Below are 57,671 nucleotides of genomic sequence, written 5' to 3'. Positions count from 1 at the left end.
CTGGCCGATGTGCCGAACCAGGTCGTCAAGCTGACGGCCCCGCCGGTCCTCACGTCAGAACGAATCTTCGCCACGCCGATTCTGCTGGACGAGATGACCAATCGGATTGCCAGCGCCTCGGTCGCGCTGCCGTTTCTGGTCGATGACGATCCGCAACGAGCCATCTTGCAGAATGGCGCGCCGCGGCATCTGGAGCCGCAAACGATCGATCAATCGCCTTGTTATGGCATTGCCATCGAGCGGCAAGACGGGCAGCTTAAGCTGTGGATCGACCAGGTGACCTACGTGATCCGTCGCATCGAGTTCCCGCTGGACGCCATGCGGCAATATATGAGCACCAAGGGGAAGCTCGGCGACATGTCGCTGGTGGGCGAGCTGCGCGGCGCACAATTGAATGGCAAGATCGACCCGGTGGCATTCAAGTTCGAGCCGCCGGTCGGGGCAAAAGTCCTCAGCGAGTTCGAGATCACGGCGCGGCCCGAGCCGCCGACGGCGCTGTTGGGAACGCAACCGGGTGATTTTCAATTCGTCGGGCTCGACGGCGCGAAGATCGACCTGAAAGCGTTGGCCGGCAAGACGACGGTCCTGGCCGTTTGGGCCGCCAGCATCCCAACCAGCGTCGACAACTTGCCGTACCTGCAAGCGGTCTACGATCAGTTCAAGGGGGACCAGCGTGTGCGGTTCCTGGCCGTCAGCATCGACGCCGCCCCGGCCAGCGGCCCGGTGCAAGTCAGCACGTCCGGCGGCGGAGCGCAGTTGCCGGTCGTCACCAACCAGGAGCTCGAATCAACCTTGGCCAAGGCGAAGGTCACGATCCCGATCGCGCGCGACACCCACCAGCAAACACAGAAAGCCTTGGGGATCATTCCGCTGCCCAGCATCGTGATCCTGGGACCGACGGGCATCATTGAAGATCACCTGATTGGCGTGGAGCCCGAGTTGTCGAAGCTGCTGCCGGCGCGGCTCGAAACGGTGCTGGCCGGCAAGCATGTCTATGCCGAAGCCAAGCAGCGCCACGAAGACCAACTGCGTAAATACGAGCAACAATTCCAAACGTCCAACGAGCAGGCTCCGCTCCTCAAGGCCGAACTCGCCGCCGCCAGCCAGCCTCAGCAGCTTCAACTCAAGCCGCTCTGGAAGTCGGTCGACGTCGCCGCGCCGGGCAACGTGCTGGCCGTGGCCGACGGGGACACGACGAAGCTGTTCGTCCTGGACGGGCTGACCACGGTGGTGGAGTTCGACGCCGCGGGCAAAGTCGTCGCGCGGCATGAGCTTGATTTGCCCAAAGAGCCGCAAGAAGGAGTGGTCAGCTACCTGCGCACGGCCTTCGACGCCAGCGGCGCGCGCTGGTTCGCCGGCACGGTTAGCAATCAACAGCAAGTCCACGTCTTTGACGCCAACTGGAAGCGCCAGTTCAGCTATCCCGACGGCGAAAGCAGCACCGGCATTGCCGACGTGCAGTTCGGCGACCTCGACGGCGACGGCCAGCCGGAGCTGAACGTGGGCTACTTTGGCGTGGTCGGCATTCACAACGTCACGCTCGACAAACGGCAGCGCCACTGGAGCAATCGCAGCGTGGCCAATGTGTTTGGCCTGGCCGTGGTGGGGCCCGACATCTCGCATCGCCGGCAGCTTTGGTGCGCGAACGAGCAGGGAACGATTGCCGTGATCGATCACCAGGGGGTTGAAGGCCTGTCGCTGGCCGTGGCCAATCGATTCATCCGCCTGGTGCGCGCGGCCGACCTGAACGGCGACGGCGAAGCCGAGGTGATCGGCGTCGCCACCTCGCAACAGGGGGAAGACACGCTGGTGGGGATCGACGGCGGCGGGCGCGAGTTGTGGAACTATCCGCTGCCGCCGGGGCTGCAAACGATGCCTGCCTTGGAGATGATCGGCTGGGGACCGACCGCCGCGGGGAGCAAGCAACAGTCGTGGATCGTGGCCGGCCCTGATGGCTCGGTCCACCTGATCGGCGTTAACGGCCGGCCGATCGACCGTTGGAATCACGGCAGCGCGATCTCGGGCTTGGCCCTGGTCCGCGCGGCTACGCCGATGATCGTCATCGCCTCGGGTAAATCGGTCCAGGCATGGAGCCTCGAACCGGCTGGGAAGTAGAAGTAGACGACACGTGACTTGTGTCGCTCCCAGGCTCGCGCGAGAAACACCCCTCCCTGTCAGGGAGGGGCAGGGGGGAGGGTCAAGGCGTTCACGAATCTGTGTGCTTCAACTCAAATGCGTCGTTGCCAATTCATGAGCGTCCCGGCCTGCTGCGCGTTTACCCTCCCTCGGTCCCTCCCTTAAAGGGAGGGATGTTCATCGTTCGGCGCGCCGATTCGATTGACGATGGTGAATTGTGCCGCAGGTGGCGAGTCGTGTGCCCACCGGCGCGCGACAGTGTATCCACTTCGCACAGCGCAAAGCGTTTGGCGGGTTCCGCTTGGAAACTGCGACAAACTGTCCCCTGCGGGCCGAATCTTGGCTATAATTGACGGCCTACACGCCAGCCCTGGGCGACCCACCGCTGGTCGCGCGATTTGACCCCCGCCAACGCCCTCCCCGATATGAAGCAAAGCTCGCGAACACTTCTGTCTGAATGTCTGGCCCGACTGGTGGTCGCGGTTCTGGTGTTGTGCGCGCCGTTGGCGGCCCAGGCGGCCGGTAAGACCGGCGAGCAGATTTACCTCGCCCAGTGCGCCAAGTGTCACGGCGACAAGGGGCAAGGGGTCAAGGACCAGTACGGCAAGCCACTGGCCGGCGACCGCTCGCTGGCCGAGTTGGCGGCGCAGATCGCCAAGACCATGCCCGAGGACGACCCCGGTACGTGCGTCGGCGAGGACGCCAAGCTGGTGGCCGAGTACATCTACCACGCCTTCTATTCGCCGGTGGCCCAGGTGCGCAACGCACCGGTTCGCATCGAGCTGGCCCGGCTGACCGTTCGCCAGTATCGCAACACGGTGGCCGATCTGATCGGCAGCTTCCGCTGGACCGGGCGCTGGGACGACAAGCACGGCCTGCAAGGCGAGTACTCCCGCACGCGCGAGTTCTGGAAGAAGGAAGTCCGCGCGTTCGAGCGGCTTGATCCGGTGGTGCAGTTCAACTTTGGCGAGCTGAGCCCAGCGGCTGAGCCACCCAAGTCAGACGCCCCGCCAGCGCCGGCCAAGCAGCCCGAGCCGAAGAAGTCGGACAAGGCTTCTGCCACGCGTTCGCCATTCCGCACGGTTGCCGATGAAAAGAAGATCGCAGACGACAAGAAGCCCGACGCCAAGCCCGTCAACGAGGTGAAGCGGAAAGAAGAAGCTCGCCAGAAGGCCGAGGCCGACAAGCAAGCCGAGGCCAAGCGCAAAGCCGACGAAGCCAAGAAAAAGGCGGAAGCCGAGCGGAAGGCCGCCGAGGACAAAGAAAAGGCCGAGAAGGCCAAGCACGCCGAGTTTGGCATTCATTGGCAGGGGGGCGTCTACGCTCCCGAGACCGGCGATTATGAGTTCATCGTCGACACCGAGAACGCAGCCGAACTGTACGTGAACAACGACCGCGCGGCATTGGTCGACGCCCGGGTCAAGTCGGGTAAGGACACGCTTCACAAGCAAACGATTCGACTGCTGGGAGGCCGCGTCTATCCGTTGCGGCTGGTGTTCAGCAAATCGAAACAGGCGCAGGACAAGACCGCTTCGATCACCTTGAAGTGGAAAATGCCGAACCGCGCCGAGGAAGTGATTCCAGCCCGGTATCTGACGCCTCATCGGCAGCCGCAATTGTTCGTGCTCGAGACGGCCTTCCCGCCCGATGACCGGAGCATGGGCTACGAGCGCGGCACGTCGGTGTCGGAAGCCTGGAGCCAGGCGGCGACCGACGCGGCGTTGGAAGTGGCGGCCTTTGTCGACGCCAACCTGGACGAGCTGTCCCAGTCGAAACCCGGCGCGGGGGACCGCGCCCAGAAGCTGCGCGCGTTTTGCCAGCGGTGGGTCGAGCGGGCCTTCCGCCGCCCGTTGAGCGATGAACAGAAATCGTTCTTCATCGACAAGCAGTTCGTCGAGGGCCGGCCGCCGGAACTTTCGGTCAAGCGGGCGGTGCTGTTGAGCTTGATGGCGCCGGAGTTCTTGTATCTGGATTTGAACCCGACCGAATTGGACCAGTGGGACGTGGCCAGCCGGCTGTCGTACGCCCTGTGGGACTCGCTGCCCGACAATCAGTTGGCCGAGGCCGCGAATAAGAAATGGCTGACCACGGCCGAGTCGGTGCGCAAGCAGGCCGAGCGGATGCTGGGCGACATTCGCGCCCGATCGAAGCTGCGCGAGTTCTTCCTGCAATGGCTGAACGTCGATCGCTTTATCGACATCGCCAAAGATTCCAAGCGGTTCCCCGAGTTCGACGCCGAAGTGGTCTCGGACCTGCGAACATCCCTGGAGTTGTTCCTGGACGATGTGGCCTGGTCGCGCGAGTCCGACTTCCGGCAATTGCTGTTGGCCGATTCGTTGTACATCAACGGCGCGTTGGCCAAGATGTACGATGTAAAACTGCCGGCCGGCGCGGACTTTGAAAAGGTGAACCAGTCGGGGGCCCAGCGCGCCGGCGTGCTGACGCACCCGTATTTGATGGCGGGCTTTGCGTATACTTCGACCAGCTCGCCGATTCACCGCGGCGTGTTCGTGGCCCGCAGCGTGCTGGGGCGTTCGTTGCGTCCACCCCCAGAGGCCGTCGCGCCGCTGGCCCCCGAGCTGCACGCCGATCTGACCACGCGGCAACGGGTGATCTTGCAGACCAAGGCCGAATCGTGCCAATCGTGCCACCGGATGATCAATCCGCTGGGCTTCGCGTTCGAGAACTACGACGCGATTGGCCGGTTTCGCAAGGTGGAACAGGGCAAGCCGGTCGACGCCACCGGCGCGTACCAGACGCGCGGGGGGGACATGGTCAAGTTCAACAACGTGCGCGACCTGGCCAAGTACCTGGCGGCTAGCGACGAGACGCACGAAGCGTTCGTCGAGCAGTTGTTCCACTTCATGATCAAGCAGCCGATCAACGCCTTTGGGCCGACCGAGCTGTCGAAGCTGGAAAAGTCGTTCCACGACCAGAAGTTCAACATTCGCAAGCTGTTGATCGAAATCGCGGCCGAGGCGTCGTTGCCGCCGCCGGCCGAGAAGATTGCGAAGAGCGAGAAGTAGCTGACTTGATCGCGGTTGGAAGTCTTTTGGATGTTTGCCACATGGCCCCCGGTCATTAACCGGGGGCTAAAGGTCGATAATAAGTTGGGAAGTTTCCCGGTTCCTCGGAGAGTCAACGTGCCACGTACGACCGACCGTCGCCATTTCATGCGTCAACTGGGGCTCAGTGCCGCGGCCATGCCGTTCTTGCTGAATCTGCCGAGCCTGGGCTTCGCCAACCAGTCGCGCCGCAAGCAGCGCTTGATCGTGCTGTTCAGCCCGAACGGGACGATTCCCAAAAACTTCTGGCCCGACGTGAAGGATGACGAGTCGCTGGAGCTGAAGGAGATTCTTACGCCGTTGGCCCCATACAAGGATCGCGTGCTGACGCTCAACGGCGTGTGCGACAAGGTCCACGGCGACGGCGACAACCATATGCGCGGCATCGGCTGCTTGCTGACCGGCATCGAGTTGTTCCCCGGCAACATCCAAGGTGGCTCGCACACGCCCGCCGGCTGGTCGAGCGGACACTCGATCGACCAGGAGATCAAGACTTTCCTGCAAGCCAACGATCAGACGCGGACCCGGTTCGGTTCGCTGGAGTTTGGCGTGATGGTTCCCGAGCGGGCCGACACCTGGACCCGCATGTCCTACGCCGGGCCGAACAAGCCGATCGCGCCGATCGACAACCCGTACCAGATGTTCGGCAAGCTCTACGGCCGGATCGACGACCGGGAAAGCCTGAAGAGCGTGCTCGATGACGTGCAAGAAGACCTGAAGCGCGTCGGCGCCAAGGTCAGCAAGGAAGACCGCCGGCTGTTGGAAGAGCACGCCGGGTTTGTCCGGTCGATGGAGCGCGAGCTGCAATCGGCCGCCGAGGAAAAAGCCGGCCACGCCGTGCCCCAGCTCGAGCCGGGCGTGCGCGAAGACAACGACCAGATGCCCAAGCTGTCCAAGATGCAGATCGATTTGCTGGTGAATAGCTTTGCCAGCGACATGGCCCGCGTAGCCACGTTCCAGTACACCAACTCGGTCGGCGGCGCCAAGATGCGCTGGCTGGGCGTGGAGGAAGGGCACCACGAACTGTCGCACGAGCCCGACACCAACGAGAAGGCCGTCGAGAAGCTGACCAAGATCAACCACTGGTTCTGCGAACAATTGGCGTACTTGACCGAGCGGCTGGCCAAGACGCCCGAGCCGGGCGGGCAGGGGAGCTTGCTCGACAACACGTTGATCGTCTGGACCAACGAGTTGGGCAAGGGGAACTCGCACACGCTGGATGACATTCCCTGGGTGCTGGTCGGCGGCGGGCTCGACTTCCGCATGGGCCGCGCGCTCAAGTATCCGAAGCTGCCTCACAACCGGCTACTGTTGTCGCTGGCCCACGGGTTCGGCCACCGAATCACCAAGTTCGGCAAACCGGAGTACTGCGGCGACGGCCCGCTGCCGAACCTGACTTGATGCCTCGCTTCGAGCTCCGAAAGACTTGCCACGGAGGCACGGAGCCGCGGAGGAATGCACGGAGTGGAATTGAGGAAGCAGGGGCGTCGCAAGTCAACAACGTCCCCATCATCACGCGGCGCGCAGTAACCCTTCTCCCTCCAGGAGAAGGTGGCCGACAGGCCGGATGAGGGTCCACTCACCACTTCCAATCGCGCCAGCCTGACGCGCGACCCTCATCCGTCGGCTAGCGCCGCCACCTTCTCCCCGGGGGAGAAGGGTTGTATTCGGCTCGCACGCGATTGATACGTTAGCACTCAAACGCTTGCCGCGGTCTTTTCTAATCGCTAACCGCTAATCGCTAATCGCTAATCGCAGGCTACGCCAGTAGTTCCTTAATCACATGCGCCGGTTCGACGCCGGTCAGCTTCTGGTCGAGCCCCTGGTACCGATAGCTGAACCTTTGGTGGTCGAAGCCCAACAGCTTCAACGTCGTGGCGTGGAAGTCGCGAATATGCACCGGGTTTTTCGTGATGTTGTACGAGAAGTCGTCCGTCTCGCCGTACACCGTGCCCGGCCGAATGCCGCCGCCGGCCATCCACATCGTAAAACAGCGCGGATGGTGGTCGCGGCCGTAGTTCTCCTTGGTCAGTCCGCCCTGCGAGTAAATCGTGCGGCCGAACTCGCCACCCCAGATCACCAGCGTATCGTCCAGCATGCCGCGCTGCTTCAAGTCGTTAATCAGCCCATAGCAGGCCTGGTCGACGTCCTTGCATTGTGACGGCAAGCGCCCGGCCACGTTGCCGTGCGTGTCCCAGTTGTTGTGATAGATCTGCACGAACCGCACGCCACGTTCGACCAGCCGCCGAGCCAATAGCGCGCTGTTGGCGAACGAGCCAGCTTTCTTGGCCTCGTCGCCGTACAGCTCGAACGTCCGATCCGGCTCGTTGGCCAGGTTGGTCAGGTCGGGCACGCTGGTCTGCATGCGGAAGGCCAGCTCGTATTGCTGAATCCGCGTGTGGGTTTCGGGATCGCCCAGCTCGCGATAGGTCATCTCGTTCAGCGCCTTCAGCCCGTCGAGCGTGTTGCGCCGCACGTCGGTCGGCACGCCGGGCGGGTTGTTGATGTACAAAATCGGATCCCCCGCCGAGCGGAACGCCACGCCGGCGTGCTCGCCCGACAAGTAGCCGCTCGACCAGAGCCGGGCCGAAATCGCCTGCACCTGTTCCACGTTGCTCGGCTTGGCGACCAGCACGACGAACGTCGGCAGGTCTTCGTTCAACGAGCCTAGGCCGTACGAGGTCCACGCCCCCAGGCACGGCCGGCCGGTGATCTGGTTGCCGGTCTGAATGTAACTGATCGCCGGTTCGTGGTTGATTGCTTCGGTGTGCATGCTGCGGACAAAGCACATCTGGTCGACCATCTTGGCGGTCCAGGGCAACAGCTCGCTGACCCACATACCCGACTGGCCGTGCTGGGCAAACTTGTACTTCGACGGGGCGATGGGGAACCGCTTCTGGCCCGACGTCATGGTGGTCAAACGCTGCCCGTTGCGGATCGACTCGGGCAGGTCCTTGTCGTACATCTCGAGCATCTTCGGCTTGTAATCGTACAAGTCGATCTGCGAAGGCCCACCGACCATGTGCAGATAGATCACATGCTTGGCCTTGGGCGGAAAATGAGTTCGCGCCGTGGCGGCCCCAGCGTTGGTCGTGGCGCCAAAGGCCCGCTCACCGGCCAGCGTCGCCAAAGCCGCTCCGCCCAGCAGGTGCGACCCCTGGGCCAGAAAATGCCGCCGAGTGACATTCCGCATCGTTTCATGAAACAGATTCATGGCTTTGCCTTCCATTCTTCCAATTCAGTTTGCCACGGAGGCACGGAGACTCGAAGGGTTGCACGGAGGAATCAGAAACCCCAATTACCAATGTCCAATGACCAAGAATAAAAAAGAAACTTGTCGACTCCACTTCTTTGGTCATTGGGATTTGGTCATTGGTCATTCATCTCTATCATTCCCTCTGTCCTCTCCGTGCCCAACTCCGTGCCTCTGTGTCTCCGTGGCTAATCCCGACACTCACTTCGTCAGCACTTCGTCCAGGTTCAGCATCTCGTTCACCAGCATCGTCCAGGCGGCCAGTTGCACCGCGTCGACCTTGGCCTCGGCCGGCGAATCGCCGAACGCGACCAGCGCCTGGGCGTCGTCGGCGTGGGCCTGGTAGTACGCCCGCAACTGGGCCAGCGACTTCTTCACGATCTCAAGTTCTGCGGGCCGCAACGACCGGGCCATCAGCCGCCGGGCGATGAAGTCGACCCGCGCGTCGTCCGCCGCGGCATCGTCGGTCGAGGCATTCGCGCCGGCCGCGCTGCCCGCTTCCAACACCGCCCGCTGGGCCAGATGCCGCGCCGACTCGACGAACTGGGGATCGTTCAACGTCACCAGCGCCTGCAACGGCGTATTGGTCCGCTCGCGCCGCACGCAGCAAATCTCACGGCTCGGCGCGTTGAAAATATCCATCGACGCCGGTGGGGCCGAGCGCTTCCAAAACGTGTACATGCTCCGCCGATACAGCCCCTCGCCCTTGTCGGCTTTGTAGTCGCGCGTGTTGCTGCCGATCATCGCCACCGCCTCCCAGACCCCGTCCGGCTGGTAAGGCTTCACACTCGGCCCGCCAAGCTTCCGCACCAGCAGTCCACTGCTGGCCAGGGCGTAGTCGCGCAGCATCTCGCCATCCATCCGGAACCGTGGCCCGCGCGAGAGCAGGCGATTCGCGGGGTCTTTTTCGAGTTTCAGCTTGTCGGCCACGGCGCTTTGGCGATAGGTCGCCGAGGTGACCAGCAGCTTGAAGAATCGCTTCACGTCCCAGCTCGACTCGCGGAACTCGACGGCCAGCCAATCGAGCAACTCAGGATGCGACGGCAACTCGCCCGTCGCGCCAAAGTCGCCGGCCGTGCGGACCAGGCCAGCGCCGAACACTTCCTGCCAGAAGCGATTCACCGTCACGCGCGTGGTTAACGGGTGATCGGCGTCGAGCAGCCATTGGGCCAGGCCCAGCCGATTGCGCGGCAGCTCGCTGTCCATCGCCGGCAGGATGTCGGGCGTGTCGGCGTTGACTTCGTCGCGGCGCTTGTCATAGTCGCCGCGGTACAAAATGTACGCCATCGGCGCTTCGCCCTTTTCGTTCATCACGTGGGCCACCGTGCCGCGCCCTTTGATTTGCGCCTCTTCGCCGCGCAGCTTGGCCAGCTCGGCCCCCAACTGTCGCGAGGTGGCGTCGAACTGGTTGAACCACCAGTCGAACAGCTCGCCCAGCTCGGCTTGCGTGCGCTTGTCGGCCGCCTTGGCCACGACGGCCAGGCTGCGCGTGCCGCGGGCCAGTTGCTCGACCTCGGTCGCCTTGAGCGCCCGACTGTAAACGCGAATGTCGTTCAAGACCGCGCCGTCGATCGGCCACGTCGAATGCCGTCGCCCCAGCGCCATGGGCACGTTGGCCTTGATGCTCCCCTTCAGCACCGTGTTCTTGGTCGTGACTTTCGACGCGGCCGGCAGCCCGTTCAGGTACATGTTGATGCCCGCCGCCTTGCCCGACCCGTCGTAGGTCACGAACAGATGGGCCCAATCGTTCGGCTTGAGCTGCGTGTTGCTTTGCAGCTTGATGCCGTCTTCTTCCCACTTGGCGACAAAGTGAACGCCAAAGCGGACCCCTTCGTCGATGTACAAGTCCCAGCCTTGAAAATGATCTTTCTCGCTCATCCGCGAGAGGAGCGCCCCGGTTTGCCGCGCGCCGGGAATGCGTACCCAAGCGCCGAAGGAAAAGGCGTCCTTGGTGTCGAAGCCGCCGACGTCGTCAACGTCGATTGGTTGATCCTTCGACGTTCGCAGCCCCTTGTCGGCCACGTGGCCAGGTTGCCACTGCAACGGCTTGGCCAGCGCGAGCGCTCGCATCTGCCCCTCGACCGCGGCGTGCAGCGTGTTGCCGACTCCTTCACTACACAGGGCGTGGAACTGCAATCCGTCGTGCGGCAGGTGCCCGGCGATCGAGCTGGTGCGTGCCGTCGGCAGCCAGTTCTTGTCGAACACTTTGCGGGCCACCGTCCGGTTGGCGTCGACTTTCCCTTGCAGGGCCGCCAGCTCCCCTTGCAGCGCCGACCAGCGGGCCTCGTCTTCCTCGGTCGGCACCACGACCACCGGCGGCGTGTCCTTGATATTGCCGTCGCGGGTGGCCTGGGTGGTGTTGTTAAAAAAGGCGGCCAGCTCGTAGAACTCGCGCTGGCTCAGCGGATCGAACTTGTGATCGTGACAAACCGCGCAGCCCGCCGTCAGCCCCATCCAGACTTGCGACGTGGTCTCGGTCCGGTCCCGGGTGTAGAGGACCGCGTACTCTTCGTCGATGATGCCACCTTCGTTGGTCGTGATGTTGCAACGGTTAAAGCCGGTGGCAATCCGCTGGTCGAGCGTCGGCGTCGGCAGCAGGTCGCCGGCCAACTGCTCGACGGTGAATCGATCGAACGGCAGGTTTCGATTGAACGCCTCGATCACCCATTGCCGGTAGGACCACATCTCGCGCATGTTGTCGAAGTGAATGCCGTGCGTGTCGGCATAGCGGGCCGCGTCGAGCCAGTAGCGGCCCCGATGCTCGCCCCAGGCCGGCGATTCCAGCAATCGATCGACGTACTTCTCGTACGCGTCCGTCGAGGTGTCGGCCACGAACGCGTCGACGTCAGCCGGCTCGGGCGGCAGCCCGGTCAGGTCCAAGCTCAGCCGCCGCGCCAACGTCCGCCGGTCGGCCTCGGGCGCAGGCTTCAAGCCCGCCGCTTCCAAGCGCGCGAGGACCAAGCGATCGATTGGCGTGCGGACCCAGTCGGTTTGTTTGACGGCGGGCAAGGCCGGACGGCGCGGCGGAATGAACGACCAGTGGACCTGGTACTCGGCCCCGCTGGCGACCCAGCGGCGGAGCAGGTCTTTCTGGGCCGGCGACAGTTTCTTGGTCGTGTCGGCCGGCGGCATGACCTGTTCGGGATCGCCCGACAGAACCCGCGCGATCAGCTCGCTGGCCTTCTCATTGCCCGGCACGATCGCGCCGGCGTCGATGGCCGCCTGGCGCTGGTCGAGGCGCAAATCGGCCTTGCGATTGGCCGAGTCGGGACCGTGACAGGCCAGGCAATACTCAGCCAGGAGCGGGCGAATGTCCCGATTGAATTCGATGGGTCGTTCGGCCGCCGCCGCGAGCGCGCCCACGCTCGACAGCGTTATGATCAAAGAAAGGAGCGCAGCCGCGCGCCGCCACAGGCAAGCCAACAACTCTGGCATAGGTCAATCCGCGATTCATGACGCGCCGCGCGAGCGCGAAGCGTTGGTTCGCGGCTGGCACAGCTTGTCGGTTCAGCTTCATGCCAGTCTGCCGGTCGGAATCGAACGGCAGTAGCCGAGCGTCACAGCTCGGCAGGCGCCCAGGGTCACGAGCTGGCGGTCGGAGCCACGAGCAGTCGTTCGCATTCCGGCCGACAGTCGGCGGGGAACGGGCACGGCGAACGCTGCAGGTTGGTCGTGGGTCGACCGCAGCCAGACATCTATGGTAACCAGCCCAAAGGAATCTGCCAACGATTTACCTGCGATCCCGTCGCCCGTGTTTTAGGTTAGAGACAAGGAAAAACCAGTAAATCACAGACAAATTGAAGGCTGGTGCCATCCGCTGCATTAAAACCCGTACTTCTCCTTTCGTAGCCTGAAGGCCTCCTTACCGCCCTCCATAACAGCGGTTATTTCTTTGTTAATCTCTTCAACATCGATTGCGCCTTCGCATTTCACTGTTCCTTTCGTTTGATCGCCTGCCGATCGATATCCACAGCAGATGACGAGGTCAGCATCACCATTAACGACAATGTTTGCATTGTGGCTGCTAAAGATTAGCTGCCGTTTCTGCTTCGCCCTCCACAGATCGCTAACAATTTCAAGGACGACTGGGTTGTCCAAATCTTCTTCAGGCTGGTCGATGATCAGCGGAGGGCCTTCCTGGTTCAATAGTACGCGCAGCAACGCCGTTGCCTGTTGCCCCGCGGACGCATCTTCAAACGCGATGTAGTCAGCCTCCCCAAGCCTGTACTCGAACCTCGGAATGTCACTGAGCTCAACAAGCGATAAGGTCAGCCATTCATCTACACTGAGCTTTACTGCAATTCGCTGAAGCTCCGTCGCAGTAAATCCCAGGCAATTGAGAAGTGGCGATCCCGGCAACGCTATCATCTCGCCATCCTTTGCTTCGATCGCAGCCAGCGCCTCCATTTCGTCCAGGATTTGAGACCACTCAGCGACAGAATCCTTCGCATCGGCAATATGAGCGCATAATTCATCGATCTTCTTCGTCCGAATCTTAGTTCCAGCAATTATCGCTCCGATTCGCTCCTTAGCCGCATCAATACCCGCTCCTCGCAAAAGGGTAGCCTTGATATACCCGTTCGAAAGCGACGTAAGCTCCCCACATTTTGTCTCGATCAGATCGGCTCGTTCGTGATAGATCTGGCCCCACTCTGCCTTAGCGCGAGCGTATTCATCCTCCGGCTTGCCTTGCGAGGCGAGGCGTTGACGGCTCGCGGCTAGCGATAAATTTAGTTGTCTTGATTCCGATTCAGCTTTTTCAATCTGCTTTAGCGTGGCTTGGTTTGAGGCCGCCTTTTCCTTCACTGCCTCAAAAAGCTTCAGGTGAGCCTTGTGCTTTGCATCCCATTCACGCTGACACTCCAGAAACGAGTGCAACGCGCCTTGACTTGCCGCATCTTCGAGGTTGACGGCGATTTCGCGCAATCGCTCTTTAGTCACTCGAAACAATGCCTCAATATGTTGACTTGCGTCACTCATCAAGCTTGTGCTCGTCAACTTGGCGTCCTCGGCGACTCGAGACGGCAACCTCGCCAAAGCTCCGCCGGCATCTCGCACGACTTCGCGCGCTTGCTCAAGCTCTCGATCCCAAGTAGCGAACGACTGTTCCTCGTTTTGGAACTTCACGTTTTCAGCGAGAATTGCCTGGTCTTCCGAGGACAGCCCCTTCAAAGACTCTCGCAAAACTCCCAATTGAGTTTGCAGTGATTCTAAAGCCAGCTCATCCCTCCTGATCTCACGTTGAATCGTCCGCTTTCGCTGGAGTTGGCCGTAGCTCGTACGAATGCGACTCTTTAAGTCATCAACACGGCTGGCAAGCTCTGCATATTGCTGTTTGATCGGGGCTAGCACAAATCGCATAAGCTCTTCGTTGCGAACACCAACTGCGCTCAATTGCTTTTGGCTGTAGGCCTGAACCGAAAGAAGATTCCGGACATCGTCCTCAGTACAAGGCTGAAAGGTACCCCCACCAATCTTTAGCAGCAGTTCTTTCGTACGTGCATTTCTTCGCACAACATGACTAGCGCTGTTGACAGTGAAACCGACAGTGACGACTGCCTCGAATGGGATTAGCGTATTCTCAATCAGACTCGCGCGCTTCGCTTGGAAGTTAGGCAAATCCTCGTCGCTTGCAGTTGAGGGCGGCTGATCACAGAGCGCCCAACGCAAATACTCTAAAATGGTCGACTTTCCGGTCCCTCTTCCGCCAATTAGGCAATTGAATTGGGAGTTGAACTCGACTCGTATGTGCCCGAGGAATTTGCTGTTTGATATATCGAGGTATTGAATTACCTGCGCTGGAATCTGAGGTTCAACATTGAAGATGCGAGTTTGGTGGGCGAGGCACGCCTGTCGAAGTGCTTCCGCGGTTGGCGTGGCCCACTTTATCCATGACACATGTTGCCCAAGGAGCCGGAAGTCTTCGTGCCGATTATCAGAGGTTTGAATTACCCCAATACTCTTGAATCCGTATTCTCGATTCCTACCTTCGATAATGCTCTTTATGCCAGCGCCCCAGCCGGAGACAGGGCCATCGACGTAGCCGCCTAGACACGGCATGTTCTTGTACTCTGCATGAAATCCTTTCCTGACGAGCGATGAGCCACTGCTTTCCGTCACATTGGGCAGAATGATGTAGTGCCCTTTCAAATGATCGTGCCGGTCGAGCATCTCGCAAAGCTGCGAGAAGCTCCTTATGTCCGATAGCTGTTTGGTGTCGATAGTCTGGTCTGCGCCAGGATCAGGCAGTTGCACCGCCAACACGGTGTAGAGAGTCGAGAGCATGTCCGTCGGAAAAGTGGCGTCAAGAATTACAAGAGCTTGACAGGGTATGCCCAGTGTTAGCTCCATTCCGGGAAACACGACGATTTGCTTTTCTTCCGGAATTGGGTTGCCTTGGTCATCCAATTCATTTGCCGCAGCCCGCTTTATGTACGAAAAAAACACTAGGTCGTGATGATCGGTGATCGCTACAGCGTCCAACCCTTTTTTTCGGCATTCTTGGATGAATGACTCGGCGTAAGACTGCCGCCCTGCTTCGTCGGAAGGACGAGTGCCATTCCATTGTCGATCTCGCGGGCTATGAACCTGAAAATCGCATTTGTGAAAATGTGCCCCTTTGTCCACTTTTGTGTTCTCCTGGAACAAACGCTGTACATTTCGTTCAGAACCGCGCAGCATTTTACCGCATTCCTTGCCGTTGCATGTACACGCCTTGGCATTTGGGGCAGAATTGAAAAGCAACTGACCAGGGATTACTGGGCGTGCCCCCTGGGCACGTGCTTGGCCGCCGTTGATCACTAGAATGGACGGCCGGTTCGCTTTTCTTTTGCGACGTGTTTCTCGTCCGCGACGTGCCGCGCTATGACTACCGGAAACGTGCATGCCGATCCGACGGTCCTCGTCGCGCACCTGACGGCGTGCATCGATCGGTTCGCCGCGGCCTGGCAAGCGCGCCTCGACGCACCGCCCGTCGAGCCGCCGGACCTCGCCGAGTTTCTGCCCGATGACACGGCGCTGTTCCGGCGCATGGCGCTGCTGGAACTCGTGAAGGTCGATCTCGACCGTCGCTGGCGGCACACCAATCGGCGATTGGCGCTCGAAGGGTATGCCGCGCGGTTTCCGGAACTGCTCGACGACGGGCGGATGCCGGGGGACTTGATCTACGAAGAGTTTCGATTGCGCGCGTTGCACGGTGATCGGGTCGAGCCCGAGGAGTATTTCGCCCGCTTCCCGGCCCAGCAAGACGAGATTCGCGCCCTGCTGTCCAACATGAACACCGAGCACACGACGTCGCTGTCGATCGTCTCGCGCGCGGTTGAACACAAGCCCGGCGACGTGATCGACGATTTTCTGTTAATCGCGCAGTTGGGTCGCGGCGCGTTCGGCAGTGTCTTCCAGGCCCGGCAGCAATCGCTCGGCCGGATGGTGGCCCTGAAGATCACGGCCGACAGCGGCTTTGAATCGCACACGCTCGCGCAACTGGACCACCCAAACATCGTTCGCGTGTTCGATCAGCGCCAACTCCCGCCGCAACTCCGCCTGATGTACATGCAGTACATCGGCGGCGGCACGTTGCGCGATGTGGTCGAGTGGGTTCGCAAAACGCCCGTCGAGTTGCGCTGCGGCGCGTTGTTGCTCGAAACGATCGACGAGCAGTTGAAAGCCCGGGGCGAGTCGCCGCCGACCGATTCGCGGACGCGGCGCTACCTGGCCCGATTGAGCTGGCCCGAGGCGGTCTGCTGGCTCGGCGCGCGCTTGGCCGCGGCGCTCGATCACGCCCACGGGCAAGGCGTGCTGCACCGCGACTTGAAGCCGGCCAACGTGCTGCTGGCCGCCGACGGCAGCCCCAAGCTGGCCGACTTCAACATCAGCAGTTGCGAGCTGGTGCCGGGGGCGACGGCCGGCGCGTTCTTTGGCGGCAGCCTGGCCTATATGTCCCCCGAGCAGTTGGAAGTGTTTCTCGGTCACAGCGCCACGGCGGCGTCGCTCGACGCGCGGAGCGACCTGTTTTCGCTGGGCATTTTGCTGTGGGAGTTGCTGAACGGCGAGCGGCCGTTCATCGACGAGATCAATGGCGAGCTGACATCGCGCGCGCTGCGCGAGATGTCCTCGCGGCGTTGGCAAGGGCTGACCGAGGCCGCGCTGGCCAGACTGCCCGCCAATTGTCCGGCCGGCATGGTCGACGTGTTGCGTGCTTGCTTGGAGTCGAGCCCGCCGCGGCGGATGGCAAGCGCGGCCCAGTTGCAGCGCGAGCTCGATTTGTGCCTGAAGGCTGACGTGCGCAGCCTGTTGCGTCCCTCGGGCCAGGGGGGGCTGGCCTGGATGCGGCGGCACCCTTGGCCGGTGTTGATCTTGGCCGGGCTGTTGCCCAACGTGGCGGCCAGCGCTTTGAACATCAGCTACAACTACCGCGAGATTCTTCGCCACCTGCCCCACGACGCGGCCGTGGCGGTGTTCCAGAAGCAACTGTTGATCATCAACTCGCTCGCCTACGCATTCGGCGTCGGGTTGGTGATTGCCTTGTGCCTGCCGGTGATCGAGGCGGCCCGGCGTCGCGCGAATCGACGCGATTTGAAAGGCGGGCCGCTGTTGCGCTGGCGACTCCGCTCGCTCCTACTGGGGGACTACGTGGCGGTGCTGACCGTTGTCGAGTGGTCGGTGTCGGGCGTGGTGTTCCCCACCTGGTTCCGGATGGCGCTGGGCAGCGAAATCGGCATCGACAGCAGCCACTTCATTCACTTCATCGCCTCGCAACTGGTGTGCGGGATGCTGGCCGCGACCTGGTCGTTCTTTCTGGTCACTTGGTATCTGATTGTGGTCGTCACGCCGACGCTGCTCGAAAACGAGCGAGATGACGAAACGATGTGGCTGGCGCTGGCCCGATTGAGCTGGCGCAACTCGGTCTATGCGCGGCTGTCGCTGGCCGTCGTGCCGATCGCGGTGATCGTCGTGCCGCTGGTCCACACCGAATCGCGCGGCGTGTTTGTCGGCCTGGGGCTGGTCGGTCTGCTTGCAGCCGCGCTCGGCTACGCGCTGGCCCGGCAGATTCAGCAAGCGATCACCAGCCTGCAAACGGCCGTCAGCGTGGAAGATCTGCCGACCGACGGGTCGGTGACAAGGTCGCGCTGAGGATGGCGTGATACCGATGGCCCAGTAATTGAACGTCGCGACGCAGTTCAAGGTGGGGGCGTGGGGGAGTGACGGGGTGGGGGAGTGCGCAAGCGTCAAACAGGATTGCCTTTGATATAAGGTCTTACCCCTCTACTCCCCCACTCCCCCACCATCCACTTCCCGCTGGCAGCAACTTCGTGGCACCCTCCGCCGGCCACGCTATAATGAATCCACCTTCCTGAACGCCTGCCTGCCCCCATCATCCACCCCGCCCGGTTTCGCCCATGCTGCCGTTGCGCTGGTTCCTGGTTGCGCTGCTCACCTGGCTGGCTGCCGATCTGCGCGCGGCCGAGCCGACCGCGCCCGAGCCGAGCGAACCAGCCCAGTCCGCCGCCAGTGACGCGCCGCCGGCGGTGAACTTCAGCCGCGACGTGCTGCCGCTCTTAAGCGAGAACTGCTTCCACTGTCACGGCCCCGACCCGGCCGCGCGCCAGGCAAGCTTGCGACTCGATACCGAGGCCGGCTCGCGCGCCGCCGGCGACAGCGGCGAACCAGCCATCGTCCCGGGCCAGCGCGGCACGAGCGAGTTGTGGCGGCGGATCGCCTCGCACGACGCCGACGAGCAAATGCCGCCGGCCAAGTCGAACCGCAAGCTCACACCAGTGCAGATCGAGTTAATCGGCCGCTGGCTCGACGGCGGCGCGGCCTGGGGCAAGCACTGGGCCTTCGAAGGCCCGTATCGCCCCGAGCCGCCGGCCGTGAAACAAGCGGCCTGGCCGCGCAACGAGATCGATCGCTTCGTCCTGGCCACTCTTGAAGCCAACAAACTCAAACCTTCGCCCGAAGCGTCGCGCGAGACATTGTTGCGGCGCGTGACGCTCGACCTGACCGGCCTGCCGCCGACGGTCGAGGAGCTTGACGCCTTCCTGGCCGACAATGCGCCCGACGCTTACGAGCGCGCGGTCGATCGGCTGCTCGCGTCGCCGCGCTATGGCGAGCGCTGGTGCTGGGACTGGCTCGACGCGGCCCGCTATGCCGACACCAACGGCTACCAGGGTGACCCCGAGCGGACGATGTGGCCCTGGCGTGATTGGGTCATCGACGCCATCAACAAGAACATGCCTTACGACCAGTTCACCGTCGAGCAACTGGCCGGTGACTTGTTGCCGAACGCGACCAAGGAACAAACCCTGGCCACCGGCTTCAATCGCAATCACATGCACAACGGCGAAGGGGGCCGCATTCCCGAGGAATCGCGCGTCGAGAATGTCTTTGACCGGGTCGAAACCACGGGGACGATCTGGCTGGGGGTGACGATCGGCTGTACGCGCTGTCACGACCACAAATATGATCCGTTCACCCAGCGCGAGTACTACCAGTTCTACGATTACTTCAACCAGACTTCTGAAGATGGTCGCGGCCGCAGCGGTCAGGCTACGCCGGCCCTCGACATGACCAGCAAGGAGCAGACCGAGCGCCTGGCCGAGCTGCGCAAAGTCGTCCGCGAGCGCGCCGCCGAAGTGGCGGCGCTGGAGCCGGCGATTTACGTGCGCCCCGAAGGGGAACCGGCCAGCCACTCGGAGCGCGGCGCCAAGATGCGCGAGTTGTTCCGCACCGATTTGGACAAGCCGGTCGGCTCGCGCGGCAATGCGCACTGGACCGAAGCGATTGAAGAGTTCGAGCAGACGAACCCGGACTATGTGGCGGCCATTCGCAAGTTGTTGAAGGCCGGCGACCAGCAACGAGCACTCGACCGAACATTGCCGCGCGTGATGGTGATGGACACTGTGAAGGAGCCGCGCGAGTCGTTCATCCTGGTCAAGGGGGCGTACAACAAGCCCGCCGACAAAGTGACCGCCGGCGTGCCGGCCAGTCTGCCGCCGTTGCCGGCCGACGCGCCGAAGAACCGCTTGGCGCTGGCCCAGTGGCTGGTCGCCAAAGAGAATCCTTTGACGGCCCGCGTGACGGTGAACCGGTTCTGGCAGGCGCTGTTTGGCATCGGTCTGGTAAAAACGGCTGACGACTTTGGCGTGCAAGGGGAACGGCCCAAGCAGCAGGCCTTGCTCGACTGGCTGGCCACCGAGTTCATGCACAACGGCTGGGATGTGAAGCGGCTGCACCGGCAGATCGTCACCAGCGCGACGTACCGGCAATCGTCGCGTGTTTCGCCGGCGCTCGTCGAAGTCGATCCCGAGAACCGGCTGATGGCCCGCGGCGCGCGCTATCGCTTGCCGTCGTGGATGCTGCGGGACCAGGCGTTGGCCCAGAGCGGCCTGCTGGTCGATCGTCGCGGTGGACCGCCGGTCAAGCCGTACCAACCGCCAGGTATTTGGGAGGAAGCCACCTTCGGCAAGACGACCTACACGCCGGACACGGGCGAGAAACTGTATCGCCGCACGCTCTACACGTTCTGGCGGCGGATCGTCGGGCCGACGATGTTGTTCGACAACTCAGCTCGACAGGTGTGCAGCGTGAAGCAAGTGCGGACCAACACGCCGTTGCACGCGCTGGTGACGTTGAACGAGACGGTTTACGTCGAGGCATCCCGAGCGCTGGCCGAGCGCGTGCTCGAAGCCGGCAGCGCCGATAACAGCGAACGCTTGGAGCGGCTGTTTCGGCGCGTGGTCGCGCGGCGTCCCACGGCAGCCGAGCAGGATATCCTGCTCAAGCGACTGGCGATTTTACAGCAGCACTACGACCGGGATCGCGACGCGGCCAAGGCGCTACTAAGCGTCGGCGATTCAAAGCGGAACGAGAAGCTCGATCTGGCCGAGCACGCCGCCTGGGCCGAGTTGTGCTCGCTGGTGATGAACCTGGACGAGGCGGTGACGCGCGAGTGACAGATTCCGCCACGGAGACACTGAGGCACGGAGGTTTACACGGAGAAGAGTGAGGAAATGAGAGTTGTGAATGACCGATGATCAAACCCCAATGACCAAAAGGAATCGCGTTGGTTCCCGTTTATCCCCTTGGTCATTGGTGCTTTTGAGTTCTCCGTGCTTAACTCCGTGTCACCGTGCCTCCGTGGCTAACTGAACCGAGTAGACGACCATGAACCCCTTTCACGACGCAACGCACCACCTGACACGGCGGCATTTCTTTGGCCGCTCGGCCGTGGGCATTGGCACGGCCGCGCTGGCGTCGTTGTTGAGGGGACAGTTTGCCCAGGGGGCCGAAGCCGTCGCCACGCGCGGCACGCCCGCCGGCGCCGCCGATGACAAGCGGCGCGCCGTGGCCGGGTTGCCGGGCTTGCCCCACTTTGCGCCACGGGCCAAGCGCGTGATCTATCTGTTCCAGAACGGCGCGCCGTCGCACGTCGACTTGTTCGATTACAAGCCCAAGCTGCGCGAATGGGCTGGCAAGCAGTTCCCCGAGGAAATCCTTGGCGGCAAGCGGTTCAGCACCATGACCGGCGATCAACAGGCCAAGCCAGCGCTTCCCGAAATCAGCAAGTTCGCCCAGCACGGCCAATCGGGGGCCTGGGTCTCGGACTTCTTGCCTCACACGGCCGCGATCGCCGACGAACTGTGCTTCGTCAAATCAATGCACACCGAAGCGGTGAACCACGCGCCGGCGATCACCTTTCTGCTGACCGGGGCCGAGATGGCGGGCCGGCCGAGCATGGGCTCGTGGATGACGTACGGCTTGGGCTGCGAAACGGCCGAGCTACCGGCGTTCGTCGTCATGACCTCGCGCGACAAGGAAGCGAGCTGCGGGCAAATCTTCTACGACTTCTATTGGGGCTCGGGCTTCCTGCCGTCCAAGTATCAGGGCGTGAAGTTCCGCGGCAGCGGCGAGCCAGTGCTGTTTCTGTCAAACCCCGACGGGGTCAGCAGCGACGTGCGGCGCGGCGTGCTCGACGACCTGGCGCGAATGAACCAGTTGCACCTCCGCGATTATGGCGACCCGGAAATCGCCACGCGCATCGCCCAGTATGAGATGGCCTTCCGCATGCAATCGAGCGTGCCGGAGTTAACTGACTTTTCGACCGAGCCGCAGCACGTGCTCGACATGTATGGGCCCGACGTCCAGCAGCAAGGCTCGTTCGCCTACAACTGTCTGATGGCGCGGCGGCTGGTCGAGCGGGGCGTCAATTTTGTCCAGTTGATGCACGCCGGTTGGGACCAGCACCGCAATCTGAACACGCAGCTCAAGATTCAATGCACCGACACCGACGCGCCCAGCGCCGCGCTGGTCAAGGACTTGAAGCAGCGCGGCCTGCTGGACGATACGCTGGTCATCTGGGGTGGCGAGTTCGGTCGCACGCCGTTCCTGCAAGGCAAGGTCGAAGACACAAAGCAGTGGGGGCGCGATCACCACCCTTACACGTTCTGCCTCTGGATGGCCGGCGCCGGCGTGAAGGCGGGGCTCAGCTACGGCGCGTCGGACGAGTTTGGCTTCAACGCCGTCGAGAACAAAGTCCACGTCCACGACTTCCAGGCCACGGTCATGCACCTGCTGGGCATCGATCACGAGCGGCTGACCTACCGCTTTCAGGGCCGCAACTTCCGCCTGACCGACGTGCATGGGCACGTGGTGAAGGCGCTATTGGTCTAAAGCAGCGATTAGCCATGGGCGGTTAGCGATTGGAAAAGAACCATGCCTGAGGTTAAATCGCCTCAGTCGCGCGCGAGACGACATCACCCCTTCGCTCCCGGGGAGAAGGTGGTGGCGCTCGCCGACGGATCAGGGTGGCGTGTCAGTCTCGCGTGGCGCGCCATTAACCCTTTGCCCCTTGCGGGGAAGCGGCGCGTCGATACCCGCGAGGCGTTGCTAGCCGCCGATCGTGGCCAGCGGACGCGAGGTGATCGAGTCGATCAGCGCCTGGAGCACGGCATAGAAATCGGTCGAGGTAATGATCCCGACCAACACCTCGTCGTCGACCACCGGCAGGCAGTTCACGCCGTTGTCGACCAGGATGTCGACCGCTTCGCTGATGGGTCGCTGGCCCGAGATGGTGAGCACGTCCCGGCTCATCACGTCGCCGACCTTGATCTGGCTCAGGTACGATTCCTCGGCGGCTTCGTGCGGGTTGAAGCACCGCAGCACGTCTCGATCGCTGAGCACGCCGACCAGCCGGCGGCCTTCGACCACCAGCAAATGCCGGAATTGTTTGTCGTGGAACATCTTCACGACTTCGAGCACCGTGGTGTCCTGGCTCACGCAGCAGGGCAGCGGCGTCATCACGTCGCAGACCAGCAACCGCGGCAAAGCGCCGAGCGTGCATGACTGTTGCAGAAACTCATGGAGACGCGTCCGCTTGGTGATCAGCCGGTCGATCATGTCCTGCTCCAGCGCTGGGGTGATGACGGTCGTAACGAGCCAGTCGGCCGGACCAACTGGTCCGACTGTATTTGATGCCTAGTTTTAACGTAGCTCACGCCCGGGCGCGCGGCGGGGCACCGCGCCGAAAGCCCTGAAAGGGCGCCGGCTTGGCTCCCGATCATTGACGGGGGGCTAAAGCGGAGAGGGGGACGACTGGCGCCACATGGGGTGAAATCTCCCCTTCTGGCCCGGCAAAACCCCCGCAAAACCGTTAGAAATGCTTGCTCCGCTCCGGACGGCTCGACATACTGAGGGAGTCATGTCAGGTAGGTGGTTCCCGCCCCGCGGGACCGCCCGCCCCCGCCTCGTTTGTTCTGTCGGTTCGGTCGCAACTCGTGGCGCCTTGGCGGCGCATTCGGTCTCGCCAGATCGATTGCCCGATTCGCGCAGTGGTGGCCTTCCGGTTGTTTTCAGTGCGTAGCCCGGCCCAGGCGTTGGGCTGCGCTGGTTCGATTCCCGCGTTTTGTCGCGCACTTTGATACCTATCGATTTCAGGAGTAAGTGATATGCAGCCAGCGGACGCTCAGGGGACCAATCGTCGCGACTTTGTCAAAGCCACCAGCACTGCGGCCGCCGCCACGGCGCTGATGGGCGTGGCCATTCCCAAGGTCCACGCCGCCGAGGACAACACGATCAACGTCGCGCTCATCGGCTGTGGTGGCCGCGGCACCGGCGCCGCGTCGAACGCCTTGTCGACCACGTCGAGCGGGCCGATCAAGCTAATCGCCATGGCCGACGTGTTCGCGAGCAAGCTCAACGCCAGCCATGAAAACCTGAAGAAGAAGCACGACGCCCAGCTCGACGTTCCCGACGACCGCAAGTTCATCGGCTTTGACGGCTATCAAAAGGCGATGGATTGTCTGCGTCCTGGCGACATTGCCATCTTCGCCACCCCGCCGGGCTTCCGCTGGGTGATGTTCGACTATGCGATCAAGAAGAACCTGAACGTGTTCATGGAAAAGCCGACGACGGTTGATGGTCCCGGCACGCGCAAGATGCTGGCCCTGGCCGAGCAGTCGAAGGCCAAGAATCTGAAGGTCGGCGTCGGGCTGATGTGCCGGCACTGTGAAGCGCGTCAGGAACTGTTCAAGCGCATCCGCGCCGGCGAGATCGGCGACCTGTTGACGTTGCGCTGTTACCGGATGCACGGCCCCGTCGGCTCGTGCGAGACGGGCCCCAACAAGGGTGACATGAGCGAACTGCTCTACCAGATCAAGAACTTCCACAGCTTCTTGTGGGCCAGCGGCGGCGCGTACAGCGACTTCATGGTCCACAACATCGACGAATGCTGTTGGATGAAGGACGCCTGGCCGGTCTCGGCCATTGGCAACGGTGGCCGTCATTACCGCGGCGACAACATCGACCAGAACTTCGACCACTACTCGGTCGAATACACGTTCGACGACGGCGCCAAGATGTTCATGGAAGGGCGCTGGATTGCCGGCTGTCGCAACGAGTTTGCCAGCTACGCCCACGGCACCAAGGGAATGGCCGTCATTAGCGCTTCGTCCCACTGGCCCAGCAAGGCGGCCATCTACAAGGGACAGATCAAGGACAAGGACGAAGTCGCCTGGAGCTTCGGCAAGGAGAGCTACAATCCGTACCAGAAGGAATGGGACGAGTTGGTGGCCGCCGTCCGCAGCGACACGCCCTATAACGAAGCCCAGCGCGGCGCGATGGCCAGCCTGGTCACTTCGATGGGTCGCATGGCCTGTCACACCGGCCAGGAGATCAAGCTCGACCAGATTCTGAACTCGGAGCACGAATTCGCGCCGAACATCGACAAGCTGACAATGACCGGCGACGCGCCCGTAAAGGCTAACGAAAAGGGTCTCTACCCGATTCCGATGCCCGGCATCACCACCAAGCAAGAGTACGCATAAGCGGCGTACTCGGTTGGTTGAATTGGATTTCGACAAGTTCTCTTGAGCCCCCGGTCATTGACCGGGGGCTTTTTGTTGGCTTCATGGCACGTCGACAAGATGTTTTTTTCGCGTCCCCAGCATTAAACCCTCGTCAATTTGAGTTGCGATTCACCGGGGTCGGTAATCAAAATGGAAGCCACGTTCGCATTCTTCTTGGCACACGCACCCTCGTAAGCTTTGTCGCCCATGCCCTGGACACGCACGATCTACTTTTCGCTTGCGCTGCTTCTCGGGGTGGCATCTGGCTGCAAACCTGCGCCCGAAGCCAAGGCCAAAGCTGAACCGCCAGCGAAGATTGCCCAGGTCGCTCAAGAGAGCGAGTTGAACACCATCAAGCTCACCCCCGAGGCCGAAGGCCGGCTGGGGATCACCCTGGCCCCGATCGCGCGGCGGCCGGTTCAAATGCTCCGCCCCTATGGTGGCGAGATCGCGCTGCCGACAGGGGCCTCGCTAATTGTCTCGGCCCCCTTGGGTGGCACGTTGCAAGCCGCGGGCAGTTCCTTCCCCAAGGTCGGCAGCCGACTCAAAGCAGGACAGCCGGTGCTGACCCTGTTGCCCCTGTTGTCGCCCGAGCGTGAAGTGCTGACACCGGCCGAGAGGGTTCGCTTTGCCGAAGCGCGCAACATCGTGCGCCAAAGCCAGATCGACGCCGCCGGTCAGGTGGCCCAATCGACCGCCCAGGTCGAAGCGGCGCAGATCGCGCTCGAGCGGGCCCAGAAGCTGCTCAAGCAAGATGTCGGCACGGCACGGGCTGTCGACGACGCCCAGGCGCAACTAAACATCGCCCAGAAAGCTCTCGACGCCGCCCGCGCGCGTAAGTCGCAGGCCGACAGCATCAACTTGGACGAAGCCCCCGGCAAGCTCGCGCCGCTGACCATCACCGCGCCGCGCGACGGCATTGTCCGCGTCGAGCACGTCGCGCCGGGCGAAGCGGTCGCCCCCGGCGCGCCCTTGTTCGAGGTGCTCGATACTAGTCGCGTCTGGGTCCGCGTCTCGGTCTACGCCGGCGAGGTCGATGCGCTGGCCCCGAATCAACCTGCGCAAATCTCCGGTCTGGCCGATCGGCTCGTTGACAAGCCGCTCAGCGCGGCGCCGATTGCCGCGCCACCGACGGCCGTACCGCTGGCCGCCGCGGTTGACTTGTACTTCGACCTGCCGAACGCCGACGGCCGCTTCAAGCCGGGTGAACGTGTGACGGCTCGGCTCCGCTTGCGCGGCCAGGACGAGCAACTGACCGTTCCCTGGTCGGCGGTGATCTACGACATTTATGGCGGCACGTGGGTCTATGAACAGACCGCGCCCCACACCTTCGTGCGCCGCCGCGTCGAGGTGCGCCAGGTGCAGGGCGACACCGCTATTCTCGAGCGCGGGCCCGCCGTCGGCGCCAAGATCGTTACCGCCGGCGTGGTCGAGATGTATGGCGCCGAATTCGGCTTTGCCAAGTAGGGGCGCATGAACTGGCTGGTCTCCACTTCGCTCCGGCTTCGCTACGTCGTCCTGGCGGCGTCGTTGGCGTTGATCGTGTTTGGCATTCCGGTGCTGAAGACCACGCCGCTCGACGTGTTTCCCGAGTTCGCGCCGCCGCTGGTCGAGATTCAAACCGAAGCGCCGGGCCTGTCGACCGAGGAAGTCGAAACGCTGATCAGCATGCCGCTCGAGAACGCCCTGACGGCCACGCCGTGGGTCAAGACGATTCGCTCGAAGTCGGTGCTCGGGCTTTCGTCGGTGGTGCTGATCTTTCAGGACGGCACCGACCTGATCCGCGCGCGGCAATTGGTGCAAGAACGCCTGGCGATCGAGGCCGGCAAGCTTCCCGCCGTGGCCCGGCCCCCGGTGATCTTGTCGCCGTTGTCGTCCACGAGCCGCGTGATGAAAATCGGCGTCACGTCCGACACCATGTCGCAAGTCGAGCTGACCACGCTGGCCCGCTGGACGATTCGTCCGCGGCTGATGTCGATTGCCGGCGTGGCCAATGTGGCCATCTGGGGCCAGCGTGATCGGCAGTTCCAGATTCGCGTCGATCCCGACCGGTTGCGGGCGCACGGCGTGACGCTCGACGCGGTGCAACGGGCCGCGGCCGACGCCACCCAGTTGATCGGCGGCGGGTTCGTCGACACGCCCAACCAGCGGATCGCCATTCGCCAACAGACCGGCATCTACCGCGCCGAGGACTTGCGTGACACGGTGGTCGACTATCGCACCGGCTCGCCGTTGCGACTGGGCGACGTCACCGAGACGGTCGAGGGCTTCCCCACGCCGATCGGCGACGCCGTGATCAACGATCGCCCCGGCTTGCTGTTGATCGTCGAGAAGCAGCCCTGGGGCAACACGCTCGACGTCACCCATCAGGTCGAACAGGCGATCGAGGCCCTGAAGCCGGGGCTGGGCGACATCACGCTCGATCCCTACATCTTTCGCCCCGCCACGTTCATCGAGCGCTCGCTCGTGAACCTGTCGCACGCCATGGCGATCGGCTGTGTGCTGGTCGTGGCGATCCTGGTGGTGTTCTTGTACGATTGGCGCACGGCCCTGATCAGCCTGACGGCGATTCCCTTGTCGTTGATGGCGGCGGCCTTGATCCTGCACTTTCGCGGCGGCACGCTGAACACGATGGTCCTCGCGGGCCTGGCGATTGCGTTGGGGGAAGTGGTCGACGACGCCATCATCGACGTCGAGAACATTCTCCGCCGGCTGCGGTTGAATCGCGAGCTGCCGCAGCCGCTGCCGGCGTACCAGGTGGTGCTCGACGCCTCGCTCGAAGTCCGCAGCGCCGTCGTCTATGCCAGCCTGATCGTGACGCTGGTGTTTATTCCGGTGTTGTTTCTCGACGGCGTGGCCGGGGCGTTCTTTCGCCCGCTGGGCATCGCCTACATCCTGGCCATTGCCGCTTCGTTGGGCGTGGCGCTGACGGTGACGCCGGCCCTGTCGCTGCTGTTGCTGCCCGGCGCGCCGCTGGAACATCGCGACGCGCCGATCGCGCGCTTGCTCAAACGAATCTACGGCGGTCTGCTGCCGCCGCTCGTCTCGCGTCCCAAGTTGGCAATCGGGCTGATTGTCGTGACGTTCATCGCCACGGGCGTGGCCTTGTCGCGGCTGGGGGAAGAGTTCCTGCCTAACTTCCAGGAAACCGACTTTCTGATGCACTGGGTCGAAAAGCCCGGCGCGTCGCTCGACTCGATGCAGCGAATTACCATGCGCGCCAGCCGCGAGCTGCGCGCCGTGCCGGGCGTGAACCATTTCGGCTCGCACATCGGGCGGGCCGAAGTGGCCGACGAAGTCGTGGGGCCGAACTTCACGGAGCTGTGGATCAGCGTCGACCCCGACGTCGATTTGCCCACGACCGTGGCCAAGGTCCAGGAAATCGTCGACGGCTACCCGGGCTTGTACCGGGACTTGCTCACCTACCTGAAGGAGCGGATCAAGGAAGTCCTCACCGGCGCGGGGGCCACGATCGTCGTCCGCACCTTCGGTCCCGACCTGACGGTGTTGCGCACCAAGGGTGAGGAAATCAAGGCCGTCATTGCCGACGTGCCAGGGGTGATCAACCTGAAGCTCGAAGCGCAAGTCTTGGTGCCGCAGATTCAGCTCAAGCTCCGCCCCGACGCGACGGCGAAGTTTGGCTTGACTCACGGCCACATTCGCCGCTCGGTCGCCACCCTGATTAAAGGGACCAAGGTGGGCGAACTGTACGAGAATCAAAAGAGCCTGGACGTCGTGGTGATCGGCGTGCCCGAGTTGCGAACCGATCTGGCGGCGCTGGCGCGATTGCCCATCGACCTGCCCCTGGGCGGGCAAGTGCCGTTGTCGGACGTGGCCGAGTTGCAAATCACGCCCGCGCCGAACGAGATCAAGCGCGAGTCGGCTTCGCGCCGACTGGACGTGACGTGCAACGTCCAGGGGCGCGACCTGGGGGCCGTGGCCCGCGAGATCGAAGAGCGTGTCAAAAAGCTCTCGTTCCCGCATGAGTACCATCCCGAGTTCCTGGGCGAGTACGCGGCCCGGGCCGAGTCGCAGCGCCGGCTGTTGTCGCTGACGGTGGTGTCGCTGATTGGCATCTTGCTCATGCTGCACGTCGATTTCAGCTCGTGGCGCTTGACGCTGCTGGTCTTCCTGACGATTCCGTTCGCCTTGGCCGGCGGCGTGGTCGGCGCGATCTGGCAAGGGGGAACCCTCTCGCTCGGATCGCTAGTCGGCTTCGTCACCGTGCTGGGGATCGCGGCCCGCAACGGCATCATGCTGGTCAGCCACTATCGCCACCTGGAACAAGTCGAAGGGGTGTCGTTCGGCGTCGAGTTGGTCCTGCGCGGTGCCCAGGAGCGCCTGACACCCATTTTGATGACCGCGCTGGCGACGGGGTTGGCCTTGGTGCCGCTGGTCATCGGGGGGAACAAACCAGGTCAGGAAATCGAGTACCCGATGGCGGCCGTCATCTTGGGCGGACTGGCGACCTCGACGCTGTTGAACCTGTTCCTGATGCCGCCGATCTATTTGGCCTTTGGCGGCGAGCGTCGCGCCGAGTCCCCGGCGGCCTAATGCCAGCACTGCTGGCGCATCAAGGGTTAATTTCACGTGCTGTCAGCGTCGCACCGGTGCAGTCGCCACGCTTCCCGCGACGAAGAACAGATCAGGAGACTTTGCGCTCTGTAGCGTTTCTGCCGGCAAGGATGCCGTGGCGCAGGAGCTGCGCGCAGAGAATTAGCATCCCATCGCGGTTGCGGTAGCGCGTTGCTGACAAGGACGTCGGGCATGTCGTGGCGAGGATGGATCTCGGTGGGGCTACTGACGCTCGGCGGTTGCCGCGGCGCTGCGCCGAACGTGGCCGAGCTGACGCCGCCGATGGTTGTGTTGCCGGGGGATTCAACGCCCGTTGCGCCTCTCCCCACCGCGACCAACATTCAGTTGGCCAGCCACACCAGCGAACCAAGTTTGACGTTCATCACGCCGGCGACGATCCCCATGCCCGCCGCGCCGACGCCGCTTGCGCTTCCGCCGAGTGGGCCAGTGGTCGTCCCCGCGCCTGAACGGGTGCCGGATCCGACGCCACGGTTAAATCTGTTTCAGGCCATCGAGACCTCCCTAGCCCAGAACCCAGACCTGACCACGCTCCGCCGCAACGAAGGGGTGAGTCGCGGCGCGCTCGGCGTGGCCCAGACCTACCCGTTCAATCCCTTCGTCCAGGTTCAGGCCACGCCGCTGCAACAGGCCACCACCGGCGGCGCTGGCACGGTCTATCACTATGTGCTGCTGATGCAGCAGTTGCAGTTGGGCCACCAGCAGCGCTTCCGCGAAGAGGCGGGCATGGCCGCGCTGCAAAGCGTGCGCTGGAACATTCTGCAGGCCGAGTTGAACAACGTGGCTCAGACGCAGCGACTCTATTTCATCGCGTTGTACCAGCGTGCGCTCGCCGAGCTCATGCAAGCCACGGCCGATTTGAACCGCGAGCTGCTCGACACCCTCGAAAAGCAAAAGCAGCTCGGGCAGGCATCCGGCGCCGACGTGGCGATCGTCCGGCTCGATGCCCACGGCACGCGGCAACAAGCCGAGCTGGCCGTGGCCAATTACCAGACGGCGCTGCTGGACCTGCGCCGGCAGTTGAACCTGCCGCCGCAAGCGCCGCTGGCGCTCGACGGCGACTTGCGCGCCTGGCGATGGGAGGCGCTCGACAGCGAGCGCGTGGCCCGGGCGTTGTGCGCCAGCCCGCAACCGACGACGATCGCCAATGCCGAACTGCTGATCGTCGACTTTGCCACGCGCCGGCCCGACGTGATGGCGGCCCGCGCCGACGCGTCGGTGGCGCGGGCCAACGCCAACGTGGCCCGCGGCTCGTTGCGACCCGACTTGCAAATCGGTCCTTATTACCAGCGAACCGAAAGTGGCACAACGTACTGGGGCTTTCGCGCCCAGTCGGACATTCCCGTCGTCAATACCGGCATGCCACTCGTGCGCCAGCGCGAAGCGGAAGTGGCCCAGCGCTCGGTCGCCTGGCAACAGCTTGAAGCGAGAGCGCAAGTTGAAGCCGCCGCCGCTGTCGATCGTTACCAGCGGGCGCATCGCCTAGGGGCGCAGTCGCTCGTGGCGCTGCAAGAGTCGCTGCCCGGCGAGTTGCGCCGGCTGGAAGAACAGTTCAAAGCGGGCGAGGTTGATATCCTGCGCGTGGTCGCGGCCCGGACCAGCCTGATCAACTTCCAGCGCGCCCACCTCGACAGCCTGAACGAGCTGGCCCAGGCCGCGGCCGTCGTGACCCAGACCACGGGCCTGCCTCCCGAGACGATTCTGAGCGAACCAGCCCCGCCGGCCGTGCAGAAGTAACGGCGACGCAGTCATCCGCGCCGCCATATCGTGGGTGGCACGTCCCCAGCGCAGCGCAGGGCGTGGTGAAGCACGAAAAAAACGCCGTCACCTGTACGCGCCTCCCCACGCCCTGCGCTTCGCTTGGGCGTGCCACCCGGAATGCCAGAACGGCGCTCTATCGAGCCGCCGTGCGCTGCGGCGGCCGCGCGGGACGCTCGGGTTGAGTCTCACGTGCCGGGTCGTAATCGGGGTTCGGCGTTGGCATCTGGGCCCCGACTTCGCGGCGCCAATCGGCCAATTGCTGGCGCAGTTGGGCCGCCCGCTTTGGTTCAATCTTGGCCAAGTCGCGCGTCTCGCCGACGTCGTTCTTCAAATTGTAGAGTTCGACGTGGTGGTCTTCATAGAACTCGACCAGTCGATAATCCCCCACGCGAATCGCCCCGTACGGCGTCGCGCCGCCGGGGTGATAGTGTGGGTAGTGCCAATACAACGGCCGCGCGAGCTCCTTGGTCTCCTGCTTGAGCAAGGGCGTGATGTCGCGACCGTCGACCGGCGCTTTACTTGCCTTCAGTCCCAGCGCGCTCATCACCGTGGGCAACAAGTCGATCGTCATCACTGGCACATCGCACGTCGAGCCGGGCTTGATCACCCCCGGCCAGCGCACGATCAGCGGCACCCGCACGCCTCCTTCATAGGCCGAGCCTTTGCCGACGCGCGCCGGCTGATTGCCGGTGACGTTAATCAGCCCGCCGTTGTCGCTGGTAAAGATCACAATCGTCCGGTCGGCGACGCCTGTTTCGTCGAGCTTTTTGAGCACGCGCTCGACATTGACGCTCATGTTGTCGACCATGGCCGCGTAGCCCGGATTGTTCTGCTGGCCGGCGGTGGGTTGCTTGCCGGCCTTCTTGTTGGCGGCGTCGGTTGCATAGCCTAGCTTGTCATCGTACTTCTTCTTCAAGTCCGGCGGCGGCTGAATGGGCGTGTGAACCGCGTAGTTGGGCAAGTACAGGAAGAACGGACCCTGACGATTCGACTCGATGAACTTGCACGCCTCGTCGCCCAGCCGATCGGTCAGGTACTCGCCGGCCGGACCATCGGCCAGCGTCGGAATGTTGTAGGGCGAGAAATAGCTGGGCGGCTGGCCGCGATGATCGCCGGCAATCGCCACGTCAAAGCCCTGCCGCGACGGCTCGTACCCTTCGCCCCCCAGGTGCCATTTGCCGATCATGCCGGTCGCATAGCCGGCGTCGCGCAGATACTCGGCCAGCGTCACCTCTTCGAGCGGCAGATACTTGGTCCAGTCAGGGATCTTCAGCTTGGCCCACGGTCGCACGTGGCCGGCAATCCAATCGGTGACGTGCAGCCGCGCCGGGTAGCGACCCGTGAGTAAAGCTGCCCGCGACGGCGAGCAAACCGTGCAGGCCGAGTAGGCGTGGGTGAAGCGCATGCCTTGCGCGGCCAGTCGATCGACGCCGGGCGTCTCGTAGACCTTGCTCCCCATGCAGCCCAGGTCGGTGAAGCCCTGGTCGTCGATCAGAAAGGCGACGACGTTCAGCGGCGGTTGCGACGTGCCGGCGCTGGCTCGTTCGGCCGCGACGGTCCACGCCACCAGGGCGAGCGCAAAGCAACAACCGGATCGCAGCATGGCGGGCAGCTCCTGGCAACCACAGGGGACAGCAACGCGCGAATCATGGGACGCATCAATGATGACGCGCCGAGCAGAGCGCGTATTCTGCTTGTCGCAACCGGCCAGGTCAATTTGCGACGGGCAATTTTGGATGCTATGACAAAGGCCCGCCTTCGAGACTCTATCGGGGGGAATGATCCTTCGGGAGCCGCCGGTGTTTCCTCACCTCGCTTGTTTCGCCGCAGTTTTGTTGAGTGCTGGGATGGCGCTCGGCGTCCAAGCCGATGAACCCCGGCTCCAATGGCAGCGGCTGCCTTCAATACCCGATCGGCAGGGCTTTGCCGGCTCGTTCGCCGGCATCAGCAATGACCACCTGATCGTCGCGGGGGGCGCGAACTTCCCCGACAAGAAGCCTTGGGAAGGGGGCGAGAAACGCTGGTACGACAAAGTTTTTGTGCTTCCGATGCAGGACGGCTCTCAGTGGGTTGACCCTCACCATCAACTTCCCGGTGAGATTGGATATGGCGTGAGTATTACCGCGAACAATGCTCTGATCGGCATCGGGGGAAGCAACAGCTACCAACATGTACGGCATGTATGGAGGTTCAGGTACGAGCACCATGGCGAGTCGTTTCGAGCCAGGATTAGAAAGCTGCCCGAGTTGCCGACACCTTGCGCCAACGCCTGCGGAGCGTTGGTGAGCCGCCGCCGAATCTATGTCGCCGGAGACACTGAAACTCCCACGGCAACCAAGGCAATGCACACGTTCTGGTCGCTTGACCTCGACAACCTCGATCCTGGGTGGCGCGCCTGGCAGCCTTGGCCGGGGCCCAAGCGAATGCTGGCTGTGGCCGGCTCCCACGACGGCAAGTTCTACCTGTTCGGCGGCGCGGCCTTGGACGCCGGCCCCGACGGCAAGCCGGTGCGCCGCTGGCTGACCGACGCCTATTGCTATTCACCCACCGACGGCTGGCGGCGCTTGGCCGATCTGCCCCGTCCGTGCGTGGCGGCCCCTTCGCCGGCGGTGACGACCGGGGATGGTAAGCTGCTGATCCTGGGTGGCGACGACGGCCGACAGTTGACCGTGCCGCACGATCAGCATCAGGGCTTTCCCCGCGACGTGCTGGTGTACGACGTGAAGACCGATCGCTGGTCGCGCGGCGACGAGGTGCCGTTCTCGCTGGTCACCACGCCGGCCGTGATCGACGGCGATACGATCATCGTCCCCGGGGGCGAATCGCAGCCGGGCGTTCGCTCGACCGAAGTCTGGCAAGGACGTTTCGTAACCGACGACAAATAGCAGGAAAGTCAAACGCGATGAGCAAGCCTCTGACTGGTGTGTTGCCGATCATTCACACGCCATTCCTCGATAACGATCAGCTCGACTTCGCAACCTTCGCGCGCGAGATCGACTTCATCTATGCCTGCGGCGCGCAGGGTTTTGGCATCGCGATGGTGTCGGAGGTGCTGCGTTTGACGCCGGCCGAGCGCGTGGCCCTGACCGAAGCCGCCGTCCAGGGAAGCCGCGGCCGCGGCGCCGTCTTTACCAGCGTGGGGGCCGAGAGCATCGAGCTGGCCGTGCAGTTGACCCGCGCGGCGGCCCAGGCCGGGTGCGACGCGGTGATGGCCGCGCCGCCGCTGTCGGCGCGCCTGGGCGAAGCGGCGCTCGTTGACTACTACCGGGCCATTGCCGACGCGGTCGACATTCCGGTGATCGTACAAGACGCGTCGGGGTACGTCGGCCAGGCGATCCCAATGGCGGTCTACCTGCGGCTATTAGAGCGCTATGGAGACCAGAAGATTCAATTCAAGCCCGAGGCCGCGCCGATCGGGCCGAACTTGTCGGCCCTGCGCGACGCGACCGGAGGCCGAGCGAGGATCTTCGAAGGCTCGGGCGGAATGTACCTGGTCGACAGCTTCCGTCGTGGCATCGCCGGCACCATGCCGGGGGTCGAGTTGTTGGATGGCATTGTCGCCTTGTGGCAAGCATTGGTCCGCGGCGACGACGCGACCGCGTACCGGGTGGCGTTGCCCTTGAGCGCGCTGGTCGCCTTGCAGTTGCAAGCCGGCCTGGACGGGTTTCTGGCCATCGAGAAGTACCTGCTCGTTAAGCGGGGCATCTTTGTCAACGAGCGCCGCCGAGCGCCGTATTCGTGGTCACTCGACAAGGAAACCGCCGCCGAAGTTGATCGGCTGTTCGCATTGCTTAGCGCTGCGATTGTCAAGTAACGGCGCATCGATCAATCGAGACGCACAGTGGCGAGACCGATCAACACCCCTCCCTTTTAGGGAGGGGCTGAGGGAGGGTAAAGACGCCGAGTACCAAATGGCTTAGCGCTCAGAGTTGCGCGATATTGCGCAACATCCATCGGCCTGCAACGCGTTTACCCTCACCCGCTTCGCTGCGCTCGCGACCTCTCCCTGAAAGGGCGAGGTGTTGAAGCTGTCGCTTCAAGGGGCAAAGAACACGCGCTCGGCGGTGTTGCACAAGATGGCGTCGCGCTCGCTGGCGCTCAGGAAGTCGAGCCGGTCGCGGATCAGGGCAATCGATTCGCCGTAGGTGTGCCCTGGCTTGACCTGGAAGGGGCAATCGCTGGCCCACATCAACCGACTGGGGGTGAACGCCTCGCAGAGCCGGCGAATCATCGGCGCCAAGTCATCATAGGGTGGCCCCTTGGGGCTCAGCGCGTAAAAGGCCGAGACCTTCACGTGCAGCTTCTTGTGCCGCGCCATGCCGCACAAGAAGTCGACGTCCTTGGCTTCGATCGTGCCGCTCGTGCCGATCCGGGCGCAATGGTCGATGACCACCGTTGTCTCAGGAAACTTATCACACATGCGGTCGATGCTCGGCAGATTGTGCGGCCCCACCAGCGGGCAAATTGCGAGTCCCTGTTTGGCCGCGTAGCCCCACATCACCTGCAAGCCGGCCGATTCGAGCCCGTCGTCGCCGGACTGCTGGCGCGGCGTGATGCGAAAGCCGCGCACGCCTTGCTCGGCCAGCTTGCCCATCGCCACGTCAGGGTGGGGGACGGTCGAATCGACGATACCAACGCCGGAGAAAACGCCGGGGAACCGCCGCATGGTGTCGAGCATGTACGAATTGTCAAAGCGGTAGAAGCTCATCTGGATCAGCACGATCCTCTCCACGCCCGCCGGGCGAGCCAGGGCCAGCAGCTCCTCGGGCGTAAAGCTAGCCGGCTTCATGTTCTCTTTCTTGAAACCCTCGGCCAGCGGGTAGCGCTCGGTGTCGGGCGTCCAGACGTGAACGTGAGCGTCAATCGCGCCAGGGAACTTCGGCGCGTCAGCGGCGCGGGCGGTTTGAGTCATCGGCAAGTTCGCTTTCGGCAACAGCGCGCTCAGCAGCGCGCCGGCAGTGCAAGTAGCCCCGGCGCGAATGACATCGCGGCGGGTGTGAAGCTTGGGAGAGCGCGGTTCGTGCGAGGCGGTCATGGGGCGGATCCTGCTGCTTTGGTGGGAATGACGCCCATGCTAACTGCGCCGACACACAAAAGCACGCACCGCGGCGGTCCAGATTTGCAACCGCCTCGGCCTGCGTTAAGCTGAACGTCGCCCGCCGGCGCGAGCGACGCGTACCGGTGAGCCGTTTACCCCCCAGGAGGATCGCCGTGGCCGCCACGACCAGCACAATTACAGAACAACAAGTTGCCGCGTATCGTCGCGACGGGTACATCTTGCTGCGCTCGCTGTTCGCGGCCGACGAGATGCAATTGCTGTTGGACTATGCCCGGCGCGATCCGGCGCTGCAGTCGGCGGCTTACGCCCGCAAGGACGCCTCGGGGGCCGAGACCAAGTTGGCCCTCTGGAATCACGCGGGGGATGATCTGTACAGCCTGTTCGCCCGCTCGCCGCGGATTGTCGATCCGATGACGCAGCTCTTGGACGACGAGGTCTACCTGTACCACATGAAGATGATGCTCAAGGAGCCGCTGGTGGGCGGGGCCTGGGAATGGCACCAGGACTATGGCTATTGGTACAACAACGGTTGCTTGTCTCCGCGGATGGCCAGTTGTCTGATCGCCGTCGATCGGGCCAATCGAGAGAACGGCTGCTTACAAGTCTTGCGCGGCACGCAACAGTTGGGCCGGATCGACCACGGCAAGAGCGGCGAGCAAACCGGCGCCGACATGGAACGGGTCAACGCGGCGCTCGAGCGGCACGAGTTAGTCTATGTCGAATGCGAGCCGGGGGACGCGCTGTTCTTCGACGCGAACCTGTTGCACCGATCCGATCAGAACCGGTCGCCGAATCCGCGCTGGTCGTTGATCTGCTGCTACAACGCCCGATCGAACGACCCTTACAAGGAATCGCGACATCCGCGTTATTCGCCGCTGGCCAAGGTGGGGGACGATGCGATTCGCAATTGGGGGCGTGAGCAACTGGCGGCCAAGAGCTAGTTCAGAAGTTACACGCATCGGTGGGTGGCACGTCCCAAGCGCAGCGCAGGGCGTGGTGCATCGCCACGGAAACATTGGGCTGGTACACGCTTCCCCACGCCCGAGGAGGGCGTGACGCCCGGACAAACCAAGGACAAGTGATGCTTCGCATACTAGTGATCGTGTCATTGAGTCTGCTTTGCGTGGCGGCCCAGGCTGCCGACGCTCCTGCCGTCGACGAACTGATTGCCACGGCCGTGCAGAAATTCCGTTCCGGCAAAACCGACGAAGCGATCGCGCTGGCCACGCAAGCCACCGCGGCGGCGCCGCGGGAGAGCCGAGTGTGGCTGTTGCGGGCCGCGATTTACGAGCGGCAGCACAAGTTTGACGAGGCGATTGCTGACTTGACCCGCGCGATCCAGCTCGAGCCCGACCGGCCCGACGGGTATCAACTCCGCGGCGTCAATCACTTCAAGGCCGGCCACATCAACGAATCGATCGCCGACTTTGACCGGTTCATCGAGCTGCGGCCCGAGCAGGACGCCCATCATTGGCAGCGCGGCATCTCGTACTATTACGCCGGCTGCTACAGCGACGGGCGCAAGCAGTTCGAGCGGCATCAAACAGTGAATCCGCAGGACGTCGAGAACGCCGTCTGGCATTTTCTTTGCACGACGCGTGAATCAGGTCTGGCCGAGGCGCGGAAGCATTTGATCCTGATCACGCGAGACTCGCGGGTGCCGATGGCCGAGATTCAGGCCCTGTTCGCCGGCGAAGGAACCGAGGCGGCGGTCCTCAAGGCCGCCGAAGCGGGCGACCCGCCGGCCGCGCGGCGGAATGAGCAGTTGTTCTACGCCCACTTGTACCTGGGGCTGTATTACGAGGCGACGGGCGACGAAGCCAAAGCGCGCGAGCACATTCTTACCGCGGCCGACAAGTACCCGTCGGAACACTATATGGGGGACGTGGCGCGCGTGCATGCCGCCCGCCTACGCGCGGCTGAGAAGAAGTAGTCGCTAGAGCAGCTCTCAAGAGACTGTTGCGTGGGTGGCACGTCCCAAGCGCAGCGCAGGGCGTGGGGAATCGCCCATCAAATATCGGGGTCGGTACATGCTTCCCCACGCCCGAAGGACGGGCGTGCCACCCAGACGCTAGACCGTGGCGAGAAGCGATCTAGTTCGCGGCGTTTACGCGAACAATTGCGCGACTGGAACCGCAAAGCCTGGCAGCACCTCGGGCAGCGTCAACGTCTGCTCGCGAGTGAGCTGCACTTCCGGCGCATCGGGCGAAAAGATGGTTACCAGTTCGCGCTCGACGTCGACGACGCACACGCGAAGTACCCCCGCCGTTAGGTATTCGGCTACCTTGGCAAGAACTTCATTTCGCCGATCGCTAGGGGATAGCACTTCTAAGACCAACTCAGGCAAGACGTTGAAGTAGCGAGTGGGCAAGGGGCCTTGCGGAACGCGCTGGTAACTGAAGAACGCAATGTCTGGTCCACGTACCGTGTCAGGCTCGTGTCCCGTGATCACGCCCGAATCATTACCCGCCAGGCGTCCAAGGGGATGGTCCTTGAGAAATGCTTTGAGTTCGTAACCGACATTCAAGCAAACTTCACCGTGACGCGGAGCCGGCCGGTTCATCATCACAATCTGCCCCCGCACCAATTCCGTCGGATAGCCCAGGTCCGGCAGTTCGCCGTACTCTTCGGCGGTCAGCAACCGTGTTCGATCGATGATGGCCATGACAATTTGATCGGCAATTCAAAAGGTTCGGCGACTGGCAGTTAGTAATGGTGCTTATGACGCTAAACCATTATACCGCCCGGCGGGGGCCGGTGCGGACGGGTTCGTGGCTGCCGGCGGCTGCTTGGGCGGTGCGGACGATGCCCACCGCGTCGAGTCCCAACTGGGCCAGCAATTCGCTCCGCTCGCCGTGCTCGATCCAGCGGTCGGGCACGCCCAGCCGGATCACATGGCTGGCGTTCACGCCGGCGTTTGCCGCCTCTTCAAGCAGCGCACTGCCAAACCCGCCGGTCAGGGCGCCTTCTTCGACGGTGATCACCCAATTGCTTTGCTCCAAAGCACGAAGCATGGTCTCGGAATCCAACGGCTTGATGAACCGGGCGTTGATCACGCCGACGTCCATTCCCTCGTTGCGCAGTCGCTCGGCCGCCTTCACGCATTGGGGCAGCAGCGTGCCACAGCCGATGATCATGCCATCGCGACCCCAATCGAGCACTTCGGCCCGGCCCGGCTCGATCGGCGCGCACTGGCGCGCGACCGTTTCGGCCGACGCCTTGGGATAACGCAGCGATACCGGCCCCGGCTGTTCGACCGCCCAATCGAGCATCGCGACCAGATCGGCTTCGTCGCCCGGCGCGGCCACCGTCATGTTGGGGAACAGCCGCATGTAGCCCAGGTCGAACATCCCGTGATGCGTCGGCCCGTCCGGCCCGGTTAGGCCCGCGCGGTCCAAGGTGAACACGACGGGCAAGTTTTGCAGGGCGACTTCCTGGAAGATCTGGTCAAAGCTGCGCTGCAGGAAGGTGCTGTAGATGTCGACGATCGGCCGCAAGCCCGCCTTGGCTTGCCCGGCCGCGAAGGCCACGGCGTGCGATTCGCAAATGCCCGTGTCAAAGAATCGCGTCGGGAAGGCGTCGCGGATGCGCTCCAGGTTGTTCCCCTGGCACATCGCGGCGGTCATCACTGTGACGCGCGGATTGGTTTCGAGCAGCCGGTGGATCGACTCGCTGACCACGTTGGTATAGCTGCGGGTCGATGGCTTCTTGATCGAGACGACTTCCTCACCGTCGAACTCAAACGGCGCGGGCGTGTGAAAAAAGACCGGATCGTTGGCCGCCGGCTGAAACCCGTGCCCCTTTTCGGTGACAATATGCAGCAGCACCGGCCCGTCCACATCCTTGACCAGCCGCAGGTACTTGAGCAACTGGGGCATGTTGTGCCCGTCGATCGGTCCCATGTAGCGGAAGCCGAGTTCCTCGAACAACATCCCGCCGTGCAGGCCGGCTTTGATCGATTCCTTGGCCTGCCAGAGCACGCGCTCAACCGGGTCGCCCAACAGCGGCACCTTTTGCAGCGCCTTGACGACTTCTTGCTTCAACCCGGTATAGAACGGGTTCATCCGCAGCCGGTCCAGATATTCGGCCACGCCGCCGACGCGGGGGCAGATCGACATCTTGTTGTCGTTCAAGATGACGAGCATCTTCTTCTTCAGCCCGCCGGCGTTGTTCATCGCCTCGAAGACAATGCCCGACGGGAACGCGCCGTCGCCGATGACGGCCACGGCATGGCGATCTTCCTCGCCCGGAATCAGATCATCACCCGACTTCAACCCCAGCACGGTGCTCACGCTGCAGCCAGCGTGACCGGTCATGAACAGGTCGTACGAGCTTTCGTTGGGGTTCGGAAAGCCCGACAGGCCCCCCTTGGTCCGAATGGTGCCAAACTCGTGGTACCGCCCAGTGATCATCTTGTGCGGGTAGGCCTGGTGGCCGGTGTCCCAGATCAGACGATCGCGGCGAAAGTCGAACACGGTGTGCAGCGCCAGGCACAACTCGACCACGCCCAGGTTCGAGGCAAAGTGAGCGGTACGATTGGTCAGCAAGTTGCACAGCGCGTGGCGCATCTCGCCGGCCAGGCTTTGCAGTTGCTCGACGCTCAGTCCGCGCAGATCTTCCGGTGACTCGATCTTGGAAAGCATGTCGTCCATTTAGCGGTCCCTTTCCAACACGTATCGGGCCAGCGCTTCGAGTCCCGCCCCTTGTGGGCCCAGCGGCGCCAGCGCGGCACACGCCTCGGCCACCAGGGCCTCGGCGCGACGCCGGCTTTCGCCCACACCCAACAGGGCAGGAAACGTCAGCTTGCCACGATCCACATCCTTGCCCACCCGCTTGCCGAGCGCTTGTTCACTTCCCGAGACGTCGAGCAGATCGTCCATAATCTGGAACGCCAGGCCCATCGCCCGGCCGTACCCGACGAGGGCGGTCATCTGCTCGGCCGTCGCCCCGGCGGTTAGCCCGCCGAGTTGCAACGAGACGAGGAACATCGCGCCCGTCTTGCGGGCATGAATTGATTCGAGCGACATCACGTCGCCTTGGCCGGCACTGGTCAGATCGTCGGCCTGGCCCCCGACCAGGGCCGCGGGACCAGCCGCCGCGGCCAGCAGCGCGACCGCGCGGGCCGCCACCTCAGCCGGGCTGATCTCGCGGGCCAAAACTTCAAAGGCCCGGGCCAGCAGGGCGTCGCCGGCCAGAATGGCCATTGCCTCACCATAGACCACGTGGCACGTCGGCCGGCCGCGGCGCAGGTCGTCGTCGTCCATGGCCGGCAGGTCGTCGTGGATCAGCGAGTAGGTATGCACCATCTCGACGGCACAGGCCGCCGGCAGGGCGCGCTCGATGGTGCCGTCGCAGGCCTCGGCAGCCATGGTGACCAGAATGGGCCGCAACCGCTTGGCGGGGGCCAACAGACTGTACCGCATGGCCTCGGCCAGCCGTTCGGGGCAGCCGGGCGCAGGCTGGCTAGAGGCGTTGAGAGCCGCTTCGATCACCGGCCGGGCTGGCGCAGCCATTTCGGCAAACGTCAGTTGGGGGACCAAGGTCATCCGCGGGCGGCCTTTGAAGATAAGAAAAGAGTTAGCACCGTCACGTGGCATCGGTCGCGCGCCGGTCGTTCGACGCGCACGAGCCGTCGGCCGCGGCCGTAATGTTCCGGGCCACCGACGCAACGCCCTAGTCTAAAACAACTTGGGCGCGTCGTCCACAACTTCCCCCCCCAGGTCATCCCGGGAGCGAGCCGTTTTGCCGCCGGCGGGCTTCGCGGCCGAGCGCTTTTGGCTGCGTGTGCTGGCCCGCGTGCCAGCGGCTGATTCCTCGTTAAACGTGGCGGTATCGTCGAACGGCTCGGTGGTGGGCTGGCCGGCGGCGTCGACATTGCTCAGCAGTTCGATCTTCCGTTCGGCCCGCTGCAAAATGCCGTGGCATTGGCGCAACAGCTTTACGCCCCGCTCGTAAGCGGCCAGCGAGGCCTCGAGCCCAGTGTCGCCGGTTTCGAGCTGGCCGACAATGGTTTCGAGCTCGGCCAGTGCCTGCTCAAAGGGGATTTCAGCCGCTGCTGCCTTGGTTTCCGCCACCCGCTGGGCTCCTCGAACCGATCGAACTACGTCAGGTTCATTACGCAGTCCCAGTATCGTTTGGTTCGCCCTGGTTGGCTATGGGGGGCTGGGTTCGCAGGACGCGGCTGATGATCTGGCCCCGCGAAACGTGCGTTACAAGCTCATCATCCGCTACAACTTGCGCAGCATCGCGCACAATCAGCCCGTCGGCGGCCCGGGTGGTCAGGCTGTACCCCCGTCCCAGCACCGCCAGGGGGCTGAGCGATTCGAGCCGGCCGGCCAACGCTCGGACCCGGTGGTCGGCGACTTCGGTGGTGTGAGCGATGGCCCGGCGTGCGCGAGCGCCTAGCTCGTCGAGCATCTGTGCGCGTTCATGGACGAGTTCCAACGGGCGGGTCATTGCTCGCGCGCTGGCCAGGTTGTCGAGCCGGCGGCGCAACAGAGCCGCGCGCTGGGCCAAGGCCGAGAGCATCCGCTGCTGCGTCGCGAGCAACCGGGCGTGCAGCTCTTCGCGCGCCGGGGCCACCAGCTCGGCGGCTTCGCTGGGCGTCAACGCGCGCACATCGGCGGCCAGATCGCACAGCGTGACATCGATCTCGTGACCCACGGCCGACACGACCGGAATCTTCGACGCGCGAACGGCGCGGACCAGGACCTCTTCGTTGAACGACCAGAGGTCTTCCAGGCTGCCGCCGCCGCGACCGACCACGATGATGTCGACCGGCGGCTGCAGGCGATTGACCGCGGCGAGCGCGGTCGCGATCTCGGCGCTGGCCCCTTCACCTTGCACGCGCGTGGGAACGACGAGAACATCGGTCCCCAGCCAGCGGCGGCGAAGCACTTGTAGAAAGTCGCGAATGGCCGCGCCGGTGGGACTGGTGATGAAGGCCACGCGCTTGGGATAGCGCGGCAATGGGCGCTTGTGCCGCGGGTCGAACAATCCTTCGGCGGCCAGTTTGTCACGCAGTTGTCGCAGCGCGAGTTCCAGCGCGCCGATCCCCTTGGGCTCGATCTGACGAATGACCAGTTGATAGGTCCCGCGCGGCGGATAGATTTCCAGGTCGCCACAGCAGATCACTTCGAGCCCGTCGTGCAGGTCGAACCGAGTCCGCTGGGCCGTGCCGCGCCAGATGACCGCGCGCAACTGAGCCCGTTCGTCTTTCAAGGTCAGGTAGCAATGCCCCGATTGCGGCCGGGAGAAGTTCGAGATCTCGCCCGCCACCCAGACGCCGACGAAGTTTGCTTCGAGCGTCCCTTTGATCTGATCGGTCAGGGCCGCGACGCTGAGCACTTGCGGCTCGTTGGTGGTTGATGCGGAGGAGTGGGGTAAAGACATCCGTGGCTCGATGGAAAGCTTACCGAGAATTGATGAGCCGGCATTGTACCGGTTCGCGCGCTGAACGACGATGAGGCGAGTCGCGACGAAAGAATTCCGCGCGAAATCTTCAAGAGCCACGGACGCAAGTCCGTGGTTAGCGCCGGTGTACGCTTCGAACCGGCGACTTACGTCGCCGGCTCTTGGACGCGCGTGGCGGCGTGTGCAGGGGCCGGAACACGTTCGTGCGCCGCGTCGATACGCAACTGCCGCTCGTGACGCCAGGCGTGTTGCTTGGTCAGCGGCCGTTCTTCGACCTTGCGCGTGCCGCTTTCGGCCCAGGCTTCGGCTTCGAGCGTCAAACGGCGCAGCAGCGCTTCGACCGACAGCCGGTGTTCTTCGACCCCATCACGATCGAGGTCGGCCGGCACATGCAACTCGGGACTGACCACCGCCCGAGCGCGAGAAAAAGGGCGCGGAATTGCGAACCGGTCCCACGATTTCAACCGCCAGGGGCGGTCGTATCCAAAGCCCATCGCCACGATCGGCAGCCCTAGCTTCGACGCTAGATAGACGGGCCCCTGAGCCAGTTCGCGGCGCGGGCCGCGCGGGCCGTCGGGGGTGATGGTCAGGTTCATGGTGCGACTCTTCTCGGCCATCTGCCGCAGCGCCGCGGCCGCTCCCCGGTAGGTCGAGCCGCGGACAAAGTCGAAACCCAAGTGATGGGCCACGCGCGTCAGCAGGTCGGCGTCGCCGTGCCGGCTGAGCAGCATGGCCAGATTGCAATAGCCGCGCAGGTAGAGTGGGAACAGGATGTACTCGTGCCAGAAGACGTAAATCTTCTGCCCCGAGTAGCTCGGCTTCACCGGATCGATCGACTCGTCGTAATAGGCGACGCGATAGTCGAGCGTCGACATCCACGCGCGGATCGTATGGGCCGCGGCCAGTCCAGCCGCGCCGACGAGAGCAGGAGAGCGAAGTTTCATTGCGTTGGCATCCGTGCCGGTTGGGGAGAAAAGTTACTGGTTGCTAGTTGCTAGCGGCTAGTAAAGATACACCGCTCGACGCCTTTCACTTGCAACTAGGAACCAGCAACTAGCAACTTCCATCCTTCCATTCCCCGCTGAATACTTCGACGGCGGGGCCTGTCATGAAGACGTGATTGTTCGCTTCGTTCCATTCCAGGCGCAAATCGCCGCCGGGCAGGTGGGCCAGGATCTGGCGATCGGACAGCCCGGTCAACACGCCGGCCACACAGACCGCGCTCGCCCCGGTGCCACAGGCCAGCGTGATGCCGCTGCCCCGCTCCCAGGTGCGCATGGTGACTTCGCCGGGGGAATGAACCTGCACGAAGTGAACATTGATGCGGCGCGGAAAGATCGGCTGGCGTTCGAGCCAGGGGCCGACCGTCTCGAGCGGCACCGCCGCCACGTCGTGGCAATAGATCATCAGGTGCGGGTTTCCCGTCGACACGCAGGTCATGTGCATGTCGATGCCGCAGGCGTCCATCCACTCGGCCGGCCCGCGAAACGGGATGTAACGGTCCAAGGGGAAGTTGACGATTCGCTCCGCGGCTTCGCCCGGCAGTGCGACCGGGATGTTGGCCGCTTCGAGGATCGGCTCTCCCATGTCGACGCGCACTTGCTGGACCCGATCGTTTTGCACCTCGACGTCGAGCGACAACACCCCGCGGCCGGTCTCGATCTTGAGCGTGGGCTTGCGGGCGATGCCGTGGTCGTAGACGAACTTGGCCACGCAGCGGACGCCGTTGCCGCACATTTCCGACTCGCTGCCGTCGGCGTTGAACATCCGCATCCGGGCATCGGCGACCGTGGACGGACAGATCAGGATCATGCCGTCGCCGCCGACGCCGAAGTGCCGGTCGGCGATCTTCTGGGCGGTCGCGGCCGGATCGGCCGGCACTGGCTGGTTGAAGCAATCGACATAGACATAGTCATTGCCGATGCCGTGCATCTTGGTGAAGAGCATGAGGGAAGTTGCGGGTTGCTAGTTGCTGGTTGCTAGTAAAGACAAGTACATGTCGGTTGGGAATCGAATAGAATTGTGCTCGCGTTAGAAAGAGGACGGCAGTTATGTCGTCACGACGCAGCGGATCATCACTAGCAACTAGGAACTAGCAACCAGCAACTTCCCCGCTTCTTATTCTACGCACTCAAATCAAGTTCATTGCCCGCTTCGCCGGCTGGGTCTTTCACCCCGGGGGCCGGCGGCGTTTCGGGCTCGGCCGTGGCTTCCGCGTTGTTGTTCGGTTCTTGACGCTCCCACAGTCGGCGGCCGTCGGCGTCGCGCTCGTGCGTCTCGTGCCCTTCCCCGTCGGTGCGGCCGATGCCGGCCGCATCGGTGGCCCGGGCGTCGGCCGCGGCGCGGCGCTCTTGAACGGTCGCGTCTTGCGCGGCGCGGGCTTGCTCGTTGCCGCGCGTTTGTGCGCTCGGACTACCGGCCAGACTCCCGACAATTCCACCCATCGGTCCAATGCTCATGGGGGCACCTTGGGGAAAAGTTGCTGGTTGCTAGTTCCTAGTTGCTAGAGAAAGGCGACTGGCGTTCCTGTCTTTACTAGGAACCAGCAACTAGGAACTAGCAACTACTTGACCTCTGTATTCTTCGCTCCGAGTTCCGCCTGCAATTGTTGCAACGCCTGGTTGACGCCGGGGAACGCCTCGCTGCGCAGTTGCGGCTGGTCGAGCGTGCCTTCGGCGTGGATCAACATGATCTGTTGGCTGGCGCTGCCGAGCACCGTCCGCAGCATGGGCTGCCGCCCGGCATTGGCGCCGACCATCGTATGGAAAGTGAGATGAATCTGACGGTTCAGGTTCACTTCCCCTTGCCCCAATAAGCTTACCACGTCGCCGGTCAAATCGAACCGGTCCAGGTACAAGTGCTCCCCTTCGACGCGGAAATTGATGTCCGACGACGTAAACGCCGTCAAATCGGGCTGCCGCAGATTCAGCACTTTGAGCAAGCTGACCATCAACGGCAATTCATAAATGTTGGCGTTTTTCAGCTCGATCGAGCCGCGCCCGCCCAAGTCGTGCAGGCTTTTGCCTTTGCCACGCAGGGTCAGTTGCGCGTAAATGTCGCCGCTCAGGCGCTCGCGGTTCCCCAGCGCCTCTTGGTTCCAGCGGGCCAGACTTCCCTTGTTGAGTGCCATCTGGAACTCGTACGGCGATTGCGGCCCAAACAGCAACCAGCCATCGACCATCGCCGTGCCGCTGTAAAGTTGCGCCGCCAGATGCCGCTCGGGCGCGACTTTCAGCAGTCGGTCGGCCCAGACGCCAACCAAGAGCCGCGTGTCGTCGATCCACAACGGGCCGCTCACGTCGGTCAATTGCAGGTCGCGGTACGTGGCCGAGTCCAGGTGGACCGTTCCTTGGCTTTGAAACTGCTTACCGTCGAAGTTGCCGCGCAGATGGACGCCGCCATTCAGGTTGTCGAGCGGCACGCCCAGCTTGCCGGCGTTCTGGTGCAGGTCGAACTCCATGTCCCAACCCGACGTGGTCGGTTCGTTCGGACGTCCGGTGCTGGCCAACTCGAACGCGCCGCGCATGTTGAACGCGCCGCTGAATTGCAACTCGGCCAGAGCCTTGCGCAAGCGCTCGGGCAGGGCCAGCATCAACGGCCGATCGAGCTGCACGCGATCGACCGTCATCTGGTTGAACCTCAAAGCCCAGCCGCCATCGGGACTGAACAGACATTCGACCTGGCTGTTAAGCCGGGTGCGTCCATGCTCGGCGCGCAAGTTCTCGATCGTGGCCCGGCCGTCGGCAATGGTGAACACGCCGTGAATGTTGTCCATCCGATAGGGAAACCGCGCTGGCTCGATCGACACGTTGTCGGCGGCAGGTTCGGCGCGAATGAACAACTGGACCGGCTGTCCCCCCGGCAGCACGCGCACATCGGCCGCGACGTTCACCGTTCCCTGCGGCTTCAGGTCCAGCCACAGTTGCCGCGCGGCCGGAGTGAGCGCGTCGCGCAACTCGTCCTCGAGCCCGACTTGCTGGCCGGTGATGTGCAGTTTCAAATCGCCGCCGGCGCTCGACGTGACCAGCGTGCCGTCGCAGGTGATCGCGCCGGGCCCCTTCTTGCCGGCCAGGCGTTTGAACGTCCACAGGTTGTCGAACATCTCGATCTGGCCGACGATGTTGTGAACCGGATAGGGGAACTTGTCGTACCGCATGCTGCAGTCGCGCAGCGTCAACAGCATCGACTTGTGCTCCTCGGGCACGCCGGTCTCAGTGCTGCGCCAGAAGCGAATCACCGCGTCACACGTGCCGGCCGCGCGCAATTGACGCACGACCAGGGCGGTTCGCTCGGGCAGGGCTTCGATCAGCCGATCGTTGAATCGGGCCTGCTGGGCGTGGATTTCGGCCCAGCCCAACAGCGGCGTTTGGTTCATCGCCCATTCGCTGATGATCTGCACCGGCGCGTCGTCGGCCTTGGCCACCAGGTTGACGCTCAGCTTGTGCTGCTTCAGCCGCAGCGCGCCGCAGGCGTTGTCGAGCCGATAGGGGAACTTGAAGTAGCAGAACGACATGTTCAGCAACTTGCATTCGCCGTCGATCTGCCAGGTGCGCCCGTCGAACAACAGGTCGCCGTCCAAGTCGATTTCGCCGGCCGGCTGGTACTTGCGCCATTCTTCCTGAAACCGCTCGGGCAGCACGCGCAGCCAGGACGATTCGACGACCAGCCGCCGCGCCGCCACGTGCAATCGGATCGGACTGTCGGGCAAGTAGCCTTGCCGCTGGCCGCTGGCCGTCAACTCGGCCTGGCCAATGCGCCCGGCCAGTTCCTCGATCCGGCAGCCTTGATCGTCGCAGTGGAACTTGATCTTCAGGTCGGTGATCGGGTGAGGCAGTCGCGCGTCGTCCCAACGTCCGCGCTGAATCTGGCCGCGCGCTTCATAGATCAGGGGCTGTGCCCGGCGCGCGTCGTAATCGCCTACGACATGGGCGTTCAATTGCGCGCGCAGCGCTTGCAGCGCGAGAACTTGCTGAGGACAAGGGCAAGGCATGGCCGTGGCCAGGTCGGGGCCCAGTTCCATGCCGTCGATCGTCGCGGCCAGTCGCCAGGCTTTGCCCGTGCAATCGATCCAGCCTTGCACGTCGATGCGGCGCACCTGGTCGGTCATCAAGTGACCGCGCAGGGCCATGCGCTGTTGTCCTTGCGTCGTGGCCGGATCGATCGGTTCGAGCCGGAGGTTGACATTGCGCAAGCGCATGACGGTGGACGGCGTCTTGTGCGGATCGAAGAGTTCGATCGTGGCGTCCTCCAGCACCACCGGCGGCGGTCGATCGCTCAGTTGCGGCAGCGGCAGCAGTTGGCCCAACGTCCACGTGCCGTCGGCATGGCGCACGCCGCGCAAGGTCAGCTTGCGCAACGTGATCTGGCGAACTTGCAACTGGTTGCGAGCCATGTCGGCCAGGTTGGTCGAACAGGCCAGCGTCATCTCATCGAAGTAGGCCAGATCGGCCGGCGGACCCGACAGCTTGGGGTCGGCGATGGCGAGGCCGCGGATTTCGATTCCTTCGCCGTCGATGATTCGCGCCGCGCGGACGCGAATGGACATGTCGCGATAGTGCTGCGCGATTTGAAATTGGACGCGCCGTCGGACTTCTTCGTTGAGCTTCTGAAAGCAATAGGGCCCCACGACCAGGCTGCCCAGAACGACGAGCAGCAGGCCCCACTTGAACCAACTCCAAGCGGTGTCGACGAGACGCGGAAAGATGGGTGCAAATCCTTTGCACAACGAAACTTCGAGAACAAGCGGGGCGGTAGTTTCGCGGCTTTCGAAACATGGGTCAAGGCGAGCCAAACATGCCGCCAGCGCACTCGTGGCCGCGCCGGCGATGCAAGCATGCGAGAACGCTCGATGTCGCCCCGCGCGACGCTTGCGGTTTAGCCGCACCGCCAGAGGCTGGCGCGCCGAACATTCACGCGCCACAAAGCCCTGAAATCGCGGTGGCTCACGGCGTTTTTCCCAGCCACGCGCCCCGCTGCCAGCGAGTGTTTCTTTTCCAAACAGCCCGGCTATACTCGGTGGCTTCCCGCGCCCGCTAGCATTGCCACCATTGCCTTTACGACCCGCGAAGGACTATTCCGCATGTCTGATTCGTCAAATCGGCGTTCTATCTTCCTAGCCAGTTTCATGACGTTGATCGCAGCGGGTATCGGCTTCGCAATTCGCGGAGGCATTCTTGACGACTGGGAGTCGACGTTCGGATTTACAAAGACGGAACTCGGGAAGATCACCGGCGGTGGCCTGTGGGGCTTCGGCGTGATGATTATCTTCTTCAGCATCTTCGCTGATTTGGTCGGCTATCGTGCGCTGCTCATTGGTGGTTTTGTTCTGCACGTGGCTTCGGCGGTACTGACAATTGCCGCGACGCCGGTGTTTCATTCGTTTGGCAAAGATGCCACGTATTGGTGTCTTTACGCGGGAATGTTCCTGTTCGCACTCGCGAATGGTCTTTGCGAAACTGCCATTAACCCGCTCGTCGCGACGTTATATCCGCAGCAAAAGACGCACTATCTGAACATTCTTCATGCGGGTTGGCCCGGTGGCTTGATCATCGGCGGTTTGGTGGCATATGCGTTCGCGGGCCATCATTCGGTCCTCTCGCACGTGCGCTGGGAAATCCTGATGTGCGTGTTTCTGGTCCCGACGGTGATTTACGGATTGATCGTGTTGCGCCAGTCGTTCCCCAAATCCGAAGCATCCGTTGCTGGGGTGAACTTCGGCCAAATGTTGGCACAACTCGCGTCACCGATTTTGGTCTTCTTGCTCGTTATCCACGCGATGGTCGGTTACGTCGAGCTTGGGACCGACTCGTGGATGCAGGACATCATGAAGGCGTCAATCGCCGAATGGGCGGCGTTGCTGTTTGTCTATACATCGGGCGTCATGTTCGTATTGCGATTCTTCGCTGGTCCGATTGTCGAACGTACCAATCCGCTTGGATTGCTCTTTATCAGTTCAGTCATCGGGGCATTCGGGCTGTACTTGTTTGGCACGAGCGAGTCGGCATTGATGATTTTCTTGGCCGGGACCATCTATGGCGTGGGCAAGACATTCTTGTGGCCCACGATGCTGGGCGTTGTCGGAGAGCGGTTCCCAAAAGGGGGCGCACTGGCAATGGGCCTCATGGGCGGCATCGGGATGCTATCGGCGGGGCTGCTGGGGGGGCCGATCATTGGGTACAAGCAGGACTATGCTACAGCACAAGCCCTCGAACAGTCGGATGCGGCTGTCTACACGGAATACGTCAATGCGAAGCAAAAGGAACTTTACGTTCTGCCGAAGATCAGCGTTCTCGATGCTGATAAAGTTGGGGCTCTGAAGGAAAAGACCAACCCGACTCCTGCCGAAGCGAAAGCAAAGAGCGAAATCGAAAGCGCGACGATTGCCGGCGGCAAGAAGGCGCTTGAGTTGACGGCTTTCGTGCCCTGCGCCATGGCCGTTTGTTATCTCTTGCTATTGCTCTATTTCCGCGCGACGGGCGGCTATAAGCAGGAGCACATCACTCACCCGCAAGTCCACCAATACGGCGGCGACGAGGCGTGAGGTGAATTGCCCTGTGCGCCTTCGAGAGCGGCGGACGCAAGTCCGCCGTTGGAATTGCCAGACGGCGCTACCGCGGCGCCGGTCGCCGGGTGGCACGCCCGTCCTCGGGCGTGGGGAAGCATGCACCAGCCCCGATATTTCATCGGCTGCTCACCACGCCCTGCGCTGCGCTTGGGACGTGCCACCCACTGAAAACATGCTCTCACGGCGCTAACCGGCGACTTACCTCGCCGGCTCCTGCATGATGTGCTGCGTAGCAAGCGTTTGTGACGCCTCAACACGCGCTTGCCGCGTTCACTGGGTAAAGCCGCAGCGCGTCCCCCGCGCGCTCGGCCATGATCCGGCCGGGGAACATTTGCCGTGCGCTGATCTCGGCACCCTGCGCCAACTCGGACAGCTTCGTCCACTCGGCGTGCCCCATTGCTTGCAGCGGCCAACGCTGCTCGTGCCAGACGGCCGCCAGCAGCTCGCGCACCAGGTACGGCGCCACGCCGGCCAGCGCACGCACGTCGATCCGCACCGCAAGCGGGTTCTCGCGGCGCACCGCGCGTTCGTGCAACAGCGAAACTTGTCCCTCGACGACGCTCTGCGCCTCGCCAGCCAGCATGCCCAGTCGGACCAACGCTTCGATCAGTTGTGGATTGAACTGCTCGGCTAGCGCGGGCATCACATCCAGTCGCAACCGGTTGCGCGTCAGCCCCCGATCCGAGTTGCTGCCGTCCTCGCGGAACGCTTGGCCTTGTCGCGCCAGATAGTCTCGCAATTCACCGCGACGAAAGGCCAGCAGGGGCCGATAGAGCGCCACGCCGTCGCCGAGTTCCCGCGCGCGCTTGATGCCGCGCAAGCCGACCAGCCCCGTGCCGCGCAGCACGCGGTGCAACACCGTCTCGGCCTGATCTTCGGCTGCATGAGCCGTGCAGACGTACCGCGCTCCGACGCGATGGGCCGTGGCCAGCAACCAATCGTAGCGCATGGCCCGGGCGGCCGCCTCAATGCCATCGCCGTCGCTAGCAGCCTTTTGCGCCGTGGCTCCTTCGCCCAACTCGCAAGGGAGTCCGAGCTTGGCGGCCAACTCGGCCACGAAATCCCGGTCGCGGTCGGCGTCGATGCCACGCAAGCCGTGGTGGAAATGCCCCACGACGAGCCGGCTGTGGGCCTCGGGCGCAATGTCGGCCAAGGCGCGGAGCATGGCCACGCTGTCAGCTCCGCCCGAGACCGCCACCAGCAAGGTCACGTCGTGCCATACGGCGGGGGGCCACGCCTGGGCCAGTCGGCTCACGAATTCGTCATGAAATTGCTTGCCCGACATGGGTGGTGGCAGTGGGTTGGGGCCGGCCGGAACATTCGGCACAGCCAGTTGTTGCAGACGGCCCAGACTATGTTACGATCGAAATTCGTTTCTCTGGCGGCTAGCGTCGACCGTGGGCCGCGGGTGTCAACCCGCCCCTGGAGGGCGCTGTCCGCCAGCACGCGAACATTGATTTCAGGTAGAGCAAGCTTCGGCTGGCGCTACCGAAAGAGTCGCCCGGAAAGACAGATTACAGTGGTTACTGGTTACAGTGTTACTGGTTTAGTTTTTCCGTGTGACGACGTGCCGGAAGTGGAACCGTCGGTGGCCACGCGGTGGCGAGCGCAAGCTTGCCGAGCATGGCCGCGACGGTTTGCGATCGGTTAATCACTGGTTTCCTTGCAGGTTACTCTAAGCCAGTTCCCTGCGGGAGATGGATGGACACGATGCTAGGGCTTTTGATCCTCTTGCAGCACTTGGTGGGGTTATTGACCCCAGGCCAAATGATGCCCCAGCCCGAGCCCACTCGCCGCGAGCCAAACCCGGCCGGCGATGAAGGGACGCATCGGTTCTCGACCACTCCCGCGATGGCGGACTGGATGACACCTCGACTTGGTGTGCGGCGACTTGGTACGCGGCGATTTGGTTCGCGGCCCAAGACTGGCCCGGCCGACGGCGCGATTGCGCCGGCCGTGGCCTTGATGCCGCCCACGGGGCTCTGGCGAGCGTTTCTCGCGCCATGTTGCGCGCCGCTCGGTAGGGTCCGGGTCCGATCCATCCCACCTGGGGTGGAGTGCGCGCGTGGGACCGACCCCCGGGTCGGCGACGTGGCGCGGTAACTTGCGCAGAAACTGTTGATTGACCGATGCGCGTTGCGGGCCTTGTCACGGCAAGGCCGGTGTGACGCCTCTTCCGCCGGTCGTGCGCACCCTGGGTGCGCTGCTCTTTCGGTCCCGTCGGCTGTCGCTGGCATTGACGCCCGCCGTCGCACGCCTGGCTACGCAAGCCAGCGCGCCCCGGCCAGCAAGAAGGGAACACTGCTGTGGACAATCCGGTTTACATTGGGCTTTTCGCGGCCAGCCTGGCGGCCGTGCTGACCGTGGTGGTCGTGAAGTCGTTGGACTACCTGCGCGGCACCGACGTCGAGCGCAAAGCGCGCGACATGATCGAACGGGCCGATCGCGAAATCGAGACCCGGCGCAAGGAAGCCGAGTTGCAGAACAAAGAACGGGCCATGCAGCAAAAGGCCGACGGCGACAAGGAACTCTCGCAATCCCGGCAAGAGTTGCACGAGCGCGACCGCATGCTCGACAAGCGGCAAGACACGCTCGAACAACAGAACGAGCAACTGGTCAAGCGCGAGCGGATGGTCGAAGCCACCCAGCGCAAGCTGTCGGAAAAGATCGAAGAAGCCAACAAGCGTAACGACGAGTTGGCCCGGATGCTCGAAACCCAGCGCGACACGCTGCACCGTTTGAGTGGCCTGGGGCGCGAGGAAGCCACCAAGCGGCTGCTCGAGCAATTGGATCAGGAGCTGAAGGAAGAGGCGGGCACGGTCATCCTGCAACACGAGCGAAAGATGCAGGAAATCGCCGAGGAAAAGTCGCGCGAGATTCTGATCACCGCGCTGCAGCGCTACGCCTCGGCCCACACGGCCGAAAGCACCACCAGCACGATCGACATTCCGAGCGACGAGATGAAGGGACGCATCATCGGTCGCGAGGGGCGCAACATCCGCGCCTTTGAAAAAGCGACCGGCGTCGATGTGATCATCGACGACACGCCGGGCGTGGTGATCGTCAGCGGCTTCGACCCGGTTCGTCGCGAGGTGGCCCGGCTGTCGCTGCAAAAGCTGATTCAAGACGGCCGCATTCACCCGGCCCGGATCGAGGAAGTGGTGGGCCAGACGCAAACCGAGTTGGAAGCTCACCTGCAAAAGCTGGGCCAGGAAGCGGCCGAGGAAGCCGAGGTCGGCAACTTGCACGAAAAGGTGATTCACCTGCTGGGCCGGCTGCGTTTCCGCACCAGTTACAGCCAGAACGTGCTACGGCACTCGATCGAGGTGGCGTTCATTTCCGGGATGCTGGCCCAGGACATGGGACTCGACCCCAAGCTGGCTCGCCGTTGCGGGCTGCTACACGACATTGGCAAGGCGGCCGACCACGATCAGGAAGGGGGCCACCCCAAGATCGGCGCCGACTTGCTGAAGCGCTATGGCGAGAAGGCCGAAGTGGTCCACGCGGCGCTGGGGCATCACGACGACCTGCGGATCGACAACCCGTACACGGTCATCGTGGCCGCCGCCGACGCCTGCAGCGCTTCGCGCCCCGGCGCGCGGCGTGAGTCGCTCGAACGCTACGTCAAGCGGATGGAAGAACTCGAAACCATTGCCGGCGGCTTTCCCGGCGTGGAACAGGCCTTCGCCATTCAGGCGGGGCGCGAGCTGCGTGTGATCGCTAGCGCCAAGGACACGACCGACGCATCGGCCGCCAAGATTTGCCACGACATCGCCCGCGCGTTTGAAGAGCAACTCACATACCCCGGTGAGATCAAGGTCACCGTGTTGCGCGAGTCGCGGTTCTCGGATTCGGCGAAGTGATGAAGTTGCGGGTTGCTAGTTGCTAGTAAGAAGTCGGAAGACGTTCTGCTGGCATTTCACTAGCAACCAGCAGCTAGCAACCAGCAACTTCTGGACTTTCCCATGCGCATCCTGTTAATCGGCGACGTGGTTGGCAAGCCGGGGCGGCGAATCATCGCCCGGGCTTTGCGTTGGGTGGTCGAGCGCGAGCAGCTTGACCTGGTGATCGCCAACGGCGAGAACGCCGCGGCCGGCTCGGGCATCACCCCGGCCATTTGCCGCGAGCTGTTCGACGCCGGCGTTCATTGCATCACGCTCGGCGACCACATTTACAAGCGGCGGGAAGTCATCTCGTCGCTGGAAAGCGACGCGCCGATCGTCAAACCGGCGAACTACCCGCCCGAGGCCCCCGGACGCGAATGGGCCGTGGTCCGCACCGCCGGCGGAGTCGATGTGGCCGTCTTCTCGGTGATGGGGCGCGTCTTCATGCGCCCGGTCGACTGTCCGTTTGCCGCGGCCGATCGCGTGTTGAATGCGTTGCCTCCCGAGATTCGCGTGATCGTCGTCGACATTCACGCCGAGGCGACCAGCGACAAGCAGTTGATGGGGCGCTACCTCGATGGGCGCGTGTCGGCCGTGCTGGGGACGCACACTCACGTGCCGACGGCTGACGAGACGATCTTTCCGCGCGGCACGGCGTTCCAGTGCGACGTCGGCATGACCGGACCATATCACAGCATCCTGGGGCGGCAGATCGACCGGGTGCTCGAGACGACCCGGACATTCCTGCCCACGCAGTTCGACGTGGCCGACGGGGACATTCGGCTGTGCGGCACGATCGTCGACGTCGACGCGGCGACCGGTCGCGCGACGGGAATCAAGCGCTTGCGAGTCGACTGGAACGACGTCCCCGAAACCGCCGCCTCGACCGCCCGCCCGACCTGCAATGAACCGTAGTCAATGAGAGCAGATTACAAGTCGCTCGGCGTGAGTCCGGTTCGTTTGGCAATGCGTGCCAACATGCGCGGTCCAATTTCTTCACCCTCGTGAAAGGCAAAGACGAAATCGGGCCAGCCCGCGCGCATCAATACTCGGTGAGAGCCCGATTGCCGTTTGATCGTCCAGCCGATGCGCAATAAGGCGGCCAGCACTCGCTGTGCCTTGCACGCCGGCCAGGAACTCATGACGCGACGGCGAATACGCCTGCCATTGCAGGGATCGATTCGCCATGTTCCAAGCGGTCGGCCATGACTCGCAACGAGAGGGCTTGCGCTCGATCGATTGCTTCTTGCCGCGTTTGGCCGTAAGCCAAGACGCCCGACAGCTCGGCTACTTCGGCAATCCAACGCCCGTCGTCTTCACGTTCGACTTCAATCGTCAACATTTGAACCACCTGGCCGCGAAACCACCGCGCGTTTCCATCTGCTACTAGCCTAGCCCTTGCGGATCGCGTCGTGTAGCGAAATTAAACAAAAAAGCCCGTCGGCGCTGGGAAGCGCCGCCGGGCTGTTGTCTGTCCGTACTAATCGCTAGTCGCCAACTGCTAATCGCTTCTCCTCGCAACTAGCAACCAGCAACCAGCAACTCGCAACTTTTTAGTACATGTCATCGTGGCCGCCGTGGCCGCCCTTCTTCTCGTCCTTCGGCTTCTCGGCAATCAACGCGTCGCTGGTCAACAGCAACGTCGCCACGCTCGACGCGTTTTGCAGCGCCGAACGAGTCACCTTGGTCGGGTCGATGATGCCGGCCTTGACCAGGTCTTCATAGGTGTCGCTAGCGGCGTTGTAGCCGAAGCTCCCCTTGCCTTCGAGCACCTTCTCGCAGACCACGCCGCCGTCCTGGCCGGCGTTGTTCGAGATCATGGTGATCGGCGAACGGCAGGCGCGACGGATGATGTCGTAGCCGACCTGCTGATCGTGGATCAGATCTTCACCCTTGACCTGGGCCTGGGCTCGCAACAAGGCGACGCCGCCACCCGGCAGAATGCCTTCTTCGACGGCGGCACGCGTGGCGTGCAAGGCGTCTTCGACGCGGGCCTTCTTCTCCTTCATTTCGCTTTCGGTCGCGGCCCCGACGTTGACCTTGGCCACGCCGCCGGCCAGCTTGGCCAGGCGTTCTTCCAGCTTTTCCTTGTCATAGTCGCTGGTCGAAGCGCTGATCTCGCGGCGGATTTGCTCGATGCGGGCCTTGATGTCGCCACCCTTGCCCGAGCCTTCGATGATCGTGGTGTTGTCCTTGTCGACGACCACGCGCTTGGCGCGACCCAGATCGGTCAGCGGCAGGTTCTCGAGCTTCAGACCCAGGCTCTCGAACACCGCGGTGCCGCCGGTCAGGATGGCAACGTCTTCCAGCATGGCCTTGCGGCGGTCGCCGTAGCCCGGCGCCTTGACGGCACAGCACTTGAACGTGCCGCGCAGCTTGTTGATGACCAGCGTCGCCAGGGCTTCGCCTTCGACGTCTTCACAGATGATCAACAACGGCTTGCTGGCGTTGACCACGGCCTCGAGGACCGGGACCAATTCCTTGACGTTGCCGATCTTCTTTTCATAGATCAGCACGTAGCAGTCTTCGAGCACGCACTCCATCTTGGTCGAGTCGGTGACGAAGTACGGCGACAGATAGCCGCGGTCGAACTGCATGCC

The 57,671-nt window shown here is 63.2% G+C and carries 37 protein-coding genes (1 of these 37 running past the window's edge); 17 read left to right on the top strand and 20 right to left on the bottom strand.

The window, feature by feature from the left end:
- The 3 genes from JSS27_20340 to JSS27_20330 all read left to right on the top strand — a co-directional run.
- A protein-coding gene (locus JSS27_20340; protein MBS0211302.1) for a redoxin domain-containing protein crosses the window boundary here: on the top strand, positions 1-2,115 show its 3' portion. The gene continues 285 nt to the left of window position 1, outside the view; 2,115 of the gene's 2,400 nt are visible here — the last part of the coding sequence; its start codon lies beyond the left edge, outside the window; its stop codon occupies positions 2,113-2,115.
- A gap of 446 nt (positions 2,116-2,561) precedes the next feature.
- Entirely contained in the window at positions 2,562-5,162 is a 2,601-nt protein-coding gene (locus JSS27_20335) for a DUF1592 domain-containing protein (protein ID MBS0211301.1), read from the top strand.
- 177 nt (positions 5,163-5,339) lie between these two features.
- Positions 5,340-6,602 carry a DUF1552 domain-containing protein gene (locus JSS27_20330; protein MBS0211300.1) on the top strand — a complete coding sequence of 421 codons (1,263 nt, stop codon included), beginning with the start codon at positions 5,340-5,342 and terminating at the stop codon, positions 6,600-6,602.
- Between the two features lie 358 nt (positions 6,603-6,960).
- Here the strand turns inward: JSS27_20330 and JSS27_20325 are convergent, their stop codons facing one another.
- The 3 genes from JSS27_20325 to JSS27_20315 form a co-directional block, all read right to left on the bottom strand.
- Positions 6,961-8,415 carry a DUF1501 domain-containing protein gene (locus tag JSS27_20325; protein MBS0211299.1) on the bottom strand — a complete coding sequence of 485 codons (1,455 nt, stop codon included), beginning with the start codon at positions 8,413-8,415 and terminating at the stop codon, positions 6,961-6,963.
- A gap of 240 nt (positions 8,416-8,655) precedes the next feature.
- Positions 8,656-11,889, bottom strand: coding sequence for a DUF1553 domain-containing protein (locus JSS27_20320; GenBank protein MBS0211298.1), 3,234 nt, complete (start codon positions 11,887-11,889; stop codon positions 8,656-8,658).
- Positions 11,890-12,276: 387 nt separating this feature from the next.
- Positions 12,277-15,135, bottom strand: a complete 2,859-nt coding sequence (locus JSS27_20315) for an AAA family ATPase (protein MBS0211297.1) — start codon at positions 15,133-15,135, stop codon at positions 12,277-12,279.
- A gap of 183 nt (positions 15,136-15,318) precedes the next feature.
- Here JSS27_20315 and JSS27_20310 point away from each other — a divergent pair, with 183 nt between their 5' ends.
- From JSS27_20310 to JSS27_20300, 3 genes are all read left to right on the top strand, one after another.
- Positions 15,319-17,586 (top strand): serine/threonine protein kinase, encoded by a 2,268-nt coding sequence (locus JSS27_20310; protein MBS0211296.1) that lies wholly within the window; start codon positions 15,319-15,321, stop codon positions 17,584-17,586.
- A 266-nt stretch (positions 17,587-17,852) separates the two neighbouring features.
- Positions 17,853-20,408: a DUF1549 domain-containing protein gene (locus tag JSS27_20305; GenBank protein MBS0211295.1), complete on the top strand. Its 2,556-nt coding sequence runs from the start codon at positions 17,853-17,855 to the stop codon at positions 20,406-20,408.
- A gap of 211 nt (positions 20,409-20,619) precedes the next feature.
- Positions 20,620-22,125 (top strand): DUF1501 domain-containing protein, encoded by a 1,506-nt coding sequence (locus JSS27_20300; protein ID MBS0211294.1) that lies wholly within the window; start codon positions 20,620-20,622, stop codon positions 22,123-22,125.
- A gap of 216 nt (positions 22,126-22,341) precedes the next feature.
- Here JSS27_20300 and JSS27_20295 read toward each other — a convergent pair whose 3' ends face one another.
- On the bottom strand, positions 22,342-22,851 hold the full coding sequence (locus tag JSS27_20295; protein ID MBS0211293.1) for a CBS domain-containing protein: 510 nt from the start codon (positions 22,849-22,851) through the stop codon (positions 22,342-22,344).
- A gap of 548 nt (positions 22,852-23,399) precedes the next feature.
- Between JSS27_20295 and JSS27_20290 the strand changes: the two genes are divergently transcribed.
- The 4 genes from JSS27_20290 (at position 23,400) to JSS27_20275 (ending at position 31,127) form a co-directional block, all read left to right on the top strand.
- The gene (locus JSS27_20290) at positions 23,400-24,776 is read left to right on the top strand and encodes a Gfo/Idh/MocA family oxidoreductase (GenBank protein ID MBS0211292.1); all 1,377 of its coding nucleotides are present in this window, start codon (positions 23,400-23,402) and stop codon (positions 24,774-24,776) included.
- Positions 24,777-25,004: 228 nt separating this feature from the next.
- Entirely contained in the window at positions 25,005-26,264 is a 1,260-nt protein-coding gene (locus tag JSS27_20285) for an efflux RND transporter periplasmic adaptor subunit (GenBank protein MBS0211291.1), read from the top strand.
- Positions 26,265-26,270: 6 nt separating this feature from the next.
- Positions 26,271-29,351 carry an efflux RND transporter permease subunit gene (locus JSS27_20280; GenBank protein ID MBS0211290.1) on the top strand — a complete coding sequence of 1,027 codons (3,081 nt, stop codon included), beginning with the start codon at positions 26,271-26,273 and terminating at the stop codon, positions 29,349-29,351.
- Positions 29,352-29,564: 213 nt separating this feature from the next.
- A complete protein-coding gene (locus tag JSS27_20275; protein ID MBS0211289.1) occupies positions 29,565-31,127 on the top strand; it encodes a TolC family protein in 1,563 nt (520 codons plus the stop codon).
- Positions 31,128-31,284: 157 nt separating this feature from the next.
- Here the strand turns inward: JSS27_20275 and JSS27_20270 are convergent, their stop codons facing one another.
- Positions 31,285-32,754: a sulfatase gene (locus tag JSS27_20270; GenBank protein MBS0211288.1), complete on the bottom strand. Its 1,470-nt coding sequence runs from the start codon at positions 32,752-32,754 to the stop codon at positions 31,285-31,287.
- A 298-nt stretch (positions 32,755-33,052) separates the two neighbouring features.
- Positions 33,053-33,322 carry a hypothetical protein gene (locus JSS27_20265; GenBank protein ID MBS0211287.1) on the bottom strand — a complete coding sequence of 90 codons (270 nt, stop codon included), beginning with the start codon at positions 33,320-33,322 and terminating at the stop codon, positions 33,053-33,055.
- 111 nt (positions 33,323-33,433) lie between these two features.
- Here JSS27_20265 and JSS27_20260 point away from each other — a divergent pair, with 111 nt between their 5' ends.
- Positions 33,434-34,036, top strand: a complete 603-nt coding sequence (locus tag JSS27_20260) for a hypothetical protein (GenBank protein MBS0211286.1) — start codon at positions 33,434-33,436, stop codon at positions 34,034-34,036.
- A 17-nt stretch (positions 34,037-34,053) separates the two neighbouring features.
- Complete coding sequence (locus JSS27_20255) at positions 34,054-34,965, top strand: dihydrodipicolinate synthase family protein (GenBank protein ID MBS0211285.1); 912 nt, start codon at positions 34,054-34,056, stop codon at positions 34,963-34,965.
- 222 nt (positions 34,966-35,187) lie between these two features.
- Here JSS27_20255 and JSS27_20250 read toward each other — a convergent pair whose 3' ends face one another.
- The gene (locus JSS27_20250) at positions 35,188-36,063 is read right to left on the bottom strand and encodes an amidohydrolase family protein (GenBank protein MBS0211284.1); all 876 of its coding nucleotides are present in this window, start codon (positions 36,061-36,063) and stop codon (positions 35,188-35,190) included.
- Between the two features lie 299 nt (positions 36,064-36,362).
- On the opposite strand from JSS27_20250, the gene JSS27_20245 reads away from it, so the two are divergent.
- Together JSS27_20245 and JSS27_20240 are read left to right on the top strand one after the other, a co-directional pair.
- Positions 36,363-37,151 carry a phytanoyl-CoA dioxygenase family protein gene (locus JSS27_20245; protein ID MBS0211283.1) on the top strand — a complete coding sequence of 263 codons (789 nt, stop codon included), beginning with the start codon at positions 36,363-36,365 and terminating at the stop codon, positions 37,149-37,151.
- A gap of 140 nt (positions 37,152-37,291) precedes the next feature.
- Complete coding sequence (locus tag JSS27_20240) at positions 37,292-38,143, top strand: tetratricopeptide repeat protein (GenBank protein ID MBS0211282.1); 852 nt, start codon at positions 37,292-37,294, stop codon at positions 38,141-38,143.
- A gap of 174 nt (positions 38,144-38,317) precedes the next feature.
- On the opposite strand, the gene JSS27_20235 is transcribed toward JSS27_20240, so the two are convergent.
- From JSS27_20235 to JSS27_20195, 9 genes are all read right to left on the bottom strand, one after another.
- Positions 38,318-38,875 (bottom strand): Uma2 family endonuclease, encoded by a 558-nt coding sequence (locus tag JSS27_20235; protein ID MBS0211281.1) that lies wholly within the window; start codon positions 38,873-38,875, stop codon positions 38,318-38,320.
- A 70-nt stretch (positions 38,876-38,945) separates the two neighbouring features.
- A complete protein-coding gene (locus tag JSS27_20230; GenBank protein ID MBS0211280.1) occupies positions 38,946-40,862 on the bottom strand; it encodes a 1-deoxy-D-xylulose-5-phosphate synthase in 1,917 nt (638 codons plus the stop codon).
- Positions 40,863-41,756: a polyprenyl synthetase family protein gene (locus JSS27_20225; protein ID MBS0211279.1), complete on the bottom strand. Its 894-nt coding sequence runs from the start codon at positions 41,754-41,756 to the stop codon at positions 40,863-40,865.
- 132 nt (positions 41,757-41,888) lie between these two features.
- Positions 41,889-42,284 (bottom strand): exodeoxyribonuclease VII small subunit, encoded by a 396-nt coding sequence (locus tag JSS27_20220; GenBank protein MBS0211278.1) that lies wholly within the window; start codon positions 42,282-42,284, stop codon positions 41,889-41,891.
- Positions 42,285-42,324: 40 nt separating this feature from the next.
- Positions 42,325-43,602, bottom strand: coding sequence for an exodeoxyribonuclease VII large subunit (xseA, locus tag JSS27_20215; protein ID MBS0211277.1), 1,278 nt, complete (start codon positions 43,600-43,602; stop codon positions 42,325-42,327).
- A 167-nt stretch (positions 43,603-43,769) separates the two neighbouring features.
- Complete coding sequence (locus JSS27_20210; GenBank protein MBS0211276.1) at positions 43,770-44,567, bottom strand: lysophospholipid acyltransferase family protein; 798 nt, start codon at positions 44,565-44,567, stop codon at positions 43,770-43,772.
- Between the two features lie 109 nt (positions 44,568-44,676).
- Positions 44,677-45,570 carry a diaminopimelate epimerase gene (locus JSS27_20205; protein ID MBS0211275.1) on the bottom strand — a complete coding sequence of 298 codons (894 nt, stop codon included), beginning with the start codon at positions 45,568-45,570 and terminating at the stop codon, positions 44,677-44,679.
- A gap of 176 nt (positions 45,571-45,746) precedes the next feature.
- The gene (locus JSS27_20200; protein MBS0211274.1) at positions 45,747-46,082 is read right to left on the bottom strand and encodes a hypothetical protein; all 336 of its coding nucleotides are present in this window, start codon (positions 46,080-46,082) and stop codon (positions 45,747-45,749) included.
- A gap of 104 nt (positions 46,083-46,186) precedes the next feature.
- Positions 46,187-49,348 (bottom strand): hypothetical protein, encoded by a 3,162-nt coding sequence (locus JSS27_20195; GenBank protein MBS0211273.1) that lies wholly within the window; start codon positions 49,346-49,348, stop codon positions 46,187-46,189.
- Between the two features lie 354 nt (positions 49,349-49,702).
- Here JSS27_20195 and JSS27_20190 point away from each other — a divergent pair, with 354 nt between their 5' ends.
- Complete coding sequence (locus JSS27_20190; GenBank protein MBS0211272.1) at positions 49,703-51,163, top strand: MFS transporter; 1,461 nt, start codon at positions 49,703-49,705, stop codon at positions 51,161-51,163.
- A gap of 274 nt (positions 51,164-51,437) precedes the next feature.
- Here the strand turns inward: JSS27_20190 and tilS are convergent, their stop codons facing one another.
- The gene (gene tilS / locus JSS27_20185; GenBank protein ID MBS0211271.1) at positions 51,438-52,472 is read right to left on the bottom strand and encodes a tRNA lysidine(34) synthetase TilS; all 1,035 of its coding nucleotides are present in this window, start codon (positions 52,470-52,472) and stop codon (positions 51,438-51,440) included.
- Between the two features lie 1,039 nt (positions 52,473-53,511).
- Between tilS and rny the strand changes: the two genes are divergently transcribed.
- Positions 53,512-55,050 carry a ribonuclease Y gene (rny, locus tag JSS27_20180; protein ID MBS0211270.1) on the top strand — a complete coding sequence of 513 codons (1,539 nt, stop codon included), beginning with the start codon at positions 53,512-53,514 and terminating at the stop codon, positions 55,048-55,050.
- 102 nt (positions 55,051-55,152) lie between these two features.
- Positions 55,153-55,986, top strand: a complete 834-nt coding sequence (locus tag JSS27_20175) for a YmdB family metallophosphoesterase (GenBank protein ID MBS0211269.1) — start codon at positions 55,153-55,155, stop codon at positions 55,984-55,986.
- Positions 55,987-56,000: 14 nt separating this feature from the next.
- Here the strand turns inward: JSS27_20175 and JSS27_20170 are convergent, their stop codons facing one another.
- From JSS27_20170 to groEL, 3 genes are all read right to left on the bottom strand, one after another.
- A complete protein-coding gene (locus tag JSS27_20170; GenBank protein ID MBS0211268.1) occupies positions 56,001-56,213 on the bottom strand; it encodes a type II toxin-antitoxin system HicA family toxin in 213 nt (70 codons plus the stop codon).
- A complete protein-coding gene (locus tag JSS27_20165) occupies positions 56,210-56,413 on the bottom strand; it encodes a type II toxin-antitoxin system HicB family antitoxin (protein ID MBS0211267.1) in 204 nt (67 codons plus the stop codon). The genes JSS27_20170 and JSS27_20165 overlap by 4 nt, the downstream gene beginning before the upstream one ends.
- A gap of 211 nt (positions 56,414-56,624) precedes the next feature.
- Positions 56,625-57,671, bottom strand: a 1,047-nt coding sequence (gene groEL / locus JSS27_20160; GenBank protein MBS0211266.1) for a chaperonin GroEL, incomplete at its 5' end; no start/stop codon positions are given.

The organism is Planctomycetota bacterium, assembly GCA_018242585.1.
Lineage (GTDB): Bacteria > Planctomycetota > Planctomycetia > Pirellulales > PNKZ01 > JAFEBQ01.
Note: the sequence above shows the minus strand (reverse complement) of the source record. Positions and strands in the feature narration are given on the sequence as shown.

Bases quoted from the DNA above. Each gene is read 5' to 3' on its own strand.
- JSS27_20295 (MBS0211293.1), bottom strand. From the start codon at position 22,851: ATGATCGACCGGCTGATCACCAAGCGGACGCGTCTCCATGAGTTTCTG.
- JSS27_20315 (MBS0211297.1), bottom strand. From the start codon at position 15,135: ATGCTGCGCGGTTCTGAACGAAATGTACAGCGTTTGTTCCAGGAGAAC.
- JSS27_20325 (MBS0211299.1), bottom strand. From the start codon at position 8,415: ATGAATCTGTTTCATGAAACGATGCGGAATGTCACTCGGCGGCATTTT.
- JSS27_20250 (MBS0211284.1), bottom strand. From the start codon at position 36,063: ATGACTCAAACCGCCCGCGCCGCTGACGCGCCGAAGTTCCCTGGCGCG.
- tilS (MBS0211271.1), bottom strand. From the start codon at position 52,472: ATGTCGGGCAAGCAATTTCATGACGAATTCGTGAGCCGACTGGCCCAG.
- JSS27_20165 (MBS0211267.1), bottom strand. From the start codon at position 56,413: ATGTTGACGATTGAAGTCGAACGTGAAGACGACGGGCGTTGGATTGCC.
- JSS27_20310 (MBS0211296.1), top strand. From the start codon at position 15,319: ATGACTACCGGAAACGTGCATGCCGATCCGACGGTCCTCGTCGCGCAC.
- JSS27_20235 (MBS0211281.1), bottom strand. From the start codon at position 38,875: ATGGCCATCATCGATCGAACACGGTTGCTGACCGCCGAAGAGTACGGC.
- JSS27_20210 (MBS0211276.1), bottom strand. From the start codon at position 44,567: ATGAAACTTCGCTCTCCTGCTCTCGTCGGCGCGGCTGGACTGGCCGCG.
- JSS27_20175 (MBS0211269.1), top strand. From the start codon at position 55,153: ATGCGCATCCTGTTAATCGGCGACGTGGTTGGCAAGCCGGGGCGGCGA.
- JSS27_20270 (MBS0211288.1), bottom strand. From the start codon at position 32,754: ATGCTGCGATCCGGTTGTTGCTTTGCGCTCGCCCTGGTGGCGTGGACC.
- JSS27_20265 (MBS0211287.1), bottom strand. From the start codon at position 33,322: ATGTTGGTAGCTGTTGCTTCCCCCGATGCCGATCAGAGCATTGTTCGC.
- JSS27_20305 (MBS0211295.1), top strand. From the start codon at position 17,853: ATGCTGCCGTTGCGCTGGTTCCTGGTTGCGCTGCTCACCTGGCTGGCT.
- JSS27_20335 (MBS0211301.1), top strand. From the start codon at position 2,562: ATGAAGCAAAGCTCGCGAACACTTCTGTCTGAATGTCTGGCCCGACTG.
- JSS27_20330 (MBS0211300.1), top strand. From the start codon at position 5,340: ATGCCGTTCTTGCTGAATCTGCCGAGCCTGGGCTTCGCCAACCAGTCG.
- JSS27_20200 (MBS0211274.1), bottom strand. From the start codon at position 46,082: ATGAGCATTGGACCGATGGGTGGAATTGTCGGGAGTCTGGCCGGTAGT.
- JSS27_20320 (MBS0211298.1), bottom strand. From the start codon at position 11,889: ATGCCAGAGTTGTTGGCTTGCCTGTGGCGGCGCGCGGCTGCGCTCCTT.
- xseA (MBS0211277.1), bottom strand. From the start codon at position 43,602: ATGTCTTTACCCCACTCCTCCGCATCAACCACCAACGAGCCGCAAGTG.
- JSS27_20225 (MBS0211279.1), bottom strand. From the start codon at position 41,756: ATGACCTTGGTCCCCCAACTGACGTTTGCCGAAATGGCTGCGCCAGCC.
- JSS27_20230 (MBS0211280.1), bottom strand. From the start codon at position 40,862: ATGGACGACATGCTTTCCAAGATCGAGTCACCGGAAGATCTGCGCGGA.
- JSS27_20205 (MBS0211275.1), bottom strand. From the start codon at position 45,570: ATGCTCTTCACCAAGATGCACGGCATCGGCAATGACTATGTCTATGTC.
- JSS27_20300 (MBS0211294.1), top strand. From the start codon at position 20,620: ATGAACCCCTTTCACGACGCAACGCACCACCTGACACGGCGGCATTTC.
- JSS27_20240 (MBS0211282.1), top strand. From the start codon at position 37,292: ATGCTTCGCATACTAGTGATCGTGTCATTGAGTCTGCTTTGCGTGGCG.
- JSS27_20280 (MBS0211290.1), top strand. From the start codon at position 26,271: ATGAACTGGCTGGTCTCCACTTCGCTCCGGCTTCGCTACGTCGTCCTG.
- JSS27_20170 (MBS0211268.1), bottom strand. From the start codon at position 56,213: ATGAGTTCCTGGCCGGCGTGCAAGGCACAGCGAGTGCTGGCCGCCTTA.
- JSS27_20190 (MBS0211272.1), top strand. From the start codon at position 49,703: ATGTCTGATTCGTCAAATCGGCGTTCTATCTTCCTAGCCAGTTTCATG.
- JSS27_20275 (MBS0211289.1), top strand. From the start codon at position 29,565: ATGTCGTGGCGAGGATGGATCTCGGTGGGGCTACTGACGCTCGGCGGT.
- JSS27_20285 (MBS0211291.1), top strand. From the start codon at position 25,005: ATGCCCTGGACACGCACGATCTACTTTTCGCTTGCGCTGCTTCTCGGG.
- JSS27_20290 (MBS0211292.1), top strand. From the start codon at position 23,400: ATGCAGCCAGCGGACGCTCAGGGGACCAATCGTCGCGACTTTGTCAAA.
- JSS27_20255 (MBS0211285.1), top strand. From the start codon at position 34,054: ATGAGCAAGCCTCTGACTGGTGTGTTGCCGATCATTCACACGCCATTC.